Annotated in this window: 59 protein-coding genes (2 of these 59 running past the window's edge); 29 read left to right on the top strand and 30 right to left on the bottom strand. The window is 72.4% G+C overall.

The window, feature by feature from the left end:
* Together gadC and BC793_RS25075 are read right to left on the bottom strand one after the other, a co-directional pair.
* Positions 1-230, bottom strand: the 5' end (the start) of a protein-coding gene (gadC, locus tag BC793_RS25070; RefSeq protein ID WP_109596296.1) for a glutamate/gamma-aminobutyrate antiporter GadC. The gene continues 1,183 nt to the left of window position 1, outside the view; 230 of the gene's 1,413 nt are visible here — the first part of the coding sequence; it begins with the start codon at positions 228-230; its stop codon lies off the left edge, out of view.
* An 83-nt stretch (positions 231-313) separates the two neighbouring features.
* A complete protein-coding gene (locus BC793_RS25075; protein ID WP_109596299.1) occupies positions 314-1,564 on the bottom strand; it encodes a threonine/serine exporter family protein in 1,251 nt (416 codons plus the stop codon).
* Between the two features lie 100 nt (positions 1,565-1,664).
* On the opposite strand from BC793_RS25075, the gene BC793_RS48985 reads away from it, so the two are divergent.
* Positions 1,665-1,907, top strand: coding sequence for a hypothetical protein (locus tag BC793_RS48985; RefSeq protein ID WP_146246432.1), 243 nt, complete (start codon positions 1,665-1,667; stop codon positions 1,905-1,907).
* A gap of 117 nt (positions 1,908-2,024) precedes the next feature.
* Positions 2,025-3,122, top strand: a complete 1,098-nt coding sequence (locus BC793_RS25080) for an aminopeptidase P family protein (RefSeq protein ID WP_109596301.1) — start codon at positions 2,025-2,027, stop codon at positions 3,120-3,122.
* A 5-nt stretch (positions 3,123-3,127) separates the two neighbouring features.
* Here the strand turns inward: BC793_RS25080 and BC793_RS25085 are convergent, their stop codons facing one another.
* Complete coding sequence (locus BC793_RS25085) at positions 3,128-4,345, bottom strand: S8 family peptidase (RefSeq protein WP_109596303.1); 1,218 nt, start codon at positions 4,343-4,345, stop codon at positions 3,128-3,130.
* Positions 4,346-4,421: 76 nt separating this feature from the next.
* Between BC793_RS25085 and BC793_RS25090 the strand changes: the two genes are divergently transcribed.
* A complete protein-coding gene (locus BC793_RS25090; RefSeq protein ID WP_109596305.1) occupies positions 4,422-7,046 on the top strand; it encodes a CHAT domain-containing protein in 2,625 nt (874 codons plus the stop codon).
* Here BC793_RS25090 and BC793_RS25095 read toward each other — a convergent pair.
* The gene (locus BC793_RS25095; protein WP_109596307.1) at positions 7,036-7,488 is read right to left on the bottom strand and encodes a hypothetical protein; all 453 of its coding nucleotides are present in this window, start codon (positions 7,486-7,488) and stop codon (positions 7,036-7,038) included. The genes BC793_RS25090 and BC793_RS25095 overlap by 11 nt on opposite strands.
* A complete protein-coding gene (locus BC793_RS48990; RefSeq protein ID WP_146246433.1) occupies positions 7,485-8,087 on the bottom strand; it encodes an RNA polymerase sigma factor in 603 nt (200 codons plus the stop codon). The genes BC793_RS25095 and BC793_RS48990 overlap by 4 nt, the downstream gene beginning before the upstream one ends.
* Before the next feature lie 138 nt (positions 8,088-8,225).
* Between BC793_RS48990 and BC793_RS25100 the strand changes: the two genes are divergently transcribed.
* Positions 8,226-9,374 (top strand): threonine aldolase family protein, encoded by a 1,149-nt coding sequence (locus tag BC793_RS25100; protein WP_158319353.1) that lies wholly within the window; start codon positions 8,226-8,228, stop codon positions 9,372-9,374.
* Positions 9,375-9,426: 52 nt separating this feature from the next.
* Here the strand turns inward: BC793_RS25100 and BC793_RS25105 are convergent, their stop codons facing one another.
* A complete protein-coding gene (locus tag BC793_RS25105; protein WP_146246435.1) occupies positions 9,427-10,143 on the bottom strand; it encodes a hypothetical protein in 717 nt (238 codons plus the stop codon).
* A gap of 63 nt (positions 10,144-10,206) precedes the next feature.
* Complete coding sequence (locus tag BC793_RS25110) at positions 10,207-12,144, bottom strand: endo-1,4-beta-xylanase (RefSeq protein WP_109596313.1); 1,938 nt, start codon at positions 12,142-12,144, stop codon at positions 10,207-10,209.
* A gap of 156 nt (positions 12,145-12,300) precedes the next feature.
* Here BC793_RS25110 and BC793_RS25115 point away from each other — a divergent pair, with 156 nt between their 5' ends.
* A complete protein-coding gene (locus BC793_RS25115; protein ID WP_158319354.1) occupies positions 12,301-13,089 on the top strand; it encodes a DUF4142 domain-containing protein in 789 nt (262 codons plus the stop codon).
* A gap of 219 nt (positions 13,090-13,308) precedes the next feature.
* On the opposite strand, the gene BC793_RS25120 is transcribed toward BC793_RS25115, so the two are convergent.
* On the bottom strand, positions 13,309-14,469 hold the full coding sequence (locus BC793_RS25120; RefSeq protein ID WP_109596455.1) for an epoxide hydrolase family protein: 1,161 nt from the start codon (positions 14,467-14,469) through the stop codon (positions 13,309-13,311).
* Between the two features lie 480 nt (positions 14,470-14,949).
* Here BC793_RS25120 and BC793_RS25125 point away from each other — a divergent pair, with 480 nt between their 5' ends.
* Together BC793_RS25125 and BC793_RS25130 are read left to right on the top strand one after the other, a co-directional pair.
* Positions 14,950-15,381 carry a GNAT family acetyltransferase gene (locus BC793_RS25125; protein WP_109596317.1) on the top strand — a complete coding sequence of 144 codons (432 nt, stop codon included), beginning with the start codon at positions 14,950-14,952 and terminating at the stop codon, positions 15,379-15,381.
* A gap of 158 nt (positions 15,382-15,539) precedes the next feature.
* The gene (locus tag BC793_RS25130; protein ID WP_109596319.1) at positions 15,540-16,424 is read left to right on the top strand and encodes an aminoglycoside phosphotransferase family protein; all 885 of its coding nucleotides are present in this window, start codon (positions 15,540-15,542) and stop codon (positions 16,422-16,424) included.
* A 30-nt stretch (positions 16,425-16,454) separates the two neighbouring features.
* Here BC793_RS25130 and BC793_RS48995 read toward each other — a convergent pair whose 3' ends face one another.
* The 6 genes from BC793_RS48995 to BC793_RS25160 form a co-directional block, all read right to left on the bottom strand.
* Positions 16,455-16,865, bottom strand: a complete 411-nt coding sequence (locus BC793_RS48995; protein WP_146246436.1) for a hypothetical protein — start codon at positions 16,863-16,865, stop codon at positions 16,455-16,457.
* Positions 16,866-17,218: 353 nt separating this feature from the next.
* Positions 17,219-17,563, bottom strand: coding sequence for a hypothetical protein (locus BC793_RS25140; RefSeq protein WP_109596322.1), 345 nt, complete (start codon positions 17,561-17,563; stop codon positions 17,219-17,221).
* Between the two features lie 315 nt (positions 17,564-17,878).
* A complete protein-coding gene (locus BC793_RS25145) occupies positions 17,879-18,454 on the bottom strand; it encodes a hypothetical protein (RefSeq protein WP_109596324.1) in 576 nt (191 codons plus the stop codon).
* A gap of 78 nt (positions 18,455-18,532) precedes the next feature.
* Complete coding sequence (locus BC793_RS25150; protein ID WP_109596326.1) at positions 18,533-19,660, bottom strand: alanine racemase; 1,128 nt, start codon at positions 19,658-19,660, stop codon at positions 18,533-18,535.
* Positions 19,653-21,212, bottom strand: a complete 1,560-nt coding sequence (locus BC793_RS25155; RefSeq protein WP_109596328.1) for an IucA/IucC family protein — start codon at positions 21,210-21,212, stop codon at positions 19,653-19,655. The genes BC793_RS25150 and BC793_RS25155 overlap by 8 nt, the downstream gene beginning before the upstream one ends.
* Before the next feature lie 25 nt (positions 21,213-21,237).
* Positions 21,238-22,716, bottom strand: a complete 1,479-nt coding sequence (locus tag BC793_RS25160) for an IucA/IucC family siderophore biosynthesis protein (RefSeq protein WP_275416257.1) — start codon at positions 22,714-22,716, stop codon at positions 21,238-21,240.
* 140 nt (positions 22,717-22,856) lie between these two features.
* On the opposite strand from BC793_RS25160, the gene BC793_RS25165 reads away from it, so the two are divergent.
* Positions 22,857-24,527, top strand: coding sequence for an FAD-binding dehydrogenase (locus BC793_RS25165; protein WP_109596459.1), 1,671 nt, complete (start codon positions 22,857-22,859; stop codon positions 24,525-24,527).
* Here the strand turns inward: BC793_RS25165 and BC793_RS25170 are convergent.
* The 3 genes from BC793_RS25170 to BC793_RS25180 are packed head-to-tail and all read right to left on the bottom strand — an operon-like array spanning position 24,522 to position 26,817.
* Positions 24,522-25,502 carry an NAD-dependent epimerase/dehydratase family protein gene (locus BC793_RS25170; protein WP_109596330.1) on the bottom strand — a complete coding sequence of 327 codons (981 nt, stop codon included), beginning with the start codon at positions 25,500-25,502 and terminating at the stop codon, positions 24,522-24,524. The genes BC793_RS25165 and BC793_RS25170 overlap by 6 nt on opposite strands.
* A gap of 60 nt (positions 25,503-25,562) precedes the next feature.
* Positions 25,563-26,039, bottom strand: a complete 477-nt coding sequence (locus BC793_RS25175) for a heme-degrading domain-containing protein (RefSeq protein ID WP_109596332.1) — start codon at positions 26,037-26,039, stop codon at positions 25,563-25,565.
* A gap of 16 nt (positions 26,040-26,055) precedes the next feature.
* Positions 26,056-26,817, bottom strand: a complete 762-nt coding sequence (locus BC793_RS25180; RefSeq protein ID WP_109596334.1) for a sulfite exporter TauE/SafE family protein — start codon at positions 26,815-26,817, stop codon at positions 26,056-26,058.
* Between the two features lie 116 nt (positions 26,818-26,933).
* Between BC793_RS25180 and BC793_RS25185 the strand changes: the two genes are divergently transcribed.
* Positions 26,934-27,707, top strand: coding sequence for an endonuclease/exonuclease/phosphatase family protein (locus BC793_RS25185; RefSeq protein WP_109596336.1), 774 nt, complete (start codon positions 26,934-26,936; stop codon positions 27,705-27,707).
* 29 nt (positions 27,708-27,736) lie between these two features.
* Positions 27,737-28,633, top strand: a complete 897-nt coding sequence (locus BC793_RS25190) for a dihydrodipicolinate synthase family protein (RefSeq protein ID WP_109596338.1) — start codon at positions 27,737-27,739, stop codon at positions 28,631-28,633.
* Positions 28,634-28,690: 57 nt separating this feature from the next.
* Here BC793_RS25190 and BC793_RS25195 read toward each other — a convergent pair whose 3' ends face one another.
* Both BC793_RS25195 and BC793_RS25200 read right to left on the bottom strand, forming a co-directional pair.
* Positions 28,691-29,032 carry a PadR family transcriptional regulator gene (locus tag BC793_RS25195; protein WP_109596340.1) on the bottom strand — a complete coding sequence of 114 codons (342 nt, stop codon included), beginning with the start codon at positions 29,030-29,032 and terminating at the stop codon, positions 28,691-28,693.
* Positions 29,032-30,090: a hypothetical protein gene (locus BC793_RS25200; RefSeq protein ID WP_109596342.1), complete on the bottom strand. Its 1,059-nt coding sequence runs from the start codon at positions 30,088-30,090 to the stop codon at positions 29,032-29,034. Before BC793_RS25200 ends, BC793_RS25195 begins: the two co-directional genes overlap by 1 nt.
* Before the next feature lie 211 nt (positions 30,091-30,301).
* Between BC793_RS25200 and BC793_RS25205 the strand changes: the two genes are divergently transcribed.
* The 4 genes from BC793_RS25205 to BC793_RS25220 are packed head-to-tail and all read left to right on the top strand — an operon-like array spanning position 30,302 to position 34,600.
* Positions 30,302-31,882, top strand: a complete 1,581-nt coding sequence (locus tag BC793_RS25205; protein ID WP_239170323.1) for an ABC-F family ATP-binding cassette domain-containing protein — start codon at positions 30,302-30,304, stop codon at positions 31,880-31,882.
* Between the two features lie 4 nt (positions 31,883-31,886).
* Positions 31,887-32,825, top strand: a complete 939-nt coding sequence (locus BC793_RS25210; RefSeq protein WP_203896367.1) for a tyrosine-type recombinase/integrase — start codon at positions 31,887-31,889, stop codon at positions 32,823-32,825.
* 60 nt (positions 32,826-32,885) lie between these two features.
* Positions 32,886-33,722, top strand: coding sequence for an undecaprenyl-diphosphate phosphatase (locus tag BC793_RS25215; protein WP_109596346.1), 837 nt, complete (start codon positions 32,886-32,888; stop codon positions 33,720-33,722).
* A complete protein-coding gene (locus BC793_RS25220; protein WP_239170322.1) occupies positions 33,719-34,600 on the top strand; it encodes a DUF3626 domain-containing protein in 882 nt (293 codons plus the stop codon). Before BC793_RS25215 ends, BC793_RS25220 begins: the two co-directional genes overlap by 4 nt.
* Here BC793_RS25220 and BC793_RS25225 read toward each other — a convergent pair.
* Positions 34,578-35,075, bottom strand: a complete 498-nt coding sequence (locus BC793_RS25225) for an RBBP9/YdeN family alpha/beta hydrolase (protein WP_158319355.1) — start codon at positions 35,073-35,075, stop codon at positions 34,578-34,580. The genes BC793_RS25220 and BC793_RS25225 overlap by 23 nt on opposite strands.
* Positions 35,076-35,141: 66 nt before the next feature.
* Between BC793_RS25225 and BC793_RS25230 the strand changes: the two genes are divergently transcribed.
* A complete protein-coding gene (locus tag BC793_RS25230) occupies positions 35,142-35,843 on the top strand; it encodes a class I SAM-dependent DNA methyltransferase (RefSeq protein ID WP_109596465.1) in 702 nt (233 codons plus the stop codon).
* Positions 35,844-35,871: 28 nt separating this feature from the next.
* Here the strand turns inward: BC793_RS25230 and BC793_RS25235 are convergent, their stop codons facing one another.
* A complete protein-coding gene (locus BC793_RS25235; protein ID WP_109596350.1) occupies positions 35,872-36,213 on the bottom strand; it encodes a hypothetical protein in 342 nt (113 codons plus the stop codon).
* 58 nt (positions 36,214-36,271) lie between these two features.
* On the opposite strand from BC793_RS25235, the gene BC793_RS25240 reads away from it, so the two are divergent.
* Positions 36,272-36,679: a hypothetical protein gene (locus BC793_RS25240; protein WP_109596352.1), complete on the top strand. Its 408-nt coding sequence runs from the start codon at positions 36,272-36,274 to the stop codon at positions 36,677-36,679.
* Between the two features lie 42 nt (positions 36,680-36,721).
* Here the strand turns inward: BC793_RS25240 and BC793_RS25245 are convergent, their stop codons facing one another.
* A complete protein-coding gene (locus tag BC793_RS25245) occupies positions 36,722-37,426 on the bottom strand; it encodes a carbon-nitrogen hydrolase family protein (RefSeq protein ID WP_109596354.1) in 705 nt (234 codons plus the stop codon).
* Positions 37,427-37,461: 35 nt separating this feature from the next.
* Between BC793_RS25245 and BC793_RS25250 the strand changes: the two genes are divergently transcribed.
* The 3 genes from BC793_RS25250 to BC793_RS25260 all read left to right on the top strand — a co-directional run bounded on the left by BC793_RS25250 (position 37,462) and on the right by BC793_RS25260 (position 39,174).
* Complete coding sequence (locus BC793_RS25250) at positions 37,462-38,202, top strand: metallophosphoesterase family protein (RefSeq protein ID WP_109596356.1); 741 nt, start codon at positions 37,462-37,464, stop codon at positions 38,200-38,202.
* 79 nt (positions 38,203-38,281) lie between these two features.
* On the top strand, positions 38,282-38,758 hold the full coding sequence (locus BC793_RS25255; protein ID WP_109596357.1) for a pyridoxamine 5'-phosphate oxidase family protein: 477 nt from the start codon (positions 38,282-38,284) through the stop codon (positions 38,756-38,758).
* 161 nt (positions 38,759-38,919) lie between these two features.
* Complete coding sequence (locus tag BC793_RS25260) at positions 38,920-39,174, top strand: hypothetical protein (RefSeq protein ID WP_109596359.1); 255 nt, start codon at positions 38,920-38,922, stop codon at positions 39,172-39,174.
* 13 nt (positions 39,175-39,187) lie between these two features.
* Here the strand turns inward: BC793_RS25260 and BC793_RS25265 are convergent, their stop codons facing one another.
* Both BC793_RS25265 and BC793_RS49730 read right to left on the bottom strand, forming a co-directional pair.
* Positions 39,188-39,832, bottom strand: a complete 645-nt coding sequence (locus tag BC793_RS25265) for a hypothetical protein (protein WP_146246437.1) — start codon at positions 39,830-39,832, stop codon at positions 39,188-39,190.
* Between the two features lie 36 nt (positions 39,833-39,868).
* On the bottom strand, positions 39,869-40,015 hold the full coding sequence (locus tag BC793_RS49730; RefSeq protein ID WP_158319356.1) for a hypothetical protein: 147 nt from the start codon (positions 40,013-40,015) through the stop codon (positions 39,869-39,871).
* A gap of 147 nt (positions 40,016-40,162) precedes the next feature.
* On the opposite strand from BC793_RS49730, the gene BC793_RS25270 reads away from it, so the two are divergent.
* Entirely contained in the window at positions 40,163-40,597 is a 435-nt protein-coding gene (locus BC793_RS25270; RefSeq protein ID WP_109596466.1) for a hypothetical protein, read from the top strand.
* Positions 40,598-40,851: 254 nt separating this feature from the next.
* Here BC793_RS25270 and BC793_RS25275 read toward each other — a convergent pair whose 3' ends face one another.
* The 5 genes from BC793_RS25275 to BC793_RS25295 form a co-directional block, all read right to left on the bottom strand.
* Complete coding sequence (locus BC793_RS25275; RefSeq protein ID WP_109596363.1) at positions 40,852-41,211, bottom strand: GntR family transcriptional regulator; 360 nt, start codon at positions 41,209-41,211, stop codon at positions 40,852-40,854.
* Positions 41,211-42,587 carry an MFS transporter gene (locus tag BC793_RS25280; RefSeq protein WP_109596365.1) on the bottom strand — a complete coding sequence of 459 codons (1,377 nt, stop codon included), beginning with the start codon at positions 42,585-42,587 and terminating at the stop codon, positions 41,211-41,213. The genes BC793_RS25275 and BC793_RS25280 overlap by 1 nt, the downstream gene beginning before the upstream one ends.
* A 72-nt stretch (positions 42,588-42,659) precedes the next feature.
* Positions 42,660-43,109 (bottom strand): hypothetical protein, encoded by a 450-nt coding sequence (locus BC793_RS25285; protein ID WP_109596367.1) that lies wholly within the window; start codon positions 43,107-43,109, stop codon positions 42,660-42,662.
* Positions 43,109-44,890 carry a dynamin family protein gene (locus BC793_RS25290; RefSeq protein ID WP_109596369.1) on the bottom strand — a complete coding sequence of 594 codons (1,782 nt, stop codon included), beginning with the start codon at positions 44,888-44,890 and terminating at the stop codon, positions 43,109-43,111. Before BC793_RS25290 ends, BC793_RS25285 begins: the two co-directional genes overlap by 1 nt.
* Positions 44,878-46,350 carry a dynamin family protein gene (locus BC793_RS25295; RefSeq protein WP_109596371.1) on the bottom strand — a complete coding sequence of 491 codons (1,473 nt, stop codon included), beginning with the start codon at positions 46,348-46,350 and terminating at the stop codon, positions 44,878-44,880. Before BC793_RS25295 ends, BC793_RS25290 begins: the two co-directional genes overlap by 13 nt.
* 206 nt (positions 46,351-46,556) lie before the next feature.
* Here BC793_RS25295 and BC793_RS25300 point away from each other — a divergent pair, with 206 nt between their 5' ends.
* From BC793_RS25300 to BC793_RS25315, 4 genes are all read left to right on the top strand, one after another.
* Complete coding sequence (locus BC793_RS25300; protein ID WP_109596373.1) at positions 46,557-49,085, top strand: LuxR C-terminal-related transcriptional regulator; 2,529 nt, start codon at positions 46,557-46,559, stop codon at positions 49,083-49,085.
* The gene (locus BC793_RS25305) at positions 49,082-49,618 is read left to right on the top strand and encodes a LuxR family transcriptional regulator (protein ID WP_239170321.1); all 537 of its coding nucleotides are present in this window, start codon (positions 49,082-49,084) and stop codon (positions 49,616-49,618) included. The genes BC793_RS25300 and BC793_RS25305 overlap by 4 nt, the downstream gene beginning before the upstream one ends.
* Positions 49,619-49,724: 106 nt before the next feature.
* Positions 49,725-50,348 (top strand): DUF998 domain-containing protein, encoded by a 624-nt coding sequence (locus tag BC793_RS25310; protein WP_109596375.1) that lies wholly within the window; start codon positions 49,725-49,727, stop codon positions 50,346-50,348.
* Positions 50,345-50,956, top strand: a complete 612-nt coding sequence (locus BC793_RS25315; RefSeq protein WP_158319357.1) for a chloramphenicol phosphotransferase CPT family protein — start codon at positions 50,345-50,347, stop codon at positions 50,954-50,956. Before BC793_RS25310 ends, BC793_RS25315 begins: the two co-directional genes overlap by 4 nt.
* Here BC793_RS25315 and BC793_RS25320 read toward each other — a convergent pair.
* The gene (locus tag BC793_RS25320; protein WP_239170320.1) at positions 50,921-51,754 is read right to left on the bottom strand and encodes a hypothetical protein; all 834 of its coding nucleotides are present in this window, start codon (positions 51,752-51,754) and stop codon (positions 50,921-50,923) included. The two genes, BC793_RS25315 and BC793_RS25320, sit on opposite strands and share 36 nt — an antisense overlap.
* A gap of 114 nt (positions 51,755-51,868) precedes the next feature.
* On the opposite strand from BC793_RS25320, the gene BC793_RS25325 reads away from it, so the two are divergent.
* The 5 genes from BC793_RS25325 to BC793_RS25345 form a co-directional block, all read left to right on the top strand.
* The gene (locus BC793_RS25325; RefSeq protein WP_109596473.1) at positions 51,869-52,789 is read left to right on the top strand and encodes an ABC transporter ATP-binding protein; all 921 of its coding nucleotides are present in this window, start codon (positions 51,869-51,871) and stop codon (positions 52,787-52,789) included.
* A complete protein-coding gene (locus BC793_RS25330) occupies positions 52,786-53,481 on the top strand; it encodes an ABC transporter permease (protein WP_109596379.1) in 696 nt (231 codons plus the stop codon). Before BC793_RS25325 ends, BC793_RS25330 begins: the two co-directional genes overlap by 4 nt.
* A gap of 2 nt (positions 53,482-53,483) precedes the next feature.
* Positions 53,484-54,647: a sensor histidine kinase gene (locus BC793_RS25335; RefSeq protein ID WP_109596381.1), complete on the top strand. Its 1,164-nt coding sequence runs from the start codon at positions 53,484-53,486 to the stop codon at positions 54,645-54,647.
* Positions 54,640-55,281: a response regulator gene (locus BC793_RS25340; protein ID WP_109596383.1), complete on the top strand. Its 642-nt coding sequence runs from the start codon at positions 54,640-54,642 to the stop codon at positions 55,279-55,281. The genes BC793_RS25335 and BC793_RS25340 overlap by 8 nt, the downstream gene beginning before the upstream one ends.
* 97 nt (positions 55,282-55,378) lie before the next feature.
* Positions 55,379-55,981, top strand: partial view of a lysophospholipid acyltransferase family protein gene (locus BC793_RS25345; RefSeq protein ID WP_109596385.1) — the 5' portion only. 171 nt of this gene lie beyond the right edge of the window; 603 of the gene's 774 nt are visible here — the first part of the coding sequence; it begins with the start codon at positions 55,379-55,381; its stop codon lies beyond the right edge, outside the window.

Consider the following 55,981-nt stretch of genomic DNA (forward strand, 5'->3'; position numbering starts at 1 on the left):
CAGTTGTAGACGCCGCCGGACCAGCCGGACGCCAGCTCGGCCGAGACCAGCGCGGTCGGCAGCAGGAACACCACGGCCGGCACCAGGTACAGGAAGATACTGGCCAGACCGTAGACGGCCATCGTCGGCGACGGTCGCAGGCTGGCCACCGAACTCGTGGTCATCAATGCCAGCGCGACCCAGGAAATGTAGTTGATGGTCCGCTTGGCGGACACGTCGGTCGAGCTCACGCCGCCTCCCTTCGTGACAGAGCGGCTACTGCGGGCATCGTCGATGCCCGACGGGCCGCACCGCCTCATCCGTGGGGAACGGTTCACGTGCGTTCCGTGCGGAGGATGCCGGTGCGGCCGAACGTGCGGGCCAGCGCCCGGAAGATCGGATGGCCGCAGAGCACGCCCAGCGCCACCGCCACCATCGACCCGGCCGCGCCGAGCAGGTCCTGGGAACCGATGTCGGAGCTGCGGGCCAGGTATTCGGTCAGGCCGATCAGGCTGAGCGCCCCCGGCACCAGCAGCCAGAACCCGGGCAGGAACGACACCAGCGCCGGCGGCCCGGAGGGAAACCGCTCCACGATGTACGCCACGACGGTCAGCACCAGCGCGCCGACGAACCCGCTGAGGTACCCGCCGAGCAGGATGCCGCCGAGATACTGACCGGTCCAGCCGGCGTAGAGGACGAGGCAGAGCCACCCGAGGGTCCGTGGCGGGCCGGAGTAGACCAGGTAGCAGCCGAGCCCCACGACGCCCGCCCCCAGCCACGGCGCCCAGCCGCCGATCGAGTTCTCCGGTGCGCTGACCGGCACCGCGTACCGGGGGAGGTCCACCACCTGTGCCGCCCCGATGATGCCGAAGGCGAGCAGCATGAGTTGCAGGATGCCCGCGACCAGCCGGCTCGCCCCGGTGACCATCTCGGCCGCGGACAGTTCCACCACCGCCATGGTGAGCATGGCTCCGGGCAGGAACGTGGCCAGCGGCGCCACCATGGCCCGCAGGTCGGCGTCCGCCCAGCCGCTGTCGGCCAGCAGGAAGGTGCTCGCGGCGACGGCGAACGACGCGGTCACCGGCATGATCATCTGGACGCTGGCCCAGCGGGCCCCGACCGTCTTGAACACCCCGACCAGCGCACCGAAGATCCCGGCGAGCAGCAGATCGGACCAGGTCGGCTGGAGGATGAGGCAGATCCCGGCGGTCAGCACCGCGAAACCGAGGATCTGCACCGGCAGGGGGAACCGCGCCGGCATCACCGCGATCGCCCGTAGCCGTCCGATCCCCTCCGCGGGGGTGATCCCGGCCCGCTCGGCCGCCTTCAGCACGTCGTAGACGGCGGCCGTCTGGTCCAGCCGCAACCCGCCGTTCAGCAGCCGGGTCGGCTCCATCGTGGCCGGCTCGCCCGGATCCAGGGCGACCACCAGATAGGTGGGCAGCACACTGACCCGGGCCTGCGGGGCACCGTACGCCCGGGCCACCCGCAGCAGCCGTTCCTCGATCTGGTTGACCGCCTCACCGGCCGAGGTGAGCGCGCTGCCCAGATACTGGAGGAACTCCTGCAGCTCCACGCTCTTCATCGGCTGCACGCTAGGGACGGTGGCGGGTCCCGGACTCACCCCGGGCGGGTGATCCAGTGCGCCCCGGAAACCACGAAGCTGACCGGCGTGTCATCGACAGGTGTGCAATCGAAGAAGGCCGGAGCGGGCGTACTGCTGGCCGCCTGCGGCCGGCTCCACCATCCTGGCCTGCGGCTTGCTCTCGGTCGGCTCGGCCGGCTCGGCCGGCACCGTCCTGGCCGCGGTCGGCATGACCCCGCTGCAGGCCGGGCTGGCCACGTTGCCGGCGGCAGCCGCGATGATCGCCGCCACGCCGCTGATCACCCCGCTCGCCGTGCGGATCGGGCCGGGGCGTCGGTCCTGATGACGGTCATGTGCGCCGCCGGTGTCGCGCTTATCGTGTTGATGCGCCGGTACCGGGCCGCACGGCCGCACGCCGTGCACCTGGCCGCCGGCCCGTCCCCTCAGGAGGAGACCAGCGATGACCGACCTTTTTCGCCGCCGGATGGACCTCGCGATCGACCAGGCCACCGACGCGGGGCTGACCGGTCTGCTCGTCACGCCCGGACCCGACCTGATCTACTTCACCGGCTACCGGCCGGTGATCACCGAACGGCTCACCCTGCTGGTGCTCGCCGCCGGCCGGGACCCGCATCTGATCGTCCCGGTGCTGGAACGCCCGGACGCCGTGCGGGCCGCCGGTGCGGGCGCGGTGACGATCACCGGCTGGGCCGACGGTGCCGACCCGTTCGCGGCCGCGGCACCGCTGCTCGACCCGAAGGGCCGCTATGCGGTGTCGGACAACGCGTGGGCGCTGCATCTGCTGGGCCTTCAGCAGGTGCTGCCCGGGGCGGCCTGGACGTCGATGACCACGGCACTGCCGATGCTGCGGGCGGTCAAGGACGCCGACGAGGTGCGCCGGCTGGCGGCGGCCGGTGCGGCCGCCGACGCGGCCTACGAGCAGATCGTGGGGGTACGGTTCGCCGGCCGCACCGAACACCAGATCGGCACCGACCTGGCCGCGCTGCTGCGTGAGCACGGGCACTCACAGGTCGACTTCACCGTGGTCGGGTCGGGCCCGAACGGGGCGAACCCGCATCACGAGATGGGCGAACGGGTGATCACCGACGGCGACATGGTGGTCCTCGACTTCGGTGGTCTCAAGGACGGGTACGGGTCGGACACCACCCGTACCGTGCACGTGGGCGAGCCGACCGCCCAGGAGCGCGAGGTGTTCGACGTCGTTTTGGAGGCGCAGCAGGCCGCGTTCGAGGCGGTGCGGCCCGGGGTGGCGTGCGAGGAGATCGACCGGATCGCCCGGGACGTGATCACCCGGGCCGGGTACGGGGAGTTCTTCATCCACCGCACCGGGCACGGTATCGGGCTGACCACGCACGAGCCGCCGTACCTGGTGGCGGGGGAGCGGCGTCCGCTCGTACCGGGCATGTGTTTCTCGATCGAGCCGGGCATCTATCTGCCGGGCCGGTTCGGGGTGCGCATCGAGGACATCGTCACGGTCACCGGCGACGCCGGACGCCGGCTCAACAACACCAGCCGTGACCTGCGCATCGTCGCCTGACCCGGTCAGCGTGCCGGGGTGCGGGGGTCGAGCGGCACCGGCTTGCCCTCCGCAGCGGGCGCGAGCAGGCGTGCGGCCACCTCGGCGGCGCTGATGCGGCCGGGCACGGTCCGTTCGGCGATCATCGCGCTGACCACGGCGGCCGCGAACGACGTCCCGCTCCACCGGGCGTACCCCTGGAAGATCTTCTCGTGCCGGGTGGCCGGTGCGGGCCCGTCGCCGTCCGGGTCCTCCCAGACCGAGACCGGCCCGGTCAGGTAGGTGCTCTCCAGATCGGTGCCCGGCGCCGTGGCGGTGATCCACGGGCCCTGGGCGCTGAACGGGGCACCCTCCGCGCCGACCGCGACGACCTCGGCGAAGGCCGCCGGGAACGCCGGTTTGCGGGCGCGGCCGTCGGTCAGGTAACCGTGGTTGCCGGCGGCGGCCACCACCACCGTGTCCCGGCTGAGCCGCTGGAGGGCGGTGGCCAGCAGCAGGGGCCCGGCTCCGTCGTCGGTGTAGCAGACGAACGACAGGTTCAGCACGTCCACCCCGGCCCGGCCGGCGGCGACGATCTGATGGGCGGCGGTCCACCCGTCGGCGGTGCCGTCCAGCGCCGGATACACCCGGAGGCCGGCCCCGGGAGCGTACCGGCGCACCAGCCCGGCGATGAAGGTGGCGTGACCGGTCTCGGCCGGCACCGGCCCGCCGTCACCGGCGCCCGGGTAGGGGCCGGTCCAGGCGCCGGTGAGGTACTCGTGGTTGCACATCGCGGTGTCGACCAGGCCGACGGTGACCCCGTTCGGCGCCGCACCGGGATCGCCCGCCCAGGCCGGCCGCGCGACGGCCCGGGGCGCGCCGCCACCGCCGTGCGAGACCTCACCGGCCGGAGCGGCCCCGGAGACGCCGGGCTTCTTGCGGCCGTGCACCTGACCCATGATGCGGTTCTTGCCGAGCAGCGGTGTCCACCCGTGGTATCGCTCGCCGAAACCGGCGCGGACGGCCGCCAGGATGCGGTCGAGCGCCGGCCGGTTCTGGTCCGGGGCGCCCAGCGCGGTGGCCGCGCGTTCCGGCTCCGGCAGCGTGACCAGGGCCAGGTCCAGCACGTCACTGGTCTGCGGGGTGGCGTAGAGCCGTCCCGGATCGCTCGCGGCCCGTTCCCGGGCCTCGTCCAGCGCGGTCAGCAGCAGCCCGAGGTGTGGCAGCGCGACCACCAGCTGGGTCGGTTCGGCAACAGACGTCATAAAATCCAGATTAAACATAATTTTGTACGAATACAGCGCGCTGCCGAGAGAGCACACCACCGGGAGGACCGTGGGGATGGAGATCGCCGTGGCGGCCGACGCCGCCGAGGCACTGCGGCTGGCCGCTGTCGAACCCGCCCGTGCCCGTCACCTGGCCCACGCCGCCGATCAGGCCGCCCGCGCCGGCGGCGACCCGATCGCCCGGTGCGTCGCCCAGCGGGCCCTCGGCGTGGCCGCGATGCAGCTGCGTGACCTCGACGAGGCGGTGACCCGGCTGCGGGCGTCCGTCGCGATCGCCCGCCGTGCCGGGGCGACCGCCCTGGCCGGTGAGGCCCGGACCAGTCTCGCCTCGGCACTCGCGCTCAGCGGCGCCACCGGCTCGGCGTTCCGGCAGATCGGCACCGCCCTGCGGGAGCTGCACGGGGTGCCGGCCGCCCGGGCCCGGGTGCAGCAGTCCGCGATCCTGCAGGAGCTGGGACGCGTCGACGAGGCGCTGGCCGCGGTCCGCCCCGCGCTACGGGTCCTGCGCCGCGCCGGTGACGTGCAGTGGGAGGTCCGGGCGCTGAACAACCGCAGCCTGCTGCACCTGGAACGGCGTGCCTTCGCCGCCGCCGAGACGGACCTGCTCACCGCCGTCGACCTGTGCACCCGGCACGGACTGGACCTGCCCCGGGCGTACGCCGAGCAGAACCTGGGCTGCCTGCGCGCCAGCCGCGGCGAGGTGCCGGCCGCCCTGGCCTGTTTCGACCGCGCCGAGGAGCACTACCGCCGCCACGGCCTGCGGGTCGGCTCGCTGCTGATGGACCGGGCGCGCCTGCTGCTGTCGGTACGCCTGGTCGGCGAGGCCCGCGCCACCGCGCAGGCGGCCGTCGACGCGTACGCCGAGCAGAAGCGGATCAACCTGCCCGAGGCGCGGCTGTTGCTGTCCACGGTGGCACTGGTCGAGGGGGATCTCCCGGTCGCGGAGGAGGCGGCCCGGCAGGCGGCCCGCGAGTTCCACCGCGCCGCGCGCCGGGAACTGCTGGCCCTCGCCCGGCACGCCCGGCTGCAGGTCCGGATCGTGCGTGATCCCGGCAGTGTGACACCGGCCCAGGCCCGCCGCTCAGCCGAAGATTTGGCCCGCGCGGGCTGGCTGGTACCGGCACTGGAGGCCCGGGTGATGGCCGGCCGGCTGGCCTTGGACCGCGGACGGTGCGGCGAGGCACGCGCCGACCTGATACCGGCCGGCCGGGCCCGGACGACCGGCCCGGCGGAGGCCCGCGCCCGCGCCTGGCTGGCCGAGGCGATGCTGCGGCGCGCCGACGGTCACCGCTACGGTGCACTGCGGGCGGTCGCGGCCGGTCTGCGCCTGGTGGAGGACCAGCAGGCCCTGCTCGGCGCCACCGAACTGCGCGCGCACATGTCCGCCCACCGCGGCGCGCTGGCCTGCCTCGGCGTGCGGATCACGCTGGAGAACGGCAGCCCCCGCGAGGTGTACCGCTGGGCCGAACGGCGGCGGGGCATCACCGCGGTCCCGCGCCCGGTACGCCCGCCCCGCGACCCGGTACTGGCCGCCCTGCTCACCGACCTGCGGGCCACGATGACCGCGATGGAGACCACGGGCCCCACCCCGGCGCTGGTTCATCGGCAGGTCGGCACGGAACGCGCGATCCGCGACCACTGCCGGCGGACCGACGGCTGCGGGAACCGCCCGGGCCCGGCCGCGATCGGTGAGCTGACGGCGGCACTGGGTGACGCGGCCCTGGTCGAATACGTCGAACTGGACGACGACCTGTACGCGGTGACGATCGCGGCCGGCCGGACCCGCCTGCACCGGCTGGGACCGCTCACCGACGTGACCGGCTGCCTGCGCCATCTGCCGTTCGCGCTGCACCGGCTGGCCGGCACGATCACCACCCCGGCCGGCGTGGCCGCCGCCCGCGCCGTGCTGACCCGGGCCGCCGACACGTTCGACCGGGTGCTGCTGCGCCCGTTACGGCTGGGGGACCGGCCCCTGGTGCTGGCCCCGAGTGAACGGCTGGGCTCCCTGCCCTGGTCGATCCTGCCGTCCTGCGCCGGCCGCCCGGTCACGGTCACACCGTCGGCACGCCTGTGGCTGGACGCGGTCCGCCGCCGCCCCGGCCCGCCGGGACCGGTCGTCGTCGTGGCCGGGCCGGGACTGCCCAACGCCGTCCGGGAGGCCGAGTCGGTGGCCCGCCGCTATCCGGGCGCGGTGCGGCTGCTCGGCGGCGCGGCCACCGCGGACCGGGTGGCCGCGTCGATGGCCGGCGCCCGCCTGGTGCACGTGGCCGCCCACGGTGACCTGCGGGCCGACAACCCGCTCTTCTCGGCGCTGCGGCTGGCCGACGGGCCGTTCACCGTCTACGACCTGGAACTGCTGGAACGTCCGCCGCTGCACGTGGTGCTGGCCGCCTGCGACGCCGGCCGCGGGCAGCCGGTGGCCGGCCAGGAGGTCCTCGGGCTCTCCACCACTCTGCTCGGCCAGGGCACCCCGACGTTGACGGCGCCGGTGATCCCGGTGCCCGACGGCGAGACGGCCACCCTGATGGACGCCTACCACGCCGGGCTGGCGGCGGGCCGGTCCCCGGCCGAGGCGCTGGCCACCGCGCAGCAGCGGACCCGTGACTCCGGTCCGGCGGCGCTAGCCGCGGCGGCCGGCTTCGTCTGCCTGGGCGCCGGGCTGGCGCCGCTCACATCCTGATCCAGTCGGTCACCAGCCGGGCCGCCCCGGCGTTCACCCGCAGCCGGACCGGTTCGCCCGCCGGCAGCGCGACACTGAAACAGCCCACCTCGTCGACCTCCGACTCGGTGCGGTGACCCTGGGCGCCCTCCGCCGTCAACCGTCCCGGCGCGGGTGGGATCACCTGCCCGACCAGCAGCTCGCCGTCGCGTTCCACCTGCACCTCGGCGGTGTCACCGGTGAACAGCACGGTCCGCCCGGCGTCCGCGGCGCGCACCGCCGGTCCCGCGTCGATCAGCGAGTCGTACGTGAGACTCGCCAGCTCCCACTCCTCGTCGATGCCGCGCCAGGTCCAGGCGGCGGTGCCCGCCGTGCGTACCCGCCCGGTCAGATGGCCGGCGTCGCGTACCGCGGCCGCCAGTTCGTGCAGCATCGCGTCGTCATCCCAGGACTCTGCCGTCATGACCCGCTGCTCCCTTCTCGCTGCGACCGGCTGCCGGTTCCGGACAGTCCGCTGATCTGCGGGCATGCGCGCAGGCGTTCCAGGGCCCGTGCCCGCGTCGGGCCGATGCTGCCGATCTTGATGTGCAGCCGCCGGCAGATTTCCGCGTACGGCACCGGCGGATCCTCGATCAGCAGGAGCAGCAGCGCACGCTGATGCTCCGGCAGCTCGGCGAGCCCCGCCAGCAGCGCCTGATGCCGGGCCGCCCGGATCAGGTGCTCGTCCGGTTCTTCCACCGTGGTACCGGCCACCGGTCCCTCGGTGAGCGGATCGAACGGCCGCGTCCGCAGACTGGCCCTGACCTGGCGCAGACATTCGTTGCGGGTGGTCGTGATGATCCACATCGGCAGTGCCCGCGGCTCCCGCAGCTGGCGCAGGTTCTCGACCAGCCGGAGCCAGACGGTCTGGGCGACGTCGTCGACGTCGGTGCCGTGCAGCCGGAACCCATGGGCCACCGAGGCCACCAGCGGCGTATACCGGTCCACCAGCCGCTGCCAGGCCACCTCGTCACCGTCCGCGGCCGCCGCCACCAGCGCGGTCACCTCGAAACTCTCGTTCACACCCCTGAGGATCACGGCGCCTGCCCCTTGATACCGGATTACACGGAAAAGTCCCTACCGGCATGCGGGGTATCAACCGCCGCCCTCGGCCATCTGACAAGAGGACGCGCCACCCGAGTCGATGAACGGGGAACCGACATGTCTCTGGAGCCGACAGACCTGCGCAGCGACACCATGAGCCCGCCCACCCCGGCGATGGCCCACGCCATGACGACCGCCGACCACGGCGACGACCGGTACGGCGAGAGTGCCGCGACCCGGGCCCTCGAGGAGCACTGCGCGGCGATGTTCGGCAAGGACGCGGCACTGTTCATGCCGTCCGCGACGATGAGCAACCAGGTCGCGCTGCGGGTCCTCGCCGGCCGGGGCCGCGAGGTGCTGTGCGAGGCGGGCCATCACCTCAACCTCGTCCAGGCGCCCGCGGCCGCCGACCTGGCCGGCGTGGCGATCAACGCGGTCGTCACCCCGGACGGCCTCCTGCGCCCGGAGACCGCCGCCCAGGCGATCGACCACCGCGCCCGGTGGGTACCGGACCACGCGACCACCGGCCTGCTGTGGACCGAGAACACGCTGACCAGCCGCGGCGGGCGGATCCACCCGCTGCCCCTGCTCACCGACCTCAAACGCTGGAGCACCCGCCGCGGCATCGCCGTCTACCTCGACGGGTCGCGCATCATGCACGCGGTCGCGGCCACCGGTATCGGCCCCGCGGCGTGGGGGGCCACCAACGACGCCATGGCGCTGTGCTTCACCAAGGGACTCGGCGCGCCCATGGGATCGGTGCTGCTCGGCACCACCGAGTTCATCAGCGCGGCCCGTCGCTGCCGGCAGTGGTACGGCGGTGCCCCGCGCCAGTCCGGTCCGGCCGCCGCCGCGGCGCTGTGGGCGCTGCGCCACAACAGCGCCCGGCTCGCCGAGGACCACGCCAACGCCGCCGCGTTCGCCGCGGTGCTGGCCGAGTCGCCGTACTTCGGCGTCACCGCGCCGGACACGAACATCGTGCACGTCGACGTCAGCCGCCTCCAGTGCCCGGCCGCCGGGTTCGCCGCCCGGGCCGCCGAGGCCGGTGTCCGGGTCCTGACCTGCCGCGGTGCCGAGGTGCGGGCGGTGTTCGACGCGCGGACGTCCCGGCAGCGGGCGGTCCGGGCGGCGGAGTGCCTGCTCACCCTGGCGGCCCGGCTCACGCCCCATCGGGTCGCCCCCGGCCGGACCCGCTGGTGGGACCGGATCGGGCCGGCGTACCCGGTGACCGTGGCCGCTCAGGCGTACAGCCGCACCTGGGAGTGACCGCCTCCCGCCATCCCCGTACCGGCGGGCACTGACCGCGGGACCACCCCGGTCAGTCGGCGCGCTCGACGGTCAGGGCGCTGCGCCGGGGGACGGCACGCCACAGGTCGTACAGATGCGGATTCTCGGTGACCGTGGCCCGCACGGCCGCCAGCGCGGCCGCCCGCGCCGGCCCCGGTGGGGTGAAATCGAAACCGCTGTCGCCGGTGGCGAGGGTGTGGAAGCCGGCGAAACGCATGTCCAGGCTGACCTGCCACGGGATCCGGTCGGCGAGAGTGTACTGACGGGTGAAACTCAGCGTCGCGGTCCGGTCGGTCCACGAGTAGCGACCCCACTGGACCACGAAACCGTCGTCCTCGAGGCCGTCGAACCCGGTCTGGCAGAACTCGGTGAACGCCAGCCACGCCGACTCCACGTCGGTGAGAGTGTCCGGGTCGACGTGGTGGCTCAGCAGCAGCCGCTCGAAGATCTCGCCGGGTGTCTCCGGGCGGACGGCCTCCGCCGCGACCCGGAACGTGTCGCGTCCCTGCCGGTCGGTCGCGCCGTGCCCGAGCCGGATGAGGACGGTGTGGTCGTCGTCGCGGCCGACCACGTCGCAGCACAGGTCGAGCGGGGTGGGCAACCGGGAGGAGCGGATGTCCCCGATGTCGATCAGGGGCGCGTTGCCGAGAATGACCGCTGCCGTCCCGTCGACCTCCGCAAGGTGCACCTCGACCCGAACGGGCCAGTTCCCGGTCATATCGATCGCTGTCGCGGTTACGTAGTGCACCTCACTCATCGTGCCCTATCCGCGCATCCCGGGGGCCACCAGGGGCGGCCCCCGGGATGCGGGTCAGAGGACGGTGCAGGCGGTGCCGCCGAGGCTGAAGGCGGCCGGGACCGGATTGCCGCCGGTCCAGCTGCCCAGGAACCCGAACGACGCGGACCCGCCGGCGGCGATACCGCCGTTCCAGGCGGCGTTGCCGACCGTCACCGCCGGGCCCGACTGCGTGTGGAGGCCGCCCCACAGCTGACCGATCTGCTGGCCGCCGGTGAACTGCCAGGCCAGTCGCCACGACGCCAGCGCGGTGGCACCGGTGTTGGTGACCTTCACGTCCGCCTGGAAGCCGCCCGGCCAGCTGCCGGTGACCCGGTAGGTGACGGCGCAGGAGCCGGTGCCCGGGTTCGTGCTGGTGTCCGGGCTCGCGCTGGCACCGGGGCTGGTACCGGTCTCGATCCTCGACGGGTCGACCACACCCCAGTACGCCGGCTTCGCCTGCAACCTGGTGTCGAACAGCAGCGGCGCGTCCTTGCGGGTCACCGGGAACGTGTCGAGCCAGGTGTTGTCGTCGGCCAGTCCCCACAGCGTGACCGAGGTGATCTCGCCCGGGTACCGGCGGAACAGGGCGAACATGTCGCGGTAGACGTACGCCTGCTTGAGCAGCCGGTCCGTCGGCGGCGCCGGGAAGCTCTCGCCGTCGCCGGTGTAGATGCTGACGTCCATCTCGGTGACCTGCTGGTCGATGCCGAGCGGGACGAACCTGTCGATCATCGCCTGGGTCTCGGCGACGGTCGGCCAGCCGATGTTGATGTGCACCTGGTGCCCGACGCCGTCGATCGGCACACCCTCCGCCTTCAACCGCTGCACCAGGGCGAACAGGAAGTCCCGCTTGGCCGGCACGTTCGTGTTGTAGTCGTTGATGTACAGCTTCGCGTGCGGCGCCACCTCACGGGCCACCCGGAACGCGGTACGGAGGTAGTCGAGGCCGGCCACGGTGTACCACTGGCTGCGCCGCAGACCGTCCGGCTGGCTCTCGTCGATCACCTCGTTGACCACGTCCCACACGCCGATGTCGGTGCCGTAGTGGGCGGCCACGTTACGGATGTGGTTCTCCAGGCGCGCCAGCAGCAGCGCCTTGTCCTCGGCGGTCGCCGTCATCGGCTCACCGTCGGCACCGGTGAACACCCACGCCGGCGTCTGGTTGTGCCACACCAGGGTGTGCCCGCGCACGGCGAGACCGTTCGCCTTCGCGAACGCCATCAACGGATCGGCCTGGGCGTACGTGAAGGTGTTCTCGGCCGGCTCGGTGGCGTCCCACTTCAGCGCGTTGCCGGGGGTCACCGAGTCGAAGTGCTTCGTGAGCAGCTCACCGTGCCCGGTGACGATCTCCGCGCCGGTGATCGCGGCGCCCACCGGGAACTCGGTGACGACGTCCTTGACCGACGGGATGTCGGTCTGCACCGGCAGCGCGGGCACATAGCCGGCGGTCACGTCGTCGATGTACAGGTCACCTGTCGTCGACGCGGTCTCCACGTAGAGGCGCAGGAACTCCACGTCGGTGGCCAGGGTGTAACGGCCGGTCAGGTTGACCCAGGCGCCGCCGGTCACCGCGGTGTTGCCGACGACCTGGTCGTAGGAGGCGACCTCGCCGGTCCGGCGCTCCACACTCAACCGGGCGTCGTCCGAGCCGGACGCCAGCCGTACCCACACCGAGATCGTGTAGGCGGTGCCCTTCTCGAACGTGCCGAGCACGTCCAGGGACGGGCCCTGCCAGGAGGCGGTGCGGCCGCTGACCAGCAGGCTGCCGGTGCCGCTGTGCGCGACGGCGGTGCTGTGCGCGACCGTCTCGGCGGACCGTCCGGCCCAGCCCTGGCTGGTCCCGTCCTCGAAGTCGCTGGTCAGCACGGTGACGGGAGGGGGATCTGCGGCGGCGCCGGCGGTCGCGCCGACGACGGCGACGGTCGCCGTCGCGGTCAGCAGAGCCAGCGCCAGCCGGGGGAGAGCGCGCATTCGCGGGCTCCTTCGGGGGAGAGGGGAGGGGATTGAGCGACATCGTTACATGGGAGCGCTCCCATTACAACGGTGTTGCCGGGCCGTGTCCGGGCGGTGGTTCTCCCAGGGCGCAAAACCGGAATGCGAGCATTTGTCATAGCTAGGCTGCGGGTCATGCTGTTTCGACGAACCATGGTCGCCGTCGGCGCGGCCGCTCTCGTGACGATTCCCGGCGCCGCGGCCCAGGCCGCTTCCGTAACCGACGCCCGCCTTACGGCCGTCGGCGGCGCGCTGACGGCCGGAGCCTCGGCCGCCCGATGGGCCTCGGCCGGCGGGGTGCGGGGTGCCGTCGTCGGCCTCCGGACCTCGATGGACGGTCCGCGGGACTCTTTCGGCGGTGCGCCGGCCGTCGTTCGGACCGAGCCGTCGGCTGCCCTTCCTGCCGGGTCGCCCCTCCGTGCCGAGTCGCCGGCTGTCCTTCGTGCCGGGTCGCCGGCTACCCTTCGGGCCGATTCGACGGCTGTCGTCCGGGCCGCGCCCTCGCCGCAGGATGAGGCGTTCCTGCGGGCGGCCAACGAGATCAACCTCGCGGGCGTCGCGCACGGCCGCATCGCCTGGGCGAAGACCGGCAACGCCGAGGTCAAGAGGATCGCGGGCCGGCTCATGGTCGACCACATCCGGCTCAACGCGAAGGTCTCCGAAGCCGCCCGCAAACTGAAGATCAGACTCGGCTTCACGCCGAACGCCGCACAGCAGGCACTCGCCGAGCGCTACCAGGCGGCGCCGGCCGGTTCGTTCGACGCGCTCTACCTCTCCACCCAGCTGGAACTCCACCAGCAGGCGAAGCGGATCGCCGATGCCCAGATCGCCGAGGGCCGAGACGCGAGCCTCAAGCGGGTCGCCGCCGACTCCGCCCCGGTTCTGGCCGGCCACCAGGCGTTGCTGACGGAAGCCACCAACTGACACCCATCAGGCTGGATTCCTAGGATGCTTTAGCGGGTGTGCGGCGAGCCTCCTCTTCTTCGGGTGCGACCGGACGACCGGGTCGGTGATGACGACATCACCGACCCGGCCGCGGTCACATCCGGCTCACCGGTAAAGCGCGACCGGACAGTAGGACCGACGGGGAGTCGGCCGTGGCCGCCTACCGTCGCCGCGTGTCCGAACCGGCGTGACTTCCGGTCACCGGAGCTTCCGGAAGAACGTCCGGACGTCGTCGACCAGCGGCTCGGGCGTTTCCATGGCGAGGAAGTGGCCGCCCTTGCCGAGTTCGGTCCAGTGCACGATGTGGTGGTCACGCTCGGCCCACCGCCGGATCGTGGTGTCCTGACCGGACACGAGGACGCCGGTGGGTACGGTCCCGCGCGAACCGGCGGTCCAGTCCTGCCCGCCCGCGCTCCCGGAGATCTCCTCGTAGTAGATCTGGGCGGCGGAGGCGGCGGTGCCGGTCAGCCAGTAGATCGACACGTCAGTGAGGAAGCGGTCACGGTCGATGCTGTCCTCCGGCAGTCCCTCCTCCGGGTCGGTGTGCTCCTTGAACTTCTCCACGATCCAGGCGAGCTGGCCGACCGGGGAGTCGGTCAGGGCGTACCCGACGGTCTGTGGGCGTTTGCTGTTGCAGTGGAAATAGCCGTCGTTGGAGTTCTGCATCCGCTGCCAGCGCCGCTGTTCGACCTCGCTGAGGCCGTCGAACTCCCCGTCGGCTCCGATCGGGAGGGTGACCATCGCGGTGAGGTGGACACCGGCGACCCGGTCCGGGTCCTGCCGGCCCACCCGGGGACCGATCCAGGCGCCCCAGTCGTAGCCGTGCACGCCGTACCGGTCGTACCCCAGCCGGGCCATCAGCGCCGCGACGATCCCGGCCACCCGGGACGCGTTCATCCCCGGCCCGTCCAGCGGGGTGGAGAAGCCGAAGCCCGGAAGCGACGGGATCACCAGGTGGAAGGCGTCGGCGGGGTCGCCGCCGTGGCTACGAGGATCGGACAGCGGCCCGATGACGTCGAGGAAGTCCGCCACACTGCCGGGCCAGCCGTGCAACAGGACCAGCGGCGTGGCGTCCGGCTCGGGCGAGGGCACGTGCAGGAAGTGCAGATTCTGCCCGTCGATGGTGGTCAGGTGCTGTGGGTACCGGTTGAGGGCCGCCTCCTGGGCCCGCCAGTCGAAGCCGGTGCGCCAGTAGTCGGCGACCTCCTTCAGGTAGCCGAGGGGAACGCCGCGGCTCCATCCGACCCCGGGTAGCTCCTCCGGCCAGCGGGTGTCGGCCAGGCGGGCCTTCAGGTCGTCGAGCTGGGACTGCGGGATGTCGATGCGGAAGGGCCGCAGTTCCGGCCGGCTGTTCGTCATGCGGATCACGCTAGGAACCGGTCAGGTCACTTCCTGTCCTAATGTCGTCGCCGCTGTCGTTTTGCGGCCTCAGCCGGGTCTTCCGCGGCTGCCCGTAACAGACGTCGTAGGCCGACTTGCCGGTGCTCATGTTGCGGCGGGCGAGCAGCCAGCGCCGTCCTCGACCTGCTCGACCCTGCCGTCCGTGCCCAGGGCCGCCGCCCCCTGGGTTGGCTCGAGTGACCGCTCGTTGCCCCCGTACAAGAAGCGCGGCTCTCGGGCCCTCATCCCAAGCTCACCACAAGCGCCGGTTCCCATTCCGACGTTCCCCAGCGCCAAGAGGCGTTCGACCAGCCCGACCGGCGAGACCAGATCCCGCCGTCTACCGCAGCGGTGTGGCCGGGTACCCATGGGCGTGTGTTCGCGTGAGGCGGTCACGGGCCGACAGCGGGTACCTCCTCATGATCAGATTGGTTGAGCTCGATCATGAGGAGGTTGCGGATGAGTGGGATCCGGCAGTTCCGGTGGGCCGACTACGACCGGGTCGTGGCCGTGTGGCGGGAGTCCGGCATCGGTGTCCTCTCCCGCGCCGAGCTCGAGGCGAAGCTGGAGCGGGATCCGGAACTGTTCCTGGTGGCGGAGTCGGGGGAGGACATCGCCGGGGTGGTGCTGGGGACCTATGACGGGCGGCGGGGATGGATCTTCCGGCTCGGTGTCCACCCGGGGTACCGCAGGCGGGGGATCGCCACCCGTCTGGTCGCCGAACTCGAGAAGCGCCTGCACGCCCTGAACTGTCCCCGGATCAACCTGCTGGTTCTCCCGGACAACGATGCGGGCCTGCGGTTCTGGCAGCGCCTCGGTTACCTGCCCTGTCCGGACGTGCTGTGCAGCAAGCCGCTACCAGCCCGGATACCGAACAACCTATCATCCTAGGATGCCTTAGGGGCTGTGCGGCAAGCCGCACTGAACGACCAGAACGACGGCTTCGCCGACGACCCCGGAGAAACGGCCGGTGATCGGGGAACAGATCGATCGCGGGGAACGGCACGGTCGATCGCCGCAGACAGTACGAGAGTGAGGGATCGCGGGCAGTGACGCTGCATCAGGACGAGATCGTGGTCGGGGAACCGCTGGTGCGGCGCCTGATCGCCGAGCAGTGCCCGCAGTGGTCCGGGCTCACGTTGGGACCGGCCGGGGCGGGGACCGAGAACACCATGTTCCGGCTCGGGGAGGAGTTGCTGGTGCGGCTTCCTCGTACCGTCGAGAAGGCCGACGCCTTGTGCACCGAGCGGGAATGGCTGCCGCGGTTGACGCCGTATCTGCCGCTGCGGGTGCCGGAGCCGGTGTTCGCGGGGGAGGCGTCGGCGGTGTTTCCGGCGCAGTGGTCGGTGCTGCGGTGGATCCCCGGTGCCGAGGCCGGTGTGGACAGCGTGCGGGACTGGGGACGCTTCGGGACGGATCTGGCCGGCTTCGTGCGGGCGCTGCACCGGGTGGACCTGATGGGGGCGCAGCTCAGCTGGTACCGGGGTGGTGACCTGGCGCCCTGTGACGGCTGGGTGTCGGATGCTCTGGCGTCGTGCCGGCGGCTGGTCGGTGCCGAACTGGACGTCGATACGGTGGAGTCGTTCTGGCGGGCGGGCCTGGCCCAGCCGGTGTCGCCGCATCCGCGGGTGTGGCTGCACGGTGATCTGAAGCCGACGAATCTACTGGTCGAGGACGGCCGCCTGGTGGCGGTGATCGATTTCGGGGCGGTGTCGGTGGGCCGGCCGGATGCCGAGCACGCGACGGTGTGGGATCTGCCGTCGGCCGCGCGGGAGGCCTACTGGAACACGCTGAGCCTCGACGAGGCCACGTGGCTGCGGGCCCGGGCGTGGGCGGTCGCGGTGGCGGTCAGCGGGATCGCCTACTACTGGGACACGTTTCCGGCGTTCGTGACCGAGTGCCGTACCCGGCTCGCCCACCTACTTTCATCCTAGGACGCTCTAGAGGTAGTGCGGCAAGCCGCACTACAAACCCGTCAAAGACGACGGCTTCGCCGACAGGCACACATTCTTTTGATCGGGTACGCCCGGACGGCCCGGATGGGGCAGTGGTCCAGATCGGGCGGTAACGCGTTCGGCCCGGTCCGCAGTGCCGTCGCGGCGGACGAGAACCAGCACCACGGTGAGGTTCGAGACGGGCGGGTCCCGGGTGTCGGCCACGGTGCCGCGAATGTGATCGCTGAGGGGAACCGGGACGGCCACAAAATCCGGCGTGCCGCCCGCCGCGGCGTCGATCTGGCCCGTCATTCGCTCGCCTTCGCCGCCAGGGCCATCGAAGTCGCCGACGTGGTGGCGTGCGGGGCAATGCGCCCGTGTCGGGCCGGCGACCGTGGCGGATAGGCTGCGCCGCTCGCCGGACGAGCACACGTAGCTCATCACCCACCACTACGGCGGCGGCTGCGGGTCGGCGCTGGTCGACCCCGGCAAGCTGGAACACGTCCTGGTCGACCTGGCGCTCGACGGCCGCGACGCGATACCGGACGGCGGCGTGTTCACGATCGAGAGCCCCGGCGTGCTCGCCGCCGCCGCCGGCGGCGCCGGCGGCGGCGGCGGCGCGACGCCCGAGGCCACGTTCCCAAGGCGGCTCCCACGTCGGGCTGGCTCCCACGTCGGGCTGGCTCCCACCGCTGTCTCAAGTGCCTTGAGACAGCGGTGGGAGCCAGCCGGACCTCCGTGACCGGTTTGCGGTGGCGTCCTCGGCGGCCCGGGCGGTTTCTAGGTCAGGTCCGTCATCTCGCTGGTCTCACCGGGGCGGGCGGCGCCTGGTCAGGAGCGGTCGTGGGTTCAGGCAAGGACGGCGACGGTGAGTACGCCGGCCGCTGCGATGAGGTAGCCGGCCGCGATGGGCACGCTGCGGGCTGTTTCTTCTTGGCGCCGAGTCGCTCGTAGAGGTTGCCGAGGCGGCGGCGGACCCGGTCGTCGCGGGTGGCGATGAGTAGCAGCAGGAACGGCAGGCTGTAGACCAGTGCGTACCCGGCGATGATCGTCAGGGAGCTGGTGGTGCGGAGGTCGGCGTTGACGATGCGTTCGATGGCGATGAAGCGGGGGAAGTGTTGATCGCGCTGTTGCGGCACGCCAAGCAGTCATCCGATGGACGTGCCGCTGCTTCACTCGTCGCCACCCGCGTCGCCCCGTCCAGTGCCTACGGCCGCCGCCCGAGCCGGCCGGCTCGGGCGGCGATGGGAACGCCGCAAGGTCTCGCGGCTGTTCACCGGTGACCGCATCGCGTTGAGCGACCGGCCGTTGTGGCGGGTGCGCTAGGAGTCCTGCGCACCCGCTTCGGGGAGACGTTTGGGTGCGGGCCTTGGGCGACGTCTGGCTCCTCTCGCCGCCCGTGGCCGCGGCGCTACCGGCACCTGCCACCGTCGGCGTCTGCGTCCGGATCGGGGTCAGGGCTGTGTGACGGCGGGGGTCGTCGCCCTCGGGCCGGGGGTGCGCAGGGGGAGGAGGGCGGCCAGGATCAGCAGGCCGGTGAGGGGCATGAGATTGAGGTCGATGGTGGGGAGCAGGACGCCGATGAGCATGGTGGCGGGGCTCCACCAGGGCAGGTGGTGGGTGCGGGCGGCGAGGGCGGCCATGGTGACGAGGCCGATGAAGAACAGCAGGGGGCCGATGTCGTAGATGGCGGCTTGGACGCCGGGGATGTCGGTGACCTGGTGTTGGAGGCGGCGCAGGGAGTCGCGGTCGGTGGCGGCGAGGGCGAGGACGATGTCGGCGCTGAACTGGATGACGGTGGTGGCGAGGCCGAGCAGGGTGACGGCGGTGATGGTGTTGGCGCCGGCGGTGATGTGCCGGCGGAGGGTGAGGATGACGGGGACGAACAGGGCCATGCCGGCGAGGCCGAAGAGGTGGGCGAGTTGCCAGTCGGCGCCGGGGCCGTAGTGGCCGTCGAGGCGGCCGATGATGCGGGTGATGCCGTAGGCGGTCATGGCGAGGGGTGCGGCCAGGAGGGCGGTTTTCGTCATGGTGACGATCGTGGTGGTGGGTGTGGTGGTGGCGCCTCCGGTGGTGGCGGGGTGGTTTCCCGGAGTGGTCCCGGATTTTCAGAGGGTGAGGAAGGTGGGGGGTTCGTGGCGTAGGAAGTCGTGGTGGGAGATGTCCCAGCCGTAGGCGCCGGCGCGGGCGTAGAGGAGTAGGTCGCCGGTGCGCAGGTGGGGGACGTGTTGGTTGCGGGTGAGGACGTCGCGGGGGGTGCAGAGTTCCCCTACGGCGTCGATGGGGGTGTCGTGGATGGAGAGTCGGGGGTAGGGGTGGGGCCAGTCGTCGATGGGGATGACGGTGAAGGGGTGGGAGTAGCCCCAGGCGGCGGGTAGCCGGAAGTGGTGGGTGCCGCCGCGTAGGACGGCGAAGGTGCGGCCGTGGGTGGTTTTGAGGTCGAGGACTTCGGTGGCGTACCAGCCGGCGTCGGCGGTGAGGTAGCGGCCTGGTTCGAGGATGAGTTCGATGTGGTCGGGGACGGTGACGTCGGCCAGTGGGGTGAGGTCGATGGAGTTCTGGGTGAGGTAGTCGATGCCGAGGCCGCCGCCGGCGTTGACGATGCGCAGGGTGATGTCGTGGTGGTGGGCGGTGCGCTGGGACCAGTCGATGGTGTCGGTGAGGAATTCCGCGTGGGCGTGGCCGTCGAGGTTGTTGGAGACGGCGTGCAGGTGGAAGCCGATGACGCGGAGGCCGTCGGGGATGTCGGCGAGGACCTGGGGGAGTTGGGTCTCGTCGATGCCGAACGGGGTGGGTGTGCCGGTCATGGTGTGGCTGCCGGCCGGTGCGGGGTGGGTGCGGTTGATGCGCAGGCAGATGTCGGTGTGGACGCCGAGGGCGGCGAGGCGGCGTAGTTCGTGGGGGCTTTCGACGTTGAGCAGGGCGCCTGCGGTGACGGCGGCGGCGAGTTCGGCGTCGGTTTTGGCGGGGCCGCCGAAGACGATGCGGCGGGCGCGGGCTTGTACGGCGAGGGCGAGTTCGCCGCCGGAGGCGACTTCGAGGCCGTCGCATGCGGACGCGAGGGTGTGGACGACGTCGGGATGTCCGTTGGCTTTGACGGCGTACAGCAGGGTGGTTCTGGGGGGTAGGGCTGCGCGGAGGGTGGCGGTGCGGGTGCGCAGGGCGGTGGTGTCGTAGAGGTAGGCGCAGCGTGGGGTGGGTAGGCGGCGCAGTGCGGTGGTGATGGGGTCAGTCATGGAGGGGGTTGCCGACCGGGATGTGGATGTCGCCGGTGCCGGCGAGGCGCATGCGGACGAGGGCTTTGTGGGGGACGGTTTCGGCGGTGAGCCAGTGGTGGTCGTCGGTGGCGGTGTTGTTGTGGTGCAGGGTGTCGTAGGTGTCGTCGATGACGGTGCGGATGAGGCGCCAGGCGAGTTGTTCGTCGAGATTGTGGGTGTGGCCGAGGCGGATGACGAGTTCGCCTAGGTGGGCTTGGAGTGCGGTGTAGCCGAGTTTGGCGCGCAGGGTTTCGGTGTCGGTGGTGGTGATGACGGAGCCGGGCCAGAGGTCGATGGTGTGGCCGGCTCGGGTGAGTCGGTCGGGGTGTAGTCGTAGGCCGGCGAGGTCGCGGAGGGCGAGTCGGTGGGGGTGGCCGTTGAGGAAGGTGGGGATGCAGTTCTGTAGGTGGGCTTCGAGGGCGATGCCGTGGGTGAGCAGTCGGAGCAGGGGTGGGAGTAGTAGGCGGGTGTAGTCGGTGAGCCAGGTGGCGGGGTTGGTGCCGGTCTGGTCGACGAGGTCGCCGATGAGGTGGGGCAGGGCGCCGCCGGGGATGGGTGTTTCGTGGGGGTGCAGGCGTCCGGTGAGGCCGGTGCGGGTGATGGCGGAGAGGTCGCGGCCGGTGCCTGCGGGTACGGCGGCGCCGGCGGGTTCGGTCATGAGCAGGATGCGGTGGCCGTCGGGGTCGTCGTCGAGCAGGTGGGTGAGCAGGGTGGAGAGGGTGGGGCCGTTGCGGGTGGAGGCGACGCTGATGCTGCGGCGGGTGGAGGTGATTTGGATGTCGAGGCTGAGTTTGAGGTAGTGGCCGTTCGGGAGGAGCAGGGTGCGCAGGGCGGCGGTGGGGATGGCGTCGAGGTGGTGGTCGCTGTGGTGCAGGGTGCCGCCGGTGAACAGGTCGGCGTAGCGGGTGTGGACGGTGTCGAGTTGCCAGGGGTGGACGGGTTGTAGTCGGTAGCCGGGGCGGTCGTGGTGCAGGCCGAGGGTGGCGCCGATGTCGTCGCCGAGGTGGGTGTCGTCGCGGACGGCGATGAAGTGGATGCGGGTGTGGCCGGCTTCGAGGTCGTGGGCGAGGACGTCGGTGGTGTCCCAGCCGAGTCGGGTGCGGCCGCAGGGGTGCAGGTTGTGGCCGGCGACGGCGAGGCGTTCGAGGCGTACGGCGGTGGTGTCGGGGTCGGTGGCGGTGGGGAGGTTGTCGCGGGCGCGGGCGTGGGCGATGGCGAGGTTGAGGACGGCGTTGCGGATCTCGGTGGCGAAGGTGCCGGTGGTGTCGATGCCGGTGAGCAGGTCGACGGGGTCGGCGACGCCGGCGTCGGGGTATTCGACGCGGTGGAAGGCGTGGCGGTGGCCGCCGGGGGTTTCGGGGGTGAGGTTTTCGCGGACGAGGGCGGCGCGGAGGCGGCGGCCGACGGTGTCGGCGGCGGTGGGTAGGTGGTTGAGGAAGCCGTCGACGAGGTGGGGGGCGTGGACGGCGAGGGCGGCTTCGGTGTGGGCGGCGGCCGTGGCGAGGCGGCCGGTGGTGGCGATGCGGATCATCGTCGGGGTCCTTTGCGCGGGTGGCTCATGTGTGCGCCGCCATGGGGTTGGGCAGGTGGGTCCAGCGGTCTCGGAGGGGGTCGGCGGCCAGTCGCATGGCGGTGGTGGCTTTGACCGGGAGGGGTTCGGTGGTCAGGGCGGGGTGGTCTTTGAGGGCGGTGGCGGTGATCTGCCAGAGGGTGTCGGGGTCGGTGTCGGCGTTGGCGATGAATTGGCGGGCGACGGTGGCGAGGGCGGCGGCGGCGAGTTTGGTGCGGAGTTCGGTGTCGTCGTCGGTGGGGAGGTCGCCGTGCAGGGGTGGCATGGGGTGGCCGGCGGCGTGCAGGCGTGCGGGGTGGACGCGGACGCCGCCGAGGTCGCGGTAGAGGGTGCGGGTGATGCGGCCGTGGCGTAGGAGTACGAGGCTGTTCTGGCCGTGGGCTTCCAGGGCGATGCCGCGGTGCAGGAGTTGGGCCAGGGGTTTGAAGAAGACGGTGCCGAGGTCGGTGATGAGTTGGTGGGGGTCGCCGAAGCGTCGTGGGTTGTCGGCGAGGATGCCGAGGGGGACGGCGTCGGGGGGTGGGGCCTGGCGGATGAGGTGGGCGAGGCGGCGGTCGGGTCCGTGGTCGGTGATGACGGCGCCGGCCTGGGTTTCGGTGAGGACGTCGAGTGGCAGGTCGCGGGTGAGGTCGTGGAGCAGGGCGGACAGGAGGGGGCCGTTGTGGACGGCGGCGGGGGAGACGGTGCGCACGGCGGAGGTCATCTGGATGTCGACGGCGGTTTTGATGTGGGGGCCGCCGTTGAGGGGGGCGACGGTGCGTAGCGACATCAGGGGCCGGACGGGTGTGGTGGGTCCGTCGTCGGTGAGCCAGGGGTATTGGTCGAGCAGGTGGGTGGCCTGCCAGGGGTGGGCGTAGAGGACGGGTTGGCCGGTGCCGTGCCATCGGTGGGTGGGGACGCGCAGGCGGCGCAGGGTGATGACGGTGTGGTGTTCGGGGGCGTAGGCGAGTTGGTCGGCGACGGTCATGCCGGTGCGGGTGCGGCAGCAGGGGTGCAGGGGGTGGCCGTCGAGGTGGGTCTGTTCGATCTGGCCTGGTTGGGGGTGGGTGGGCCAGGGGGGTGGGGTGGGGTTGGCGGCGTGGGCGAGGGCGAGGTTGGCGACGCTGTTGGCGAGTTCGGTGGCCAGGTGGGTGCCGGGCCAGAGGGTGTCGGCGAGGTGGGCGGGGTCGTCGGTGCGGTGGCCGCGGACGGTGACGTGCAGGCCGGGGGGTGGGGTGGTGAAGGGGGTGGCGGCGCTGGTGGGGTAGGTCAGGACGGTGTCGCCGAAGCGGACGTGGGTGTGGCCGTCGTGGTGGTGGCGGCTGGTGAGGCCGGGTAGTGGTTCGGTTTCGGTGGCGATGAGGAGCCGGCCGAGGATGGCGGTGCGGGCGGCGGGTAGTGCGGTGTCGTATCCGTCGAGGAGGCCGGGGTGGGTCGCGGCGATCTGGGTGCGGGTTCCGGCGGGGTCGGCGGTGGGGTGTGGCACGTGTTCATTGTCGCGGTCGTGGTGTCCGGTTCGCTGGGGGGAGTGGGTGGGGCGGTGCCTGTCACATCGTCGTCGGGTGGGTGTGTTTCCCCTACGCTGCGAATCCGATAAATTTTCGTATTCAGCTGAGGGGAGTGGCCGTGGACGTCGACGTCATCGTGGTCGGGGCGGGGCTGGCGGGGTTGGCCGCCGCGCATGAGATCACCCGGGCGGGTAAGACGGTCGCCCTGGTGGATCAGGAGAATGCGGCGAATCTGGGCGGGCAGGCGTTCTGGTCGTTCGGTGGGTTGTTCTTCGTCGGCAGTCCGGAGCAGAAGCGGGCGCGGATCGCCGACAGTGTCGAGTTGGCGTGGGCGGACTGGAGTGGCAGTGCCGGTTTCGACCGGCTGGCCGACGAGGATTCGTGGGCGGTGCGGTGGGCGCGGGCGTATGTGGAGTTCGCGGCGGGGGAGAAGCGGTCGTGGCTGTCGTCGCTGGGGTTGCGGTGGTTGCCGTTCGCGGGGTGGGCCGAGCGGGGTGATCTGCGGGCGGACGGGCACGGTAATTCGGTGCCGCGGTTCCACATCACGTGGGGTACGGGTACGGGGGTGGTGGCGCCGTTCGTGGCGTCGGCGGTGGCGGCGTCGGAGAGTGGGTTGCTGCGTTTCTGTCACCGGCACCGGGTCGACGAGTTGATCATCGAGGGTGGTACGGCGGTCGGTGTCCGCGGGAAGCTGCTGGCGGCGGATGACGGTGCGCGGGGGGTGCCGTCGAACCGGGAGGTGGCCGGTGACTTCGAGTTGCGGGCGCAGGCGGTGGTGGTGACGACCGGTGGGATCGGTGCGAACCACGATCTGGTGCGGCAGTACTGGCCGGAGCGGTTGGGTACGGCTCCGCGGGAGATGGTGACCGGGGTGCCGGCGTATGTGGACGGGCGGATGTTGCAGATCGCCGAGGATGCCGGGGTGCGGCTGGTCAACCGGGACCGGATGTGGCATTACACCGAGGGGGTGCGTAACTGGAACCCGATCTGGCCGGGGCACGGGATCCGGATCCTGTCGGCGCCGTCGCCGTTGTGGCTGGACGCGCTGGGCCGGCGGTTGCCGGCGCCGTTCTTTCCCAGTTACGACACGCTGGGCACGTTGAGGTATCTGCGGACGACGCCGGGGATCGCCGAGCACGACCATTCGTGGTTCGTGTTGACGCAGCGGATCATCGAGAAGGAGTTCGCCCTGTCGGGGTCGGAGCAGAACCCGGACATCACCGCGTCGGACCGGCGCGGGTTCGTCAAGCAGCGGCTGTTCGGTAAGGGCGCGCCGGGGCCGGTGGAGGCGTTCAAGGAGCACGGCGACGATTTCGTGGTGGCCGCCGGTCTGGACGAGCTGGTCGCGGGGATGAACGCGTTGACCGCCACGCCGCTGCTGGACGCGGCGACGGTGCGCTCGCAGGTGCAGGCGCGGGACGCGCAGATCGCCAACAAGGTGTCCAAGGATGCGCAGATCCAGGGGATCCACAATTCGCGCCGGTATCTCGGGGACCGGATCGGGCGGACCTCGACGCCGCACCGGCTGTTGGATCCGGCGGCGGGGCCGCTGATCGCGGTGCAGTTGCGGATCCTGACCCGTAAGACGCTCGGCGGGATCCAGACCGATCTGGACTCGCGGGCGCTGGGTGCCGACGGGGCGCCGATCCCCGGCCTGTATGCGGCCGGGGAGGTCGCCGGGTTCGGTGGCGGGGGTGTGCACGGTTACAACGCGTTGGAGGGCACGTTCCTGGGTGGTTGTCTGTTCTCCGGCCGGGCTGCGGGCCGGCACGTCGCGGGTGCCCTATAGCAGTAGGGTCGCTTCGACCTGGGGGTCGAGGCCGACGGTGGGCCGGTCGGTGCGTTGTGGTGCGCCGCCGGGTAGTGCGGCCAGCCAGGTCCAGGTGTCGGTGACGGTGTCGGCGACCGGCCGGCAGTGCAGTCCGGCGGCCAGGGCCCGGGTGACGTCGCCCTGGTGCAGGGCGGCGTGCAGCGGGCCGGGCGGTAGCCAGATCGGCAGGTGGGTCCATGGCTGGACGCCGGCGGCCAGGATGGTGCCGGGGTCGCGCCACCGTAGGTCGGCGTGGCCGCCGGTGACCTGGTTGGCGACGGTCAGTAGTTCACCCATGGTGGTGTGCCCGGACGGGCTGACCAGGTCGTACGGGCCGGTTCGGGCGGTGGCGGCGCTGTCGAGGACGAACGCGGCCAGGTCGCGGGTGTCGATGTATTGCAGTGGCAGGTCCGGCGGGCCGGGGGCGAGGGGGGGGCCGCCGCGGTGCAGCCGGTGCAGCCACCACGGCAGCCGGCCGATGTTCTCGTGGGGGCCGAGGATGAGTCCGGCGCGGGCCAGCAGCAGTGGTCCGGCGAAGGCCTGCGCGGCGTGTTCGCCGCGTAGTTTGTCGCCGGCGTAGCCGGGTTCGGTGGTGTCGACCAGTGGCGCGTCCTCGGCGCGCGCCGCGAACGGTGCGGTGGCGTGTTCGTCCAGGACGTACACCGAGCGGCTGGAGATGTAGGTGTAGTGTCCGGCCCGGCCGGTGAGGGCTCGGGCGGCGGCGCCGACGGCGGCGGGGTCGGCCGACCAGGTGTCGATGATCGCGTCCCAGGTGCCGCCGTCGAGGGCGGCCAGGCCGTGCGGGTCCAGCCGGTCACCGGTCAGGACCCGTACCCCGTCGACGGGGTGGTTGTTTCCGCGGTTGAACACGGTCACGTCGTCGCCGCGGGCCACCGCCAGTTCGGCGATCGACCGGCCGACGAAGCCGCTGCCGCCGAGTACCAGGATTCGCATGCCGGCAAGCGTGCCCGCCGTGGCGGCGACACGCCCACCGGTGTCTGCCGACAGCAGAGGTCAGTCGACGGCGAGGAACGTCTCGATCGCTTCGACGACGAGGGCGTGGTCGTCGGCCTGGGGCAGCCCGGACACGGTCACCACCCCGATCACCCCGGCGCCGGGGACCCGGACGGGGAACGCGCCGCCGTGGGCGGCGTAGCGGGCCGGGTCGACGCCCTGGGAGGCGTCGAGTTCGCGGCCCTTGGCGGCCAGCCGGCGGCCGACCAGGTACGACGATGCCGCATATCGGTAGACGACGCGGACCTTACGGTCGATCCAGGTGTCGTTGTCGGCGTTGGAGCCGGGCAGCCCGGCGTGGAACAGCTGCTGCGGGCCGCGGCGGATGTCGACGGCCACCGGTAGGGCCCGTTCGGTGGCCAGGTTCACCAGCAGGCAGCCCAGCGCCCACGCGTCGGCCTCGGTGAACGTGGGGAACACCAGGCGCCGTTCCTGATCTTCGACGGTGGCGATCAGCTTGTGCAGGTCCTCACTCATGCGCCCATTGTGCCGTTCACGTCTGTGTCCAGTGCAGGTAGCCGAGCCGGGCGATCAGCGTCAGCACCACGACCAGCAGGACGATGCGCACGAATCCGGCGCCGCGGTGTATGGCCATCCGTGCGCCGATCAGGGCGCCGGCGATGTTGGCGACGGCCATGCCGGCGCCGAGCAGCCAGGCCACGTGCCCGTTCGCGGCGAACACCACCAGCGCGCCGAGGTTGGTGGCGGTGTTGACGATCTTGGCCATGGCGGAGCCGTGCAGGAAGTCCGCGCCGACGATCGCGGTGAACGCCAGCACCAGGAAGGTGCCGGTGCCGGGTCCGATCAGCCCGTCGTAGAGGGCGATCAGGCCGCCGGCGACGGCGACGGCGGCGCCGCGGCGGGCGCGGGTGCGTCTGGCGGGGTGTTCGGTCAGGCCCATCTGCGGGCGGACGGTCACGAACACCGCCACCGTCACCAGTACGGCGATGATGACCGGCCGGTACGCCGAGGCGGGCACCGATCCGGCCAGTGCCGCCCCGGCGCCGGCGCACAGCAGGGCCAGTGCGGCCGACGGGCCGGCGACCCGCCAGTCGATGCGGGTGCGGCGGGCGTAGGTGAGCGCCGCGGTGGCGGTGCCGCAGATCGCCGCGAGTTTGTTGGTGCCCAGTGCGGTGGCCGTCCCGAGTTGGGGGGCCACGACGAGCAGGGCCGGCAGCAGTAGGAGCCCGCCGCCGCCGACGACCGCGTCGATCCAGCCGGCCGCCAGGGCGGCCACCAGGAGCGCGGCGATCACCTGCGGCGCTGTTTCTGCAGCCAGATGCCGAACAGGGCGCCGGCGACGAACAGTAACGCCAGACACAACAACGCCTTGAAGAACATCGCGTCCATCCCGTTGGCTAGGGTCGGCACGTGCGCCTGGCCACCTTCAACCTGTTGCACGGCCGATCATTGTCGGACGGCACCGTACACGCTGACCGGATTCATGCCGCCGTCGCCGACCTGGACGCCGACGTGCTGGGGTTGCAGGAGGTCGACCGGGCGCAGCCGCGGTCGGGGCTGCTGGACCTGACGGCGCTGGCCGCCGATGCGCTCGGTGCGGGTACCCACCGGTTCGCCGCGGCCGTGGTGGGTACGCCGGGGCAGACGTGGGAGCCGTGGCATTCCGGCGCCGACATCGGCCATCCGCAGTATGGGATTGCGCTGGTCAGCCGGTTTCCGGTGCAGCGGTGGCAGATCACCCAGTTGCCGGCGGCGCCGGTGCGGTCGCCGGTGTATGTGCCCGACGGTGGTCTGCTGCTGCTGCGTGACGAGCCGCGGGTGCTGCTGGCCGCGGTGCTGGACACCCCGGCGGGGCCGTTGACGGTCGCGACGACGCATCTGTCGTTCGTGCCGGGCTGGAACGTGCGGCAGTTGCGGGCGGCGGTGCGGGCGCTGCGGGGTCTGCCGGCGCCGCGGGTGCTGCTGGGTGATCTGAACATGCCGGCCGGGCCGGTGCGGGCGTTCACCGGGTGGCAGCCGCTGGCGCGGGCCGCGACGTTCCCGAGTCCGTCGCCGAAGACCCAGTTGGATCATGTGCTGGCCGATCCGCGTGGGGTTGCCGCGCTGGGCCGGGTCGTGCAGGTGCGCACCCCGCCGGTCGGTGTGTCCGATCATCGGCCCCTGGTGGTACGTCTCGACCGTTGACCCCCCTTGACCTTGTGGAGGGAACACCCGTGTTCACCGGTTTGAGTGCTTTTCCGCTCACCCCGCTCGACGACGACCGTCTCGACGAACGTGCTCTGGCGAATCTGGTGGGCCGGCTGGCCGGCGCCGGCGTCGACAGTATCGGCGCGTTGGGGTCGACGGGCTCCTACGCGTATCTGACGCGCTCCGAACGGGCCCGGGTCGCCGCGCTGGCCGTGGAGAACGCCGGTGGGGTGCCGGTGATCGTGGGGATCGGCGCGTTACGGACCCGGCATGTGCTGGAACACGCCGACGACGCCCAGCGTGCCGGTGCGGGGGCGGTGCTGCTGGCGCCGGTGTCCTATCAGCCGTTGACCGACGACGAGGTGTATCACCTGTACGAGCAGGTGACGGCGAACCTGTCGGTGCCGCTGGTGGTGTATGACAATCCGCGTACCACCGGGTTCACGTTCACCGACGAGCTGTATGCGGCGGTCGCGCGACTGGCGCACGTCGCGTCGGTGAAGGTGCCGCCGTTGCCGGCCGACCCGGCGATCGCCCGGGACCGGGTCACCGCGCTGCGGGCGCTGCTGCCGTCGCACGTCGGTATCGGGGTGTCGGGGGATCAGGTGGCCGCCGTGTCGTTGCGGGCGGGGTGTGACGCCTGGTATTCGGTGATCGCCGGGATCCTGCCCGAGTTGGCGTTGCCGATCGTGCGGGCCGGGTCGCCGGCGGCGGCGCGGGCGGCTTCGGATCGGCTGCGGCCGCTGTTCGAACTGTTCGCCGCCCACGGCAGTCTGCGGGTGGTCGCCGCCGTCGCCGAGCATCGGGGCCTGGTCGGGGCGGGGTGTCTGCCGTCGCCGTTGCGGCCTCTGGACGCGGCCGGTCACGCGGCGGTGGTGCAGGCGCTGGCCATCGTGGAGGCGACACCACCGGGCCGCGGCTGAGGTCACCGGTCAGCTGCCGGTCGCGGGCTGCCGGGTGGTAGCCCGCGACCGGGCTGGTCAGGGGGTGCCGGGCAGGGCGTGTGGCAGGCTACCGGCGCGGGTGCGCAGCTGGGATTCGGCGGCGGCGGCCCGGCGGCGCAGCCGGTCGGCCTCGGCGGTCAGGGCCTGCGCGCCGGTGTCGGTGAGGCGGTAGTAGCGGCGCAGCCGGCCGTCGACGGCCTCCTCGCGGTCCACCGCGATCAGCGACTGGTCGGCGAGGCGGTCCAGGGCGCCGTAGAGGGTGCCCGGCCGGAGGGTGACCTCACCGTCGGACAGGGTGCCGACGGCCTGGATGATGCCGTAGCCGTGCAGTGGCCGGGTGGCCAGTGCGGTGAGGATCAGCATCGTCGGTTCCTGCATCAGAGCGTCACCTTCCGCGGGGTGCGGCCGCGTGCCGGGAACGCGGCCGCGAGTGTGATCGTGGTCGCGGCCGCCAGCAGGCCCGCTCCGATCAGGGCGGCGGTGAACCAGGGTGTGTGCGGCCAGAGCCCGGACAGCCAGTCGGGGCCGGGCGGGCTGACGTGCGTCGAGGCGAGCCGGCCGTGGACGGTCAGGATGTGCACGTCGGCGCGGCCGTGGAGGGTGAAGGCCATCACGGTGTCGTCGTAGAGCGACCACACCGGGGCGAACAGGGCCGCGAACGTGACCACTGAGGCGAGGGCGGCGGGCCGTGACCGGTGGCGGGCGACCGCGGCGGCGATCAGCCAGCCGGTCACCGCGCCGGTGAGCAGCCCGGCGGCGATCAGCGGGAGCAGGCCGCCGGTGTCGTAGGGGGCCAGGTCGGTGGAGACCGACCCGGCCTCGCCGGTCACGGTCAGCCGCAGACCGTCGCGGACGGCCTGGAAACCGTGTTCGGGTGCGGCGGTGCCGGTGGCGAGGCGGTCGGTGGTGGTCAGCGGGTCGACCTGCCAGCCGTCGGCGGCGAGCCGGGCGCGGGCCTGCTCGCCGTCCCACACCGTGCCGGTGCTGCTGGTGCCCCACCACATCGGTACGGGGTCGGCGTCCGGTGGCAGCAGGTTGACGGAGACCGGCACGGTGGTGCCGGGCGGGAGACCGGCGGCCTGCGCGTGCAGGGCGCGGGCCGGTTCGGCCGGTGGCAGGCCGGCGAAGGTCTGCACGCCGGCCCACGAGCCGGCGGCGGCACCGAGCGCCCCGCCGGCCAGCAGTGCCAGCACCGCGGCGATCAGGGCCAGGGGGCGGTGGGCGGGTAGCCGGAATCGGTGACGCAGCCCGCTGGCGAGCAGATGCCAGGCGTCGGCCGGGCGGGGGCGGCGCCGGCCCGGCTCGGCCATCTCCAGCAGGGTGGTGACGATCTCCGCGCCGTGGGTGCGGCGGTAGGAGCGTGGATAGGCGTGCAGCAGCCGCCGGTAGATGCGCTCCAGGGCGGGGTCGGCGCGCGGCCAGTCGGATCCAGACATACCCCACACCGTACGGTCGCCGTTATATATCGTCAACCGAGCGGTAGGGGTGGGTTCGCGTGCCAGGCCGATACCCGGTTGCGGGACGGCCCCGACGGCGAGCAGAGTAGGAACGCAACCGACGCCCGAGAGATCCAGGAGCACCGTCCGGTGAAGTGAGAGACACCCGACCAGTCCCATATCGGTGTCACCCTCTGCCCTGGAGCCGCTCGTGCACGTCAAAGCAGTCAACCTCGCCCGCGCCCACGACGGCGACCTGCTGTTCTCCGGTTTCGACCTGGTGCTGCGCCCCGGCGACCGGATCGGGATCGTCGGCCCCAACGGCGCCGGCAAGACCACCCTGCTGCGGGTGCTCGCCGGCCTGCTCCCACCGACCGAAGGACACCTGAGCATCAGCGCCGGCACCCGGGTCGCGTACGTGCCGCAACGCATGCCCGACCCCGACGGCGCCGTCGGCGCGTTTCTCACCGCGGGCCTCGGCGAGCTCGCGTCGGTCACCGCCACCATGCGGGAGCTGGAGAAACGCATGGCGCAGGGCGACGATCTGCTCGACGCCTACGCCGCAGTGCAGGAACGCTGGACCGCCCTGCAGGGCTGGCGCGCAGAATCACGGCTCACCGAGATCCGCCAGCGCCTGGACATCGACCACCTCGACGACGACCTGCCGCTGCGCGCGGTCAGCGGCGGCGAACAGGCCCGGCTCATGCTGGCCCGCGCCCTGCTCGACGACCCCGACCTGCTGCTGCTGGACGAACCCACCAACCACCTCGACGCCGAAGGCGCCGCCTGGCTACGCACCTGGCTGCACGACTTCCCCGGCGGTGTCCTCGCGGTCAGCCACGACCGGGCCTTTCTGGACGAGGTCGTCACCCGCATCATCGAACTCGACGGCATCGACGAACAACCCCAGGACTACCCCGGCGGCGGCTACACCACCTACCGGCAGGAGAAACAGCGCCGCTGGGAGAAACTGCTGCTCGACTTCGAAGCCCAGGAGAAGGACCGGCGCCGCTGGGAAGCCGACATCGCCGCCACCAAGGGCTACGCCCGCAACGTCGAGATCAGCACCCCCGCCAGCGCCGCCGCACCCCACATCCGGCGCGTCGCCCGGCTGGTGGCCCGCAAGGCGAAGGTCCGCGAACGACGGCTGCGCCGCCAGATGGCGTCGGTGCAATGGATCGCCCGGCCCCGCACCCGGCCACCGCTGACCCTGGCGTTTCCCGCCGACACCGGCGAGCCGGGGGAGACCGTGCTGAAGATCCGCGACCTGACCGTACGGGACCTGCTGCGCCACATCGACCTCGACGTCAACCGCGGCGACCGGATCCTCATCACCGGCCGCAACGGCTCCGGCAAGACCACCCTGCTGCGCGCCATCGCCGACCAGCACCCCGACGTGGCCGTGCTACCGCAGACCGACGACGACCTGCGCGACACCACCACCGTCGTCGACTTCTTCCGCGCCCGCGTACCGGTCTACCTCGACGACGCCGAGAAACTGCTGCTCGGTCACCAGTTCGACACCGACCAGTGGACCCAGCCGGTCCGGGACCTGTCCGCCGGCGAACTACGGCGACTGCTGCTGGCCGTGCTGGTCAACAGCCCGTCGAGGATCCTGCTGCTCGACGAACCCACCAACTTCCTCGACTTCGCCGCCCTCGACGTCATCGAGGAAGCCCTGCGCCGCTACCGGGGCACCCTGCTGATCGTCAGCCACGACCGGTACTTCGCCGACGCCGTCGGACACCACCGGCACTGGCATGTCGCCGACGGACGGGTGATCGAGAACTGAGAAAATGACCGGCATGCAACTACAGCCGCACCAGGTGCTCCCCCCGGCCACCACCGCCGCGGCCACCGACTTCACCGAGGCATGGCTGGCCAACCGGCGACTGTCCGACCACACCCGCGCCGCCTACCGCCGGGACGTGACGTCCTGGCTCACCTGGTGCACCACCCACCAGGTCGACCCGCTGAACGCCACGTTCCTGCACGTCAACGCGTACGCCCGCGCCCTGGAGGCCCAGCCGCTGGCGCCGGCGTCGGTGGCCCGGAAACTGTCCGGCATCTCCAGCTGGTACGACTTCCTGCTCAAACTGCAGGCCGTACCCACCAACCCGGTCCTCGGCGCCGACCGCCCCCCACTCGACCGCGACCACTCCGCCACCCTCGGGCTCACCCCCACCGAGGTCGACGCGCTGCTGGCCGCCGCCGACCGGGCCGGCCCCCGCCCCCGCGCCATGATCACCATGCTGGCCGACCTCGGCCTGCGCGTCGGTGAACTCGTCGGCCTCGACCTGATCGACGTCGGCCACGACCGCGGCCACCGCACCGTGCGGTTCACCGGCAAAGGCGGCAAAGCCCGCCGCCGCGCCCTCACCCCCGGCGTGTCCGCCGCCCTCGACGACTACCTGCACGAACGCGGCCTGCACCCCGGCCCGCTGTTCGCCACCGCCACCGGCGCCCGCGTCGACCGGCACGCGGTGTTCCGGCTCGTGCGGCGCCTGGCCGCCGACGCCGGCATCGCCGAGGCCGGCCGGCTGTCACCGCACTCGCTGCGGCACGCGTTCGCCACCACCGCCCGCGCCGAAGGCGTCGCCCTCGAAGACGTCCAGGACGCCATGGGCCACGCCGACCCGCGCACCACCCGCCGCTACGACCGGGACCGTTTCAACCTCGACCGTGACCCCGCCTACACGATCGCCGCGGCCCGTGCCCGCCGCAACAGCCCGTGACCATGCCCCCTATGCTCTGAACCCGCGGCAACAGAGAGCGGGCGGGTTTTGAGCACGGAAATGAGCATCGTCGAGGCCGTCATCCTCGGCGCGGTCGAAGGCGTCACGGAGTTCCTCCCGGTGTCGAGCACCGGGCACCTGACGATCCTGGAGAAACTGTTCGGTCACACCATCGACGACCCGGACATCACCGCCTTCACGGTGATCATCCAGTCCGGTGCCGTCCTGGCCACCATCCTGTTCCTGCGTAAGGACATCGCCCGGGTCGTCCCGGCGTTCTTCAAAGGCCTGTTCAACAAAGCCCACCGCGACCACGAGGACTTCCGGTTCGGCTGGGCGGTGCTGCTCGGGTCCATCCCGATCGTCATCGCGGCCCTGCTGTTCAAAGACCAGATCGAAGGACCACTGCGCAGCCTCTGGTTCGTCGCCGGCGCCCTGATCCTGTGGTCGGGCGTGATGGCGTTCGCCGACCACGCCGCCACCCAGGTCCGCCACCAGCAGGACGTCACCTGGAAGGACACCCTCATCATCGGTGTCGTGCAGTGCATGGCCCTGATCCCCGGCATCTCCCGCTCCGGCGCCACCATGTCGGCCGGCCTGCTGCGCGACCTCGACCGGGTCACCGTCACGAAACTGTCGTTCTTCCTGTCCATCCCCGCCCTGGCCGGCGCGTCGGTGCTGCAGGGCGTCGAGGAGGCCGACCGGATCGCCACCGGCGTCGGCTGGACCAACACGATCGTCGCGACCGTCGTCAGTTTCGTCGTCGCCTACGCGTCGGTGACCTGGCTGCTCAAATTCGTGTCGAAACACTCGTACAGCATCTTCATCTTCTACCGGCTCGCGCTCGGCTCGCTGCTGCTGGTCCTGCTGTCCACCGGAACGATCTCGGCCAAGTGACCCCCGCGGACACAGCGCTCGCCCACGTGCGGGCGCTGTTCCCCGCCCCCGGGCCGGTCGTGACCGCGCCGATCACCGTCAACTTCCACCCCGACCGGCCCCTGGCCGACGGCCGTACCGTCATCGAACACCTGGCCGCCGACGGCATCTACCGCACCCAGTACGAGACCGGCATCTCCAACGGCGGTCTCGGCGGTGACCGGCCCGTCTGGGAACAACGGATGTTCGGCGACAGCGGAAGCCGGCCCGTCTACGGGGCCCTCAACCTGCCCGGGCACCCCGACGGGGCGGCACCCCGCTTCGGTAGCTGCCACTTCGTGCTGCGCGGCCACGTCACCGGGCGGGCCACGTTCAGCCTCGGCGACATCCACACCCTGCCCGAGATCCTCGGCACGGCCGCCACCTTCGGCGCCGTCTGGGACGGTCTGCTCGCGCAGGTCGCCCGTACCGGGCAGGCCCTGGGCGTCAGCGCCGACGACCCGCACACGTGGCAGGCCGCCCTGGCCGAACCGCGCACCACCGCCGGCCGGACCCTCGACGACTACGTCGAAGCGCAGGTCCACGGCGGCCTCAGCATCGCCGCCGACGTCGCCGCGGTCGTCGCCGACCCGTCGTTTCGCGGCACTGCCATCGAGGCCGGGCTACGCCGCCTCGGCGTCGCCGTGCACTGGCACCACGGCCTGCAGCTGCCGGCCGAACAGTTCCCCGACGATCTGCGCGGCCCCGAAGCGGCCCTGCTGGCCCGCGAGATCGCCGCCCGCTACGGTGAGCCCGTCCTGAACGCGGAGATCATCGGCCGGGCCGCCCGCGACGGCGACCCACCGCAGATCGTCAAATACCTGTGGCACATCCTGGTCATCCTGGGCCGGCCAGCCTAGCCACCAGCTTCTCGCCGTCCGGCCACGGCCCGAACCCGGAACTGGAATCCAGATGACCGACCGGGCCCGCGTCGAACAGCTCACCACCCCAGTCTCGGGCCAGCTGCTGCCCGTGGGCGAACGTGCCGTGCGGATCGTCGCGGCTGACCACCACGATCGACCGGAACGGCAACGGCTCGCGCGGGACGTCGCCGGTCTGCGGCGGTGTCACCAGCAGCGCCGCCGTCACCGGGCCGGTGAACTGCCGCGCCCACCACGCCACCGTCAGGCAGCCGGCACTGTGCGCGATCAGGATCGCCGGGTCCTGCGACGCGGCCACCGCCGCCTGCAACGCCGCCACCCGGTCCTCGACCAGATAGGGCGCACCCGGCGGCTCCGGCGCCCACCGGTAGTGCCGGTGCGCGCGCGCCCACTGCCGCGACCAATGGTTCGCAAACGGCACCCCGCGGCCGGGTACCAGCAGAAAACGGGTCACCCCCGGCAGCGTAACGGCAAACGTGAATACCTGCCGTCATCGCGGCGATGCCCTATCGTCGTGCGGGTGCCCGACCCCATCTTCACCCACCCACGACTGGCCGCCGTCTACGACACCTTCGACGGCGACCGCGGCGACCTGCAAGCCTACGAGGACATCGTCGCCGAACTCGGCGCCCACCGCATCCTCGACTTCGGCTGCGGCACCGGAACCCTCGCGGCCCGGCTCGCCGGCTCCCACGACGTCACCGGTTTCGACCCGGCGGCGGCGTCGCTGGACATCGCCCGCACCAAAACCGGCACCGTCACCTGGACCGGTGACCTCACCGGCCTGACCGGTTTCGACCTGGTCCTGATGACCGGCAACGTCGCCCAGGTGTTCCTCACCGACGACGACTGGCACACCACCCTGCGCACCCTGTTCGCGGTACTGCGGCCCGGCGGGTTCCTGGTCTTCGAGACCCGCCGGCCCGAATACCGGGCCTGGGACGAATGGGCCCACCGGCAACCGCAGACCCGCGACGTGCCCGGCGTCGGCCGTGTCGAACAACGGTTCCAGCTCACCGGCGTACGGCTGCCGCTGGTGTCGTTTCGCTACACGTACACGTTCGGCGACGGTGAGGTCCTCACCTCCGACTCCACGCTGCGTTTCCGTGACCGCAACGACCTCGACGCCGACCTCACCGCCGCCGGCTTCCGGATCACCGACGTCCGGCAGGCCCCCGACCGGCCCGCCCGCGAGCGGGTGTTCCTCTGCGAAAGACCCTGATCCGGTACGGCCGGCACCGCGCCCGGATTCAGGCGGCCTCGACCGCGAACGTCTCCGGCGGCGGCAACTCCCGCGGTTCCTCGTCGATGCCGGCCCACTCGATCCCGCCGAGCAGCTCACCGCCGTCGGCGTCCACGATCGTGTAGAGGAACAGACTGGTGTGACCCTCGTACGGGAACCCGTTGACCTTCGGGTTCATCCCGAACCCGCGGCCGGCCTCGAACTCGATCGACGGGCACCCGCACGCACAGCCGGCGACCACCCGCGCCCCGGCCGCCTGCTTTCGCAACGCCGCCGCGCCGTCGAAGTCCACCGCCAGCAGCGCCGCCAGCACCGCCCGTTCCCGCCCGGTCAACTCCCTGGATTCCACACCCCCATTCTCGATCTGCGTGCGGCGGCGCCACCAGGGGGACTCCTATCCTTCGCTCATGGAACCGGTGAACGTGCTGGCGCTCGGGATCGACCTTGATCTGGTGCCGACGCAGGACGGTGGGCGCGCGACCCTCCTGCCCGGCGGTCATGCCCGGGACAGCCGGTTCACGTATCGGCCCAACTGGGCGCTGCCCGGCTGGCCGGCGGCAAAGCAGACCGCAGGACCCGTGCTGGGCTTCTCACGCACCGACCTTCGCCCCGGCCACAGCGCCCGGGCGATCGTGGTCGCGCTGTTTATCCAGCACACTCCGCAATGGCGGGACGTGGGCCCGGACGAGGTACTGCGCATGTACGAAGGCTCGCGACTCTGCGGTCACGGGCGCGTCGCCTGGGTCGAGCCCGCCACCTGGCCGCTACCCGACGACGAACAGGACCGCCTGGCCGCGTGGCTGACCGCGACCTGACACGCCCGACCCGTGAACCCGCCGGCTCCGGTGCCGGCGGCCTCAGACGAGGGTCGCCCGGGCGATGCCGCCGACCTCCGGCCCGGTACGGGCGATGGCCAGGCCGCCGGGGGACCAGATGGCCGAGCAACCAGCCGTCTCGGTGTACACGTCACCGGTCGGGCCGGCGAAACTGGCGAAGACGACGAACGACCGGCAGGTGCGGGCGATGACCACCGCACGGGCCTCCTGCTCGGGTAGCTCCTCCGGGCGGTGCACCAGGCCGGCGAGGTAGGCGTCGACCCGCAGCGCCGCAGTGCCCGCGATGTGTTGCGCCGCGCCGGTGTCCTTGCAGATTCCCAGCCCGAACCGCCACCCGTCGATCTCGAGCACGGTAGGTCCGTCGCCGGCCCGGAACCGTTGCGGTTCTCGACCGCCCAGCCAGGTCTTGCGGTAGACGACCCGCACCCCGGTGGCGTCGACGGCCAGCATGGCGATGAAACGATGCTCGGCCTCCGCGACGACAGCACCGGCCAGAGCGACCGAGCCCGTCGCCGTGCAGGCGCCCACGAGCGGTGTGAGCGCGGGGTCGTCGCACCTGATCGGGTCGGCGTCGAGTTCGTATCCGGTCAACGACAGTTCGGGAAAGACCACCACGCGGGACCCGGCGGCCTGGACGGCTTCGGCGTGGACCAGGGCGTTACCAGCGGGGTCCCCTGGGATGCAGGCGGGCTGAGCGGCGGCGATTCGTATCTGCGATGCACGCATCCCGACATGATCACCCGTCGGTTAGCCTGCCTGCCATGCGCATCGCCGTGATCTCTGATCTGCACGGGAATCTGCTGGCTCTGGAGGCGGTACTCGCCGACATCGAGGACCGCATGGTCGACACCGTGGTCAACCTCGGTGATCTGATCTCCGGCGGGCTGGCTCCCGCGGCGACGGCCGACCGGCTGATGCAACTGGGCCAGCTGACCGTGCGCGGCAACCACGAACGCCAGCTGCTCCAGCATCGCCGTGAACAGATGTCCATGTCCGACCGGTTCGCTCATGACCAGCTCACCGAAGCCCATCGCGCCTGGTTCGCGTCGCTGCCGTTGACTGCCGAGATCACGCCCGGCGTGCTGGCGTTCCACGGCACCCCCCACGACGACGTCGTCTACCTGCTGGAGACAGTCGATCCCGACGGTGCCAGGCCCGCCACGCACCAGGAGATCACGGCCAGACTCGGCGAGTACGCGACGTGGCCGCTGCTGCTGTGCGGCCACACTCACCTGCAGCGGCAGGTACGCCTCGGTACGGGCACGCTCATCGTGAATCCCGGAAGTGCGGGCTGGCCCGCCTACGACGACGACGCGCCGTACCCGCACGTCATGGAATCGGGCAGCCCCCATGCGCGCTACGCGATCGTGGACGACACGAACGGACGCTGGGAGGCCGACCTTCTGGCCGTGGAATACGACTGGGAAGCCGCGGCACGGCTGGCGGACAGCAACGGGCGCCCGGACATCGCGGGTCAACTGCGTACCGGGCGAGCCCGTTAGAGCCCGCCGCTTCCCGCCGCTTCCCGCCGGTGGCGAGGGGCGTTTGACGCGCGCCCCGGAAGGCCTCTACAAACGACGCATGACCGAGGACCGTGCCGCGCTCGCCCGGACGATCATCGACGCCAACGGCTACCTGACACTCGCCACCGCCGACACCGACGGCCGGCCATGGGCGACACCCGTCTGGTTCGCGGCCGACCGGTACACCGACTTCCTGTGGCTGTCACGCACGTCGACGCGGCATTCGGCCAACATCGCCGACCGGCCACAGGTCGGCATCGTGATCTTCGACTCGGCCGCACCGATCGGCTCGGGACAGGGCGTCTACATCGAGGCACTGGCCGAACCGGTCCCGGCCGCGCAGACAGCGGCCGCGATCACCGTCTACTCGGACCGGTCAGTGGCCGCCGGCGGCCGTGAGTGGCAGGTGAGCGACGTCGCCGCACCGGCCGCGTTCCGGCTCTACCGGGCCCGGGCGACGGCACACTACCTGCTCGACGACCACGACAGCCGCGTCCCGGTCGACCCGGCCGGCACCGGCGGAGATCACCGGTGACGTGCGGGCGCCGCTCGCGGTGACTGGTCGACCACGACAGCCGCGTCCCGGTCGACCCGGCCGGCACCGGTGAGTGCGGGCGCCGCTCGCGGTGAGCTGCCGGTTCACCACCCGCACCGGGCCCGCCTACGGCGGCCGGCCTGATGTCCTACAGTCCAGAGGTGAGCAAGCGTGCGCGCCCCGGTGTCAGCAAGCGGGATCGGCCGGGTGGGAGACTGCCGGACCCCGCACTGCTGTGCCTGCCGTGCATGATGCTGGGCACCGTCCGGCAGGCCTGGACGATCAGTGACGGGCGGGCCTGCTGCATCCGACACGCGGTCGAGGACGCCGGCCTCGACGACGACATGGCCGAACACGACCTGTTCGTCGTCCTCTACGAGGCGCTGCGGCAGCAGGGACACCCCGACGCCCACTGAGACGGCCCGGCCGTCAGGTGCGCCGCGACCGCCCGGCGGGCCGGCGGCTGCCGGTGAAGTCGTACCGGCGCAGGTCCCGGCGGATCCGCAGCGCGGTCAGCACCGTCAGCAGCAGCGCCCCGGCGGCCGCCAGCGCGTAGGTGCACCGATGCAGGGCCGGTGACGGCTGCCCGACCTCCGGCGGGAACCAGCCCAGCGGATCGAGAACCGCGACCATCCGGTCACCGGCACGGATGTCACGGTCGGCGAAGAACAGCACCTCACCCAGATCCTCGCCGGTGGCCGCGGTCTCCACCACGACGAGCTGATGGCCTTGCCGGGACACGCCGTCACCGGCGGTCACCACCACCGGCACCCGACGGCCGGCGAGGTCCAGGTAGGTGGCCGACACCCCGACACCGACCGCGACGGCGAACAGCAGGGTCACCACACCGATCCCGGTGAACCAGCCGGGCCGCCGGTCGAGTCTGTCCTCACCGGCGAACCACACCATCACCGGCACGACCAGACCGGCCACCATCGGCAGCACCGCGACGGACATCAGCGCGGTCGAACCCGACCCGGTCAGCGCTGCGACCGCGACCCACGCCGTCAGGCACGCGAGCAACGCACCGAGGGACAGGCAGATCTGTCGCAGGATCAGGCGGTTGCGGGGCACGGCCACATCCTGCCCCGCCCACGCAACCACGCCCGCCTATCGAGCAAGATCGGCCGGGCACGGCCGGTCGGTGACGAAACTGTTCACCACCAGCGCCGAGTTCAGCGGCTGCACCCCGGGCGGTGTCGCCAGCACGCCGTCCTCCAGACGGGCATAGGCGTCCAGGTCGACGGTACGGATCACCGAACAGCCGCTGGGCGAGCAGCACGTGGCGGATCGCGGTGACGGCCGACCCGTAATCTGCAGGCGAGCGGTCGGCATCCGCCGCTGGAATATCCCCGGCCGGGGCCCGTGCGGGCGGCATTGCCGTGGCCGCGCAAGAATGCGGCGGTGAACAGCGAGGCACGGCGTGCGGTGGTGGCCACCCTGATCGAACTCGCGGCGAGTCCGGACTACCGCGACCGCGCCGACGCGGGGCGTTGCCTGGCCGGGTTCGCCGAGATGCCCGAGGCCGGCCGGGCACTGTCGGGTCTGGTGCTCGACGCCGGTGACACGTTCGTCACCCGGGAGACGGCGACGGCACTGTTGCGGCGGCGGGACACGGCCGGGTTCGCGGCGGTCGCCGCCGCCCTCGCCGTGGCCGACGCCCACCACAGCGACTGGATCCACACCGCGGTCCTCGACGTGTTCACGGTGTTCGCCCGCGATCGTGACGCCGCGCTGCGCGCGTGCGAGACGTTGTCCCGCGACCCCGACGACCATATCCGCCGCGGCGGGCGCCAGTTGATCGACATGCTGCAGGAGATCGACCCGATCCTGCACTGAACCGACACCCCGACCGCGAAGGGCGGGCGACGACGGTGAGCATCCGGTCCGATCGAGCGTGCTGTCCGGGGCGCCGGCACACCGGCGAGCAGGCAACCGACGCCGCCCGGATCGACGTCGGTGCGCAGCGCGGTGGCCGGCAGGTCCTGTGCCGGGAGATCGGGGCCGGTACCCGCCGGCGGCCGCCCGCCGCGGACCCGGCAGTTGCGGGAGGTGTGGTCCGGTGGGGCGGCCGACGGCGTACAGAATCGGGGTTATTGATCTTCCAAGGCGGCCTTGACCAGGGCCAGAGCCGCCTCGGTGGGGATGCCGAGGGCCCGCACGCGTGCGGCGTAGGCGTGCGCGGCCCGCTGTGCCTGGCCGGAGGTGTTGCCGGCCTTGGCGGTGATCACCGTGCCGAGCCGGCCGCGCGTCTCCACCAGGCCGGCCTGTTCCAGTTCGCGGTAGGCGCGGGCCACCGTGTTGACCGCCAGGCCCAGGTCGTCGGCCAGCCGGCGTACCGGCGGCAGGCGGGTGCCGGCGGCCAGTTCACCGTCGGCGGCCAGCGCGGCGATCCGCATCCGGACCTGTTCGTAGGGTGGGGTCGCGGACGCCGGGTCGATGGTGATGTTCATCAGATCAGCTTGGGCGGGGTGTTACCGACGGCCACGATGGCGCGCCGGATCGGGACGAACGCCAGGAGTACGCCGCCGACCAGGAAGAACACGACCAGCGACACGATGCCGGCCCGGTAGCTGTTGGTGAGCTGGAAGATCAGGCCGAAGAACAGCGGGCCGAGCCAGCTGGTGCCCTTGTCGCTGATCTCGTAGAAGCCGTAGTACTCGCCTTCCTTACCGGCGGGGATCAGCTGGGAGAACAGGCTGCGCGACAGGGCCTGGCTGCCGCCCATCACGATGCCGATACCGGCGCCGAGCAGCATGAACGGGATCGGTTCGCCCTCCGGCAGGAAGTAGGCGGCCGACACCACGCCCAGCCACAGCGCCAGCGCGATCAGGATGGTCTTGCGGGCGCCGATGCGGGTCGCCAGCGCGCCGAGAGCCAGCGCACCGCCGAACGCGAGGAACTGCACGATCAGGATGGTCAGGATCAGCGCCGACTGTTCGAGTTTGAGTTCCTCGGTGCCGAACTGGCTGGCCAGGGCGATGACGGTCTGGATGCCGTCGTTGTAGATCAGGTAGGCGCCCAGGAACGCCAGCGTCAGCGGGTAGGCGCGCATGCCCTTGATGGTGTGGCCGAGCTGTTTGAACCCGTCGGTGAGCACGTTGCCGCCCAGGCGGGGTTTGGCCGCGGCGCCGGGGTGTTCCCGCAGCCATATCAGCGGGACGATGGTGAACGCCGCCCACCAGACACCGGCCGACACGATCGACCAGCGGGCCAGGTCCAGGGTGCGCTGCGCGTCGCCGTCGCGGGACAGGCTCATCACGGCGACCAGGTTGAGCAGCAGCAGGACACCGCCGCCGAGGTAGCCGATGGCCCAGCCGCGGCTGGAGATCCGGTCGCGGTCGTCCGGGCCGGCCAGCTGCGGCAGGAACGAGTTGTAGACGACGATCGCCGCACCGAAGGAGATGTTGGCGACGATGAACAGCAGACCGCCGAGCAGGTAGCGGTCGCCGGTGACGAAGGCCATCGCGACGGTGGCGGCCGCGCCGGTGAACGCGGCGCCGGCCAGCAGCGGCTTCTTGCGGGGGGCGCGGTCGGCGATCGCACCCATCACCGGCAGCACGAACACGGTCAGCAGCACCGACAGGCTGACCAGGTACGCGTAGTAGGAGCCCGCGGCGACCGGGATACCGAGCGGGCGCACGGTGCCGTCGCAGGTGTCGGCGTCGATGGCGCAGCCGGCGGCCCGTTCGGTGATGCTGGTCAGGAACGGCCCGAGGAACACGGTGATGACGGTGGTGGAGAACGCGGAGTTCGCCCAGTCGTAGAAGTACCAGCCGGTACGTTCGCGTCTGGGCGCGAGGGTGGTGCTGTTGCCGTCGACGGCCATCGGGTGCGCTCCTGGAATGTGGTCGGTGCGCGGACATGATGCCACCCCGGCGCCGTCAGCGGGAGACGCGGATCACTGTTCACCCGTCGTCCACCAGCGGGCCAGGGCTGCGGTGGCCGGGTCGTCGGAGGCGGCCAGGACCGTCCACGGGTCGGCGCCGTCGGGGATCTCGATGCCGGCGTACGCGGCCAGCTCCTGCGGGGACACGGTCTCCACCGGCGGCAGGAAGCCGGTGGGGTCGCCGGCACCCAGGGTGGTGGCGTCGATCCAGGGGAAACCGTCGACCGGTTCGGGCAGGTCGACGTCGAGAGCCGGCGGGAAGACCGGGTCGTCGGCGACCGCGGCGAGCTGCTCACCGGCACCGTCGAGGTCGGGCACGTCCACGTCGGGCAGGTGCGCGTCGGGCACGTCCACGTCCGGCAGGTCCCACGTGTCGTGGTCGAGCGGCTCGGGCGCGGCGACGTCGTCGTGGTGGGGCGGGTCGAAGTCGAACGCGTCGTCGTGGTCCCAGTGGTCGGTCATCAGGCCTGTCCTTCATCGGTGGGGGTGGGAGTCAGGGAACGGGCCCGCAACAGGGCTTCGTCGGCGACCCGCAGCCGGGCGGCGGCGGTGTCCCGGTCGGTGGTGGCCGCGGCCCGCCGCCGGGCACGCCCGGCGGCGTCCTCGGCGGCGGCGGCGTCGATCTCGGCGATCAGCGCGTCGAGTTCGCGCAGCCGGCGTTCGATCGCGTCGTCGAGAGCGACCGACAACGCGTACTGCAGGTCGGTGAACCGGCCGCTGATCTCGTCGGTCAGCGCGGCCCGCGCCTCGGCGAGCACGTCACGCAGCCACGTGTGGGCGTGCCGGCGGTCGGTGTGCACGCGGCGGCGGTAGATGACGTACCCGCCGGCGGCCAGGCCCAGACCCAGGCCGGCGAACGGGATCAGCAGCCCGGCTCCGGCGATGCCCAGGGCGGACACGCCGAGCATCGCGCCGCGCCCGGCGATCAGGGCGATCCCGCCGGCGGACAGGGCGATCAGCATGTTGTCGCCGGATCCGTCGCGCGGTGGGCCCGCGGTCAGGGTGTGCCGCAGGGTGGCGCTGACCCGGGCCGGGTCGAACGAGTCGGCCAGCACCTTCTCGGCCACCTCGCGGTAGGTGTCCTCCAGAGTGGTCGACAGTTCCGCCGCGACGGCCTGCAACTGGGTGTCCAGGTCGTCGGGCAGCGCGGTCAGCGTGTCACCCTTGGCGGCGTCGATGCGTACCGCGTAGTCGTGCTGGACCTCGGTCAGCCGGGTCCGCAGCCGGCCGACCACGGCGACCCGGGCGTGCTGGATCTCGGCGTTCAGTTTCAGGGTCCACTGCCGGGACTCGGTGCGTTTACGGGCGGCGAGCGCGGCGCGTTCGGCGCGGGTGGCGGCCTGGGCGGTGGCGTCGGCGGCGGCCGCCTGCACCCGTTCGTCGGCGACGTCGCGCAGCCGGGTCAGGTCGCGGTGGGCGGCGCGCAGCACGTTGGCCAGGCGCAGCTGGTGGCCGCGGCCGGCGAGTTCGACCAGGGCGTGCTGCAGGGCCGGCACCTTCGACTCGGTGGCCAGGGCGTCGCGGGTGGCCGGGTCGGCCGACAGGGCCAGCTCGGCCAGGCGTGCCGACACCGGGAACCAGGGGGCGGCGGCGAACCGGGGTGCGTGCGCCTGCAGCAGTGACCGGTTGTCCTCGGCGATGGTCCGCCACTGCCCGAACGCGTCGATCTTGGTGAGGGCGAACACGACGGCGTCGACGCGTTCGGTGGCCGCGGCCAGGAAGTCGAGTTCCGGCTGCGACAGCGGGGCCGACGCGTCGGCGACGAACAGCAGGGCGGTGGCGCGGCGGACCGCGTCCAGCGCGATCGTGGCGTGCACCGGGTCCAGACCGCCGGCGCCCGGGGTGTCCAGCAGGGTCAGATACCGCAGCAGCGGCGCCGGATGGGTGACCTCGATCTTGCGGGTCCGCTGGTGGCCGCGCGCCCACGACGACAGGTCGTCGACCTCGACCTCCTCGCCGCCGGGCAGCCAGGCGCGGGCGGTGAACGTGTCGCCGGGTACGAAACTCAGATACGCCGCGGTGGTCACGGCCGCGTCGACCGGTGACAGGCCGGGCACCCCGAGCAGTGCGTTGACCAGCGAACTCTTACCGCGTTTGGTTTCCCCGACGACGACCACCCCGGGCCGGGTCAGGTGGGCGCGGCGCAGCTGTGCCAGGTCGGCGGCCGCGTCCGGGTCGGCGGTCCGCAGATACGACAGGGTGTCGCGGACCGCGGTGTCCAGCAGTGTGGTCAGATCCTGCACTGGCGCACCTCCTGGGCGAGCAGCTGGAACCCGCGGTGCGCGACGTGCGCGATCCGGGCCTGCGCCGGCCCGGCCCCGTCGACGGCGTAGGCCCGCCAGCGGCCGGCGGCGGCGACCGCGGCGGCGGCCAGCGCGGTGCCGTCGGCGTCGGGCAGGTCCAGGATCCAGCGCGGGTCGGTCGAGGTGGCCAGCCGGATCAGCTGCTGCTCCCAGTGCGCCGGCAGCGCCACGGCACCGGTCGCGGCCCGCTGCGCGGCGTCGAGCAGCCGCAGCCGGTGGTAGGCCGGGTCACGCAAAGCCTGCTCGACGGCGTCGCGGATGGCGGCCCGGTTCTGCCGGTCCAGCGAGGCGAGGCGTTCCAGGCGGGTCAGCGCCCAGCCGGCCTTGATCGCGTCCGAGCGCCAGCGGAACGTCTGGTCGACGGTGGTGGTCAGCCGGGCCAGACCGGACGCCGCCGACAGCCGCCGCACCAGCTCGCCGGTACCCAGCCGCGGCTCGGCGGCCAACTGGGCGCAGGCGAACCCGATGCCGTACAGGTCGAGCCGGGTCAGTAGCCGTTCGCGCTGGTCGGCGCTGATCGGGGCGGGCCGGCTGCGGAACAGGTCGGCCGACAGCAGCAGCAGGGTGAGGTCCGCCGGCGCCAGCGCGGCGAGCCGGGCGAGCGCGTCGCGGTCGGCGCCGGTCAGCCGGCCGGCCTCGGCGGTCTCGGCCAGCAGCCCGGCCACCGGCACGACATCACCGACGGTACGGGCCAGCAGTGCCGCCTGCTGCTGCGCCAGCGGCCCGGCGACCGGCCACGGGTCACCGGCGCCGCCGGCCAGCGTGTCGATGCGGCCCAGCACCCCGATCGCGTTGATCGGGCTGGTCGCCAGCCGGGCCGACGCGGTGTGGAAGGCCTGCAGCGCCCGCACGTCGTCGGCGCGGACCGCCTGGGTGAACACGTAGATGACCGCCTCGGCGGCGGCGACCTCACCGGCGGAGTCGTCGTCGATACCGACCGCCGCCTCGGCGCGGGCACTGCCGGCCGTGTCGGTCGACGCCAGGCCCGGCGTGTCGACGACGGTCAGGTCCCGCAGCCGGTCACTGGTGAGCGCGACGTCGACATACGCGATGCGCACCGCCGGCACCCCGAGCCGGTCCGGCACCATGCCGTCCTCGTCCAGCGGCAGGCTGTGCCGGGCCCCGTCCCGGGTGACCACGTCGATGCGATCGGCGGCCCCGTAACGGAATCGGGTGACCACGCGAGTGCACTCGCCGGCCGCGGTGGGGGCGACCCGACGACCGATCAGGGCGTTGACTAGTGTCGACTTTCCGGCTTTAAGGCGGCCTGCGATCGCCACACGTAACGGATCGTGAAGACGGTTGCTAATCTGCTGGACCTGTTGACCAGCATCGGAGGAAACCCGGGTGACGATCTCGTGACACAGAGTCGCGATTCCGGAGGTGAGCGGGCCGTTCACTTCGACTCGTCAGCGCAGCACACCGTCGGCGACAATGTGCCTATCGCGGAAGTCGGCGTCACGAAAGGGCCCTCCTGTAGTTCACCGCAGTCTCACAGAGCCTACGGAGGTCGGCACCGTGACCGGGATCCCGAGATCGTGCCAGTGATGTCGGCCCCACGGACGGTGGTCGCCGCGATGTTCACCGCGAGGATGGGAGGGCGCAGGTGACGGACGAGCCAGAGGTGGCCGCCCGTACCGCTCTGCGCCAGGGGCCCGCCCTCGTCGTGTTGACCGGGCCGCCCGGCTGCGGGCGGACCACCCTGCTGCGGCGCATCGCCGCCGCCGTGCCGGGCCCCGCCCACCTCGGCGGTGGCCTGGCCATGCTCGCCGAGGTCCCGGCGCTGGCCCTGTCGCGGGCGGTGCGGGCCCGGCTGCCCGCCGACGACGTGCCCCTGCTGGCCGAGGCGGTCCGCTCCCGGGTCCGCGGTGGGCTGCTGGTCCTCGACGACCTGCAGTACGCCGACCCGGCCACCGTCGCCGCCCTGCCGCACCTGGCCCGCACCTGCCGGGTGCTGGTCGCCGTGCGGACCCCGCACCGGCTCAGCGAACCCCTGGCCGCCGCCCTGCGCGACGCCGCGACCGCCTGGCTGCCGGTGCCACCACTGACCCCCGGCGAGTCGCACGCCCTGGTCCGTAAGACCGCCGGCGGCCTCGACGAGCAGTCCACATCGGCGGTGATCGCCCGGGCCGGCGGCAACCCCCTGGCGACCATCGCGCTGGCCCGGCAGGCCGCCGCGGGCCGCGCACCGATCGGGGAGGACATCGACCAGGTGGCGTACGCGATCGCCGCCGCCCTGGCCGACCTGCCCCGGGCCGCCCGCACCGCGCTGGCCGCGCTCGGGCTGCTCGGCCGGCCCGCCGCCCCCGCCCTACTCGGTACCGGCGCCGCCGACCTGCTGGCCGCCGGCCTGGTCACCGCGGAACCCGGCGGGTCACTGCTGCCGGTGTCGGCGTACGTCGCCGAGACCGCCGCCGGCCTGCTCGACGGCCCGGCCCGCGCCGACCTGCACGCCCGGCTCGCCGAGTTGACACCACCGGCCGAAGCGGCCCGGCACCTGGCCGCCGCCGGGGACCCCGACGCGGCGTACCGCAAGGCCCTGGCCGCCGCCGACCGGGTCGCCGGCGCCGAACGGGCCGCCCTGCTGCTGTTCGCCTGCGCGCTGCCGGCCGACGTCGACCCGCGGGTACGCCTGGCCGCCGCCGACGCCGCCCTGGCCACCGGCCGCGCCACGGACGCCGCCGAGGTCCTGCGCCCGCTGGCCGCACTCGCCGGGGCCTTCCCCCGGGCGGCCGCACCCGGTCACGGCGTCGACCCGGCGGCCGGTGCACCCCCGGTGGATCCGCTGGCCCTGGAGGCGGCCGTGCTGCGCGGCGAAGCGCTGCTGCAGGCCGGTGAGCCGGGCGCCGCCCGCGACGCGGTACGCGCCGTGCCGGACACCGCCGCCGCCGGGGTCGTCGCCGCCCGCGACCGGGTCCTGCTGCTGTGTGCCCTGTCCACCGAACCGATGAGCGCCCTCGAACTCGCCGACAAAATCGCCGTCCGGCATCCGCAGCCACCGCCGGGGATCGTCGCCGCGCTGGCCGCGGTCCGGGCCACCCACCGGCTGCCCGGCTGGGACACCGCACTGCGCACCGCCGCCGGGTTCGCCGACCCGCTGATCGCCCGCTGGTCGGCGTGGCTGCTGGTCGAGCACCTGGCCGCCGAGGGCCGGCTCACCGACGCGGCCGCCGCCGCCCTGACCGCGGCAGCAGCCGCCGCCGACGCACTCGCCTACGGCTGGCAGACCCGGTTCCTGGCCGCCGCCGACTGGACCCTGGCCCTGCACGGCCCGGACGTGCCGGCCGAACTGTCCTGGGACGGCATCGAAGGGGTACTGCGCAGGGCGGCGAACCTCACCGACCGGGCCCTGCCCGACCAGGCCCGCGCCTACGCCACCGCGGCGACCGCCCTGATCGAGGCCGACACCGGCCTGCTCGCGGCCGCCCGCGCCCGGCTGGAGAACGCCCCGGCCCACCCGGCCGCCGCCTGGGTGGCCCGCGAAGCCGCCTGGCTCGACGGCCAGCCCGACCGGGCCGCGCGGACCCCCGCCGACGCCGGCACCGGTCTGCTGGCCGGCCTGCACGCGATCACCGCCCGCTGGGCCGCCTACGACCTGGGCATGCCCGGCAACGCGGCGATCCCGGTCGACCTGCCCGTCGCGGCCCGCCGCACCCTGACCGCATGGGCCGTCGGGTCCGGGCTGGACACCGCCGCCGACAGCTGGCAGCCGGTCGCCCTGCGCGAACAGATCCGCTGCCTGATCGCGGCCGGACTCACCGGCGGCGACCGTGACCAGGCCGTCGCCGCGCTGCTGCGGGCCGAGCAGCTCGCCGACACCGCCGGGCTCACCGTGCTGGCCGGCCGCGCCCGCCGCGGGCTGCGCCGGCACCAGATCCAGCGCGACAGCCGCAGCCCCCGCTCCGACGGGCGGCTCACCCGCCGCGAACTGGACGTCCTGGGCCTGGTCGCGGCGGGGGAACCGACCCGCCGCATCGCCGGGCAACTCGGCATCTCCGCCGAGACCGTCGACACCCACATCCGCGCGAGCATGCGCAAACTCGGGGCGCGTACCCGTACCGAGGCAGCGGCACTCGCCTTCGCCACCACCCCGGCAAGGCCCGAACCCTTCGACACCAGCGAGGATGGCCGGTGATACGACAGCCCGACGACGCTCCACGCCACGTAGTTGCCACCGCGGCCGAAGCAGACACCGTCCTGCGGCGGCTGGCCCGTGATGGATGGACCGCCCGGGCCGGATTCGCCCTGCCCGACCCGTCCTGGGACGTCGGCGCCGCCCACCTGCTCCTGCACGGCCGCATCGGCGACGACGACCTCGAATCAGCGCAGCTGGCGGTCCTCGCGGCCGCCCGCGGCGCCGGCGTGGTGGCCGTCTGCGACCCCGAGTCGACAGCCGGGCGTGCCCTCATCGACGACCTGTCCCGGCTCGGCCCGGTGCACCGCGGCATCGACGGCTCCGACACCATCGCCAACCTCATCCCCGAACAGCGGGCCCTGCTCGACCGGCTGGCCGCCGGCGACACCATCGCGGCCGCGGCCGCCGCCGAATTCCTGTCCCTGCGCACCGCGAACCGCCGCATCGCCGAGGCCAGAGCCCTGTTCGGGGTCCGCACCACCCGCGAAGCCGTGCTGGCCTACCTGCGCCAGCGCCAGCGTTCCCCCGACTGACCCGGCTACACCGTCCGCAGTAGAAGACAGTGCCACCACCGGTATGACGCGGGCAGCGGCCCGGTCCTCGTAGCGTCGGGCCGACGACACCGAGGAGGTCCGCACGATGCCCGCCCCGATCGACCGCCGCAGCATCCCGGTCCTGGCCGCCGCCGGCGGCTACCTGCTGCTCACCCTCACCGCCGATCTGCTCAACCCCGGGTGGAGCCCGGTCGAGACGATGGTCAGCCACTACGTGCACGCCCGGGCCGGCTGGCTGATCCCCGCCGCACTGCTCAGCCTGGCCGCCGCCGGCGCGCTACTGACCCGGCTGCTGCGCCCCACCGCCACCCCGCTCACCCGCATGCTGCTGCGGATCTGGGCACTCGCGGTCCTGGCCGGGGCACTGTTCCCCGCCGATCCGCCCGGCCGGTGGGACCAGCCGCCGACCGTCGCCGGCATGATCCACGGCCTGGCCGCAGCGGCCGCGTTCACCATCCTGCCCGTCGCGGCAATAGCCGCCACCCACACCCGGCAGCCGGTCACCCGCCCGGCGACCGTCACCGCGGCCCTGACCGTCCTGACCTACCTGCTGCTGGTGGCCGCGTTCCTCGACGTGCAGGACGGCCCGTCGCTGACCATCGGGGGATGGGACAGCCTGATCGGCCTGATCGAACGCGTGACTCTGTGGACCTACGTGGCCTGGCTGGCCGTCACCGCCGCCGGCACCCGACGCCCGGCCCCGGCGTGACAGCGCCGATGGTGGTGCTGCTCAACGGGGCCTCCTGCGCGGGCAAGACCACCCTCGGCCGGGCGGTGCAGGACCTGACCACCGAACCGATGATGCTGCTCGGCCTGGACACCTGCTTCGCGATGGTCCCGGACCGGTGGGCGGGCGGCCCGCAAGGCCCGTACCGGGACCGGGGGTTCGCCTACGACCGGCTGCCCGACGACGACGGCCACCCGATGCTGCGCATCACCTACGGCGACGTCGGCCGGCGGATGATGGCCGGCTTCCACCGGGCCGTCGCCGCCCTGCTGACCGCCGGTAACCCGGTGATCGTCGACGAGATGCTGCTCAGCGGCGAGATCCGCGACGACTGGCTGCACGTGCTGGCCCCGTGGCGGCCCCTGCGGGTCGGCGTGTTCTGCGACGACACCACCCTCGCCGCCCGGGAACAGGCCCGCGGCAGGCGGCCGGGACTGGCCCGCTGGTCGGCCCGGCACGCCCACCACGGCATGACCTACGACCTGACCGTCGACACCACCGGCACCGACCCGGCGACCGCCGCCGCCCGGGTGGCCGCCCTCGTCAGCCGGCGCTCAGGCGAAGGCGTCCAGCAACGTGGCGACCTGTAACCGCAGCACCGGCGAGTGCGCGCCGGCGACCACCACCGACACCAGGTCCCCGTCGACGGCCAGACGGACGTCGAGCGTCTCGAAGATCCCGTCCATGGTGTACGTGTACCAGCCGCCCCCACCCTCCCCGCCGCCCTGCATCGCCCGGGCCACCACGTCACGGGCCCGGTCGGCGGGACGGTGCAGGGCGTACTCGGACAGCAGATCCAGGAAGACACCCCGCTGCGCCAGCCGGATCCGCCCGTCCAGCTCCGTACCCACCGTCTCCGGCCACCCCTGCTCCTCCTCCTGCTCCTCGCCGTCGGGGTCCGGCTGCAGGCCCCCGCTGACGGCGTGCCGGTCGTCGAACCCGAGACGCACGTCGGCCCACAGGTCCAGACGGCGGATCGCGGAAACGGGATCGTAGGCGGCGGTGGGCAACTGCGGGACGCGTTTACGGCCCTGCTCGTCGAGACGGTAGGGGACGTCGAACGCCGACCGCCACTGCTGCACGGCCGAACCGAAACGCTGCTGCGCCGCGGCAGCGCCCAGGTGCAGGTACCGGCCGATGTCAGCCCAGGAACTACCGCGTTCACGTTCGTAGACCACCGCGGCGGTGACGAGCCGGTCCGCGTGACCGGCGACCGCCGCGGCCTCACTGACCCGGCCGCCGGCGCCGCAGAACTCGTCGTAGCGGGTGACCGCCAGACCCGCCGCGGCATCGGACAGTCCGCGGGCCTGATCGCAGAGCACCAGACGGGCCAGGGCGCGGCGCGAGAACCGGGCACGGTCATCGTCGTACGGCGTTGCGGTAGTCATCGACGCAGCGTCGCACATCAGCCGGATGACGGATTCCCGGGTCAGCAGCATCCGTGCCCCGGCGTGGCCGGCGGACCGATTCGGATGCGGCACCGGACCCGGATCCTGAAAGGCATGGCAGTCATCGAGGTCACGGACCTCCGCAAGCGGTACGGGGATCTGACGGTGCTGGACGGGGTGTCGTTCACCGTCGAGCAGGGCGAGATCTTCGGCATCCTCGGCCCCAACGGTGCCGGCAAGACCACCGCCGTGGAATGCGTGCAGGGCCTGCGCCGGCCCGACGGCGGGACGATCAGGGTCCTCGGACTCGACCCGGCCGAACACCGGCGCACCCTGTGCGAGCAGGTCGGCGTGCAACTGCAGGACACCCGGCTGCCGGACAACCTGAAGGTGTGGGAGGCGCTGGACCTGTACGCCTCGTTCTACCCGCGACCCGCCGACTGGCGGCAGCTGCTGGAGCAATGCGGGCTGCACGACAGACGCGACACCCGGTTCGGCAAGCTGTCCGGTGGGCAGAAGCAGCGGCTGTTCATCGCGCTGGCGTTGGTGGGCAACCCGCGGGTGGCGTTCCTGGACGAGCTGACCACCGGCCTGGACCCGCAGGCCCGCCGCACCACCTGGGCCCTGATCGAGCAGATCCGCACGACCGGGGTGACCGTGGTCCTGGTCAGCCACTTCATGGACGAGGTCGAGGAACTGTGCGACCGCGCCGCCATCGTCGACCGGGGCCGCATCGTCGCGCTGGACACGCCGGCCGGCATCGTCGACGCGATCGACGCCGACCACGCGATGCGGTTCACCCTCACCGCCGGTGACCCCGCCGACCTGGCCGCCCTGCCCGGAGTGAGCAGGGTGACCCGGACCGGGGACCGCGTCGTCGTGACCGGCCGCGGCGACTTCGCCACCACCGTCACCGCCGCACTCGCCCGCCACCACATGCCGGTCAGCGACCTGCGTATCGACAAGCGCACTCTCGACGACGCGTTCGTCGCCCTGACCGGCCGGCCCCTCGACCCACAGGAGTCACGATCATGACGAAACTCGCCGTCGTCGAGGTGAAACTGCTGACCAGGGAACCCGGGGCGATCTTCGCGCTGCTGATCCCGCTGTTCATCCTGGTGGTGTTCGGCAGTTCCATTCCACCGGGCGACACCGTCCTGCTGCCGACGGCGGTGGCCATCGCCGTGGCAATGGTCGGGCTGTACCTGCTGCCGACGACCCTGGCCACCTACCGCGAGCGGGGCATCCTGCGGCGGATGTCGACCACACCGGTCCGCCCGGCGAACCTGCTCGCCGTCCAGGTCGCCCTCCAGTCGGTGCTGGCACTGACCACCTGCGCACTGCTGATCGCCGTCGCCGGTACCGTCCTGGACGCGCACCTGCCCACCGCCGTCGGTACGGTCGCGGTGACGCTGCTGCTCGGCACCGCCGCCATGTTCGCCGTCGGCCTGCTCATCGCCGCGCTGGCCCGCAACGGCCGCACCGCCAACGGCGTCGGAGTGCTGCTGTACTTCCCGATGGCCTACCTCGCCGGGCTCATGCAGCCCACCAGCCAGATGCCGCCCCTGCTGGCCCGCATCGGCGAATACACGCCGCTGGGCGCGTTCCGGCAGAGCATGCACCAGGTGTGGGCCGACACCACACCCAACCCGGTCCTGCTCGCGATCCTCGTTGCCTACGCTGTCGCGATCAGCGCCGTGGCGGCCAGGTTCTTTCGCTGGGAGTGAGCATGACCGACCGGCTGGAACGGTGGGAGCGGCTCCAACAGCGGCAGCTGGCGGCCACACCGTACGTGCTGCTGGCAGTCTCCGTCGCCCTGAGCCTGGTGGCGGGGGAGCGGCCCTGGCCGATGCTCGCGATGGCCGCCGCCGCGGCCGGCTGGCTGCGGCTGGTGCCACGCGGCCCGGCCCACGTCGCCGGGCTGATCGCGCTGATCGCTCTGCTGTGCACCCAGGGAACGTGGTTCGCGGCGTTCTTCGGTTTCGTCGGCTACCTGCACTCGTGGTGGTACCTGCGCGGCCACTGGCGCCTGCTCGGGGTGGCCGCCACCGCGGCGATCAGCGTCACCGCCTACAGCGGCGGACCACCCGAGGCCACCGTGCCCGGCATCCTGACGTTCCTGTTCTTCACCGCGACGATCGTCGGCGGCGTCGCGATGTTCAGCTTCTTCGGTGAGATCACCCTGGAACGCAACGCCGAACGCACCCACATGGTGCAGCAGCTGCAGGCCACCATGCGCGAGAACGCCGGCCTGCACGCCCAACTGCTGGTCCAGGCCCGCGAGGCGGGCGTCCTGGACGAGCGGCAGCGCATGGCGGCCGAGATCCACGACACCCTCGGCCAGGGCCTGACCGGCATCATCACCCAGCTGCAGGCGGCCCGGCGCGGCGAGGACTGGCAACGGCACGTGGACATCGCGATCCGGCTGGCCCGCGACAGCCTCGCCGAGGCCCGCCGCTCGGTACACGCGGTCGGCCCGGGACACCTGGCGACCACACCGCTGGACCAGGCGCTGCGGGCAGTCGTCACCGAATGGGGCGACCGCAACGAGACGACCGCCGAGTTCACCGTGACTGGTACGGTCCGGCCCATGCACCCGGAGATCGAGCAGACGCTGCTGCGTACCGCGCAGGAGGCCCTGGCCAACGCGGCCCGGCACGCCGGCGCGTCCCGGGTCGGGCTCACCCTGTCGTACATGGAGGACGTCACCACCCTGGACGTACGCGACGACGGCACCGGATTCGACCCCGCCCGCGCCGGCGACGCAGGCGGCTTCGGCCTCACCGCGATGCGCCGGCGCGTGGACCGCCTCGCCGGCACCCTGGAGATCGAGTCGGCGCCCGGCGCCGGTACCGCGATCTCGGCGAGCGTCCCGGCGGTGACCCGTGACTGACCCACCGATCCGGCTGCTCATCGTCGACGACCATCCCATCGTCCGCGGCGGCCTCCGCGGGATGTTCCACGGCGACCCCCGGTTCGAGGTCGTGGGCGAGGCCGCCGACGGCGCGCAGGCCGTCGACCTCGCCCGCGCCCTGGCCCCGGACGTGATCCTGATGGACCTGCGGATGCCCGCCATGGACGGCGTCACCGCGATCAAGGAACTCGCCAGAGTGGGTGTCACCGCCCGCGTCCTGGTCCTGACCACCTACGACACCGACCGTGACGTGCTGCCCGCCATCGAGGCCGGCGCCACCGGATACCTGCTCAAAGACACCGACCGCGACGAACTCGTGCACGCCATCCGCACCGCCGCCCGCGGTGAGGCGGTGCTGTCGCCGTCGGTCGCCACCCGGCTGCTCGGTCAGGTCCGCACCCCGGTCGACGCGCTCAGCGCCCGGGAACTGGAGGTCCTGACCCTCATCGCGGACGGCGCCACCAACCGCGAGGCCGCCGCGAAACTGTTCATCAGCGAGGCCACCGTGAAAAGCCACATGCTGCACATCTACACCAAACTCGGCGTCAACGACCGGGCCGCGGCCGTCGCCGAGGCGTTCCGCCGGGGCCTGCTCACCCTCGACCGCCGCTGACGGCCCCCGGCCCCCGCACGGCCACAGACCCGCAACCGGCCGGGAAACCGCAGGTGAGCACCGGGTGTCGCGCCGGCATGCGATCATTCGAGACCTCATGGAGACCTCACCTGTCTGGCGGGTGCCACGACTGTGGCTGTTCCTGCTCGCCGCCGCCCGGATCCTGGTGTTCACGCTGGCCCGGCTCCGCGTGTACGGCGGGCTGCCCGCGCAGCTCACCGGCGGTCCGGTGATCCTGGCGACCAATCATGTGAGCCCGTTCGACCCGATCATCATCATGGCGGCCTGCCACCGGGCCGGGATCGCGCCACGGTTCATGGCCACCGGCGGCGTGTTCCGCACACCGGTCATCGGGACGATCATGCGGCACTGCGGGCACATCCGCGTCGACCGCAACACCGCCCACGTCGCCGACGCACTGCCGGCCGCCGCGAAAGCCCTCGCCGCGAACTCGGCGGTCCTGGTCTACCCGGAGGGCCGCATCGGCCTGGACCCGTGGATGTGGCCGGAACGCGGCAAGACCGGCACCGCACGGATGGCGCAGATGTCCGGGGCCCCCGTCCTGCCGGTCGCCCAGTGGGGCACCCACGCGATCCTGCCCTGGCAGGCCCCGAAACGAGCCGGCCGGGCCCTGCTGCGGGCCCTGCTGACCCGCCCGGTGGTCCAGGTCCGCTTCGCCGACCAGCCGGTCGACCTGAGC

Origin of the sequence: Actinoplanes xinjiangensis (genome assembly GCF_003148685.1) — a bacterium.
GTDB lineage: Bacteria > Actinomycetota > Actinomycetes > Mycobacteriales > Micromonosporaceae > Actinoplanes > Actinoplanes xinjiangensis.

Coding starts and splice junctions, on each gene's coding strand:
- BC793_RS25075 (WP_109596299.1), bottom strand. CDS start 1,564: ATGAAGAGCGTGGAGCTGCAGGAGTTCCTCCAGTATCTGGGCAGCGCG.
- BC793_RS25080 (WP_109596301.1), top strand. CDS start 2,025: ATGACCGACCTTTTTCGCCGCCGGATGGACCTCGCGATCGACCAGGCC.
- BC793_RS25085 (WP_109596303.1), bottom strand. CDS start 4,345: ATGACGTCTGTTGCCGAACCGACCCAGCTGGTGGTCGCGCTGCCACAC.
- BC793_RS25090 (WP_109596305.1), top strand. CDS start 4,422: ATGGAGATCGCCGTGGCGGCCGACGCCGCCGAGGCACTGCGGCTGGCC.
- BC793_RS25095 (WP_109596307.1), bottom strand. CDS start 7,488: ATGACGGCAGAGTCCTGGGATGACGACGCGATGCTGCACGAACTGGCG.
- BC793_RS25100 (WP_158319353.1), top strand. CDS start 8,226: ATGTCTCTGGAGCCGACAGACCTGCGCAGCGACACCATGAGCCCGCCC.
- BC793_RS25110 (WP_109596313.1), bottom strand. CDS start 12,144: ATGCGCGCTCTCCCCCGGCTGGCGCTGGCTCTGCTGACCGCGACGGCG.
- BC793_RS25115 (WP_158319354.1), top strand. CDS start 12,301: ATGCTGTTTCGACGAACCATGGTCGCCGTCGGCGCGGCCGCTCTCGTG.
- BC793_RS25120 (WP_109596455.1), bottom strand. CDS start 14,469: ATGACGAACAGCCGGCCGGAACTGCGGCCCTTCCGCATCGACATCCCG.
- BC793_RS25125 (WP_109596317.1), top strand. CDS start 14,950: ATGAGTGGGATCCGGCAGTTCCGGTGGGCCGACTACGACCGGGTCGTG.
- BC793_RS48995 (WP_146246436.1), bottom strand. CDS start 16,865: ATGAGCTACGTGTGCTCGTCCGGCGAGCGGCGCAGCCTATCCGCCACG.
- BC793_RS25145 (WP_109596324.1), bottom strand. CDS start 18,454: ATGACGAAAACCGCCCTCCTGGCCGCACCCCTCGCCATGACCGCCTAC.
- BC793_RS25150 (WP_109596326.1), bottom strand. CDS start 19,660: ATGACTGACCCCATCACCACCGCACTGCGCCGCCTACCCACCCCACGC.
- BC793_RS25155 (WP_109596328.1), bottom strand. CDS start 21,212: ATGATCCGCATCGCCACCACCGGCCGCCTCGCCACGGCCGCCGCCCAC.
- BC793_RS25170 (WP_109596330.1), bottom strand. CDS start 25,502: ATGCGAATCCTGGTACTCGGCGGCAGCGGCTTCGTCGGCCGGTCGATC.
- BC793_RS25175 (WP_109596332.1), bottom strand. CDS start 26,039: ATGAGTGAGGACCTGCACAAGCTGATCGCCACCGTCGAAGATCAGGAA.
- BC793_RS25195 (WP_109596340.1), bottom strand. CDS start 29,032: ATGCAGGAACCGACGATGCTGATCCTCACCGCACTGGCCACCCGGCCA.
- BC793_RS25200 (WP_109596342.1), bottom strand. CDS start 30,090: ATGTCTGGATCCGACTGGCCGCGCGCCGACCCCGCCCTGGAGCGCATC.
- BC793_RS25210 (WP_203896367.1), top strand. CDS start 31,887: ATGACCGGCATGCAACTACAGCCGCACCAGGTGCTCCCCCCGGCCACC.
- BC793_RS25215 (WP_109596346.1), top strand. CDS start 32,886: ATGAGCATCGTCGAGGCCGTCATCCTCGGCGCGGTCGAAGGCGTCACG.
- BC793_RS25240 (WP_109596352.1), top strand. CDS start 36,272: ATGGAACCGGTGAACGTGCTGGCGCTCGGGATCGACCTTGATCTGGTG.
- BC793_RS25245 (WP_109596354.1), bottom strand. CDS start 37,426: ATGCGTGCATCGCAGATACGAATCGCCGCCGCTCAGCCCGCCTGCATC.
- BC793_RS25250 (WP_109596356.1), top strand. CDS start 37,462: ATGCGCATCGCCGTGATCTCTGATCTGCACGGGAATCTGCTGGCTCTG.
- BC793_RS25255 (WP_109596357.1), top strand. CDS start 38,282: ATGACCGAGGACCGTGCCGCGCTCGCCCGGACGATCATCGACGCCAAC.
- BC793_RS25275 (WP_109596363.1), bottom strand. CDS start 41,211: ATGAACATCACCATCGACCCGGCGTCCGCGACCCCACCCTACGAACAG.
- BC793_RS25280 (WP_109596365.1), bottom strand. CDS start 42,587: ATGGCCGTCGACGGCAACAGCACCACCCTCGCGCCCAGACGCGAACGT.
- BC793_RS25285 (WP_109596367.1), bottom strand. CDS start 43,109: ATGACCGACCACTGGGACCACGACGACGCGTTCGACTTCGACCCGCCC.
- BC793_RS25310 (WP_109596375.1), top strand. CDS start 49,725: ATGCCCGCCCCGATCGACCGCCGCAGCATCCCGGTCCTGGCCGCCGCC.
- BC793_RS25320 (WP_239170320.1), bottom strand. CDS start 51,754: ATGACTACCGCAACGCCGTACGACGATGACCGTGCCCGGTTCTCGCGC.
- BC793_RS25325 (WP_109596473.1), top strand. CDS start 51,869: ATGGCAGTCATCGAGGTCACGGACCTCCGCAAGCGGTACGGGGATCTG.
- BC793_RS25330 (WP_109596379.1), top strand. CDS start 52,786: ATGACGAAACTCGCCGTCGTCGAGGTGAAACTGCTGACCAGGGAACCC.
- BC793_RS25335 (WP_109596381.1), top strand. CDS start 53,484: ATGACCGACCGGCTGGAACGGTGGGAGCGGCTCCAACAGCGGCAGCTG.